The 54,763-nt window shown below is 31.0% G+C and carries 75 protein-coding genes and 1 tRNA gene (1 of these 76 cut by a window edge); 58 read left to right on the plus strand and 18 right to left on the minus strand.

From position 1 onward, the window contains the following. Positions 1 to 8 precede the first annotated feature (8 nt). From K354_RS0102980 to selD, 9 genes are all read left to right on the plus strand, one after another. A complete protein-coding gene (locus K354_RS0102980) occupies positions 9 to 881 on the plus strand; it encodes a formate dehydrogenase subunit gamma (protein WP_037940156.1) in 873 nt (290 codons plus the stop codon). A 117-nt stretch (positions 882 to 998) separates the two neighbouring features. Next, positions 999 to 1,793 carry a formate dehydrogenase accessory sulfurtransferase FdhD gene (gene fdhD, locus K354_RS0102985; RefSeq protein ID WP_024954027.1) on the plus strand — a complete coding sequence of 265 codons (795 nt, stop codon included), beginning with the start codon at positions 999 to 1,001 and terminating at the stop codon, positions 1,791 to 1,793. Beyond that, positions 1,790 to 2,527 carry a winged helix-turn-helix domain-containing protein gene (locus K354_RS0102990; RefSeq protein WP_024954028.1) on the plus strand — a complete coding sequence of 246 codons (738 nt, stop codon included), beginning with the start codon at positions 1,790 to 1,792 and terminating at the stop codon, positions 2,525 to 2,527. Before fdhD ends, K354_RS0102990 begins: the two co-directional genes overlap by 4 nt. Before the next feature lie 95 nt (positions 2,528 to 2,622). Next, on the plus strand, positions 2,623 to 3,573 hold the full coding sequence (gene wtpA, locus K354_RS0102995) for a tungstate ABC transporter substrate-binding protein WtpA (RefSeq protein ID WP_024954029.1): 951 nt from the start codon (positions 2,623 to 2,625) through the stop codon (positions 3,571 to 3,573). Next, positions 3,573 to 4,553 (plus strand): ATP-binding cassette domain-containing protein, encoded by a 981-nt coding sequence (locus K354_RS0103000; RefSeq protein WP_024954030.1) that lies wholly within the window; start codon positions 3,573 to 3,575, stop codon positions 4,551 to 4,553. Before wtpA ends, K354_RS0103000 begins: the two co-directional genes overlap by 1 nt. Beyond that, entirely contained in the window at positions 4,550 to 5,317 is a 768-nt protein-coding gene (locus K354_RS0103005) for an ABC transporter permease (protein ID WP_024954031.1), read from the plus strand. The genes K354_RS0103000 and K354_RS0103005 overlap by 4 nt, the downstream gene beginning before the upstream one ends. A 95-nt stretch (positions 5,318 to 5,412) precedes the next feature. Then, positions 5,413 to 5,595: a hypothetical protein gene (locus tag K354_RS0103010; protein ID WP_024954032.1), complete on the plus strand. Its 183-nt coding sequence runs from the start codon at positions 5,413 to 5,415 to the stop codon at positions 5,593 to 5,595. Positions 5,596 to 5,759: 164 nt separating this feature from the next. Next, entirely contained in the window at positions 5,760 to 6,350 is a 591-nt protein-coding gene (gene yedF / locus K354_RS0103015) for a sulfurtransferase-like selenium metabolism protein YedF (protein WP_024954033.1), read from the plus strand. Next, positions 6,350 to 7,381, plus strand: coding sequence for a selenide, water dikinase SelD (gene selD / locus K354_RS0103020; protein ID WP_084607308.1), 1,032 nt, complete (start codon positions 6,350 to 6,352; stop codon positions 7,379 to 7,381). Before yedF ends, selD begins: the two co-directional genes overlap by 1 nt. A 4-nt stretch (positions 7,382 to 7,385) precedes the next feature. Here selD and K354_RS0103025 read toward each other — a convergent pair whose 3' ends face one another. Beyond that, positions 7,386 to 8,534 carry an MFS transporter gene (locus K354_RS0103025; protein ID WP_024954035.1) on the minus strand — a complete coding sequence of 383 codons (1,149 nt, stop codon included), beginning with the start codon at positions 8,532 to 8,534 and terminating at the stop codon, positions 7,386 to 7,388. A 169-nt stretch (positions 8,535 to 8,703) separates the two neighbouring features. Between K354_RS0103025 and K354_RS0103030 the strand changes: the two genes are divergently transcribed. From K354_RS0103030 to K354_RS0103045, 4 genes are all read left to right on the plus strand, one after another. Further along, on the plus strand, positions 8,704 to 9,168 hold the full coding sequence (locus K354_RS0103030) for a DUF2798 domain-containing protein (protein WP_024954036.1): 465 nt from the start codon (positions 8,704 to 8,706) through the stop codon (positions 9,166 to 9,168). A 205-nt stretch (positions 9,169 to 9,373) separates the two neighbouring features. After that, on the plus strand, positions 9,374 to 10,015 hold the full coding sequence (locus K354_RS0103035) for a LysE family translocator (protein WP_024954037.1): 642 nt from the start codon (positions 9,374 to 9,376) through the stop codon (positions 10,013 to 10,015). A gap of 489 nt (positions 10,016 to 10,504) precedes the next feature. Continuing rightward, positions 10,505 to 11,032 (plus strand): hypothetical protein, encoded by a 528-nt coding sequence (locus K354_RS0103040; protein WP_024954038.1) that lies wholly within the window; start codon positions 10,505 to 10,507, stop codon positions 11,030 to 11,032. Then, on the plus strand, positions 11,032 to 11,541 hold the full coding sequence (locus tag K354_RS0103045; RefSeq protein ID WP_024954039.1) for a hypothetical protein: 510 nt from the start codon (positions 11,032 to 11,034) through the stop codon (positions 11,539 to 11,541). Before K354_RS0103040 ends, K354_RS0103045 begins: the two co-directional genes overlap by 1 nt. 30 nt (positions 11,542 to 11,571) lie before the next feature. On the opposite strand, the gene K354_RS15315 is transcribed toward K354_RS0103045, so the two are convergent. From K354_RS15315 to K354_RS14560, 13 genes are all read right to left on the minus strand, one after another. After that, on the minus strand, positions 11,572 to 11,706 hold the full coding sequence (locus K354_RS15315) for a hypothetical protein (RefSeq protein ID WP_281169386.1): 135 nt from the start codon (positions 11,704 to 11,706) through the stop codon (positions 11,572 to 11,574). A gap of 70 nt (positions 11,707 to 11,776) precedes the next feature. Next, the gene (locus K354_RS0103050; protein WP_169733411.1) at positions 11,777 to 12,121 is read right to left on the minus strand and encodes a hypothetical protein; all 345 of its coding nucleotides are present in this window, start codon (positions 12,119 to 12,121) and stop codon (positions 11,777 to 11,779) included. Between the two features lie 186 nt (positions 12,122 to 12,307). Beyond that, positions 12,308 to 12,405, minus strand: a tRNA-Sec gene (locus K354_RS14960). A gap of 82 nt (positions 12,406 to 12,487) precedes the next feature. Further along, the gene (locus K354_RS0103055; protein ID WP_024954041.1) at positions 12,488 to 13,537 is read right to left on the minus strand and encodes a protein-glutamate methylesterase/protein-glutamine glutaminase; all 1,050 of its coding nucleotides are present in this window, start codon (positions 13,535 to 13,537) and stop codon (positions 12,488 to 12,490) included. Further along, positions 13,537 to 13,995: a chemotaxis protein CheD gene (locus K354_RS0103060; protein ID WP_024954042.1), complete on the minus strand. Its 459-nt coding sequence runs from the start codon at positions 13,993 to 13,995 to the stop codon at positions 13,537 to 13,539. Before K354_RS0103060 ends, K354_RS0103055 begins: the two co-directional genes overlap by 1 nt. Beyond that, entirely contained in the window at positions 13,995 to 14,888 is an 894-nt protein-coding gene (locus tag K354_RS0103065) for a sensor histidine kinase (protein WP_024954043.1), read from the minus strand. The genes K354_RS0103060 and K354_RS0103065 overlap by 1 nt, the downstream gene beginning before the upstream one ends. A gap of 1 nt (position 14,889) precedes the next feature. Then, positions 14,890 to 15,681, minus strand: a complete 792-nt coding sequence (locus tag K354_RS0103070) for a CheR family methyltransferase (protein ID WP_024954044.1) — start codon at positions 15,679 to 15,681, stop codon at positions 14,890 to 14,892. A 4-nt stretch (positions 15,682 to 15,685) separates the two neighbouring features. After that, on the minus strand, positions 15,686 to 17,743 hold the full coding sequence (locus K354_RS0103075) for a chemotaxis protein CheA (protein ID WP_024954045.1): 2,058 nt from the start codon (positions 17,741 to 17,743) through the stop codon (positions 15,686 to 15,688). Further along, the gene (locus K354_RS0103080; protein WP_024954046.1) at positions 17,743 to 18,003 is read right to left on the minus strand and encodes a hypothetical protein; all 261 of its coding nucleotides are present in this window, start codon (positions 18,001 to 18,003) and stop codon (positions 17,743 to 17,745) included. The genes K354_RS0103075 and K354_RS0103080 overlap by 1 nt, the downstream gene beginning before the upstream one ends. Continuing rightward, entirely contained in the window at positions 17,993 to 18,493 is a 501-nt protein-coding gene (locus K354_RS0103085) for a chemotaxis protein CheW (RefSeq protein ID WP_024954047.1), read from the minus strand. Before K354_RS0103085 ends, K354_RS0103080 begins: the two co-directional genes overlap by 11 nt. 47 nt (positions 18,494 to 18,540) lie before the next feature. Then, positions 18,541 to 20,478: a methyl-accepting chemotaxis protein gene (locus K354_RS0103090; RefSeq protein ID WP_024954048.1), complete on the minus strand. Its 1,938-nt coding sequence runs from the start codon at positions 20,476 to 20,478 to the stop codon at positions 18,541 to 18,543. A gap of 55 nt (positions 20,479 to 20,533) precedes the next feature. After that, on the minus strand, positions 20,534 to 20,920 hold the full coding sequence (locus K354_RS0103095) for a response regulator (protein ID WP_024954049.1): 387 nt from the start codon (positions 20,918 to 20,920) through the stop codon (positions 20,534 to 20,536). A 25-nt stretch (positions 20,921 to 20,945) separates the two neighbouring features. Continuing rightward, positions 20,946 to 22,226 (minus strand): response regulator, encoded by a 1,281-nt coding sequence (locus K354_RS14560; RefSeq protein WP_024954050.1) that lies wholly within the window; start codon positions 22,224 to 22,226, stop codon positions 20,946 to 20,948. A gap of 302 nt (positions 22,227 to 22,528) precedes the next feature. Between K354_RS14560 and K354_RS13840 the strand changes: the two genes are divergently transcribed. Beyond that, positions 22,529 to 22,966 (plus strand): J domain-containing protein, encoded by a 438-nt coding sequence (locus tag K354_RS13840; protein ID WP_024954051.1) that lies wholly within the window; start codon positions 22,529 to 22,531, stop codon positions 22,964 to 22,966. A gap of 43 nt (positions 22,967 to 23,009) precedes the next feature. Here K354_RS13840 and K354_RS0103110 read toward each other — a convergent pair whose 3' ends face one another. Then, positions 23,010 to 23,990 (minus strand): argininosuccinate synthase domain-containing protein, encoded by a 981-nt coding sequence (locus K354_RS0103110; RefSeq protein ID WP_024954052.1) that lies wholly within the window; start codon positions 23,988 to 23,990, stop codon positions 23,010 to 23,012. Next, on the minus strand, positions 23,968 to 25,623 hold the full coding sequence (gene dnaG / locus K354_RS0103115; protein ID WP_024954053.1) for a DNA primase: 1,656 nt from the start codon (positions 25,621 to 25,623) through the stop codon (positions 23,968 to 23,970). Before dnaG ends, K354_RS0103110 begins: the two co-directional genes overlap by 23 nt. A 174-nt stretch (positions 25,624 to 25,797) precedes the next feature. Here dnaG and K354_RS0103120 point away from each other — a divergent pair, with 174 nt between their 5' ends. The 7 genes from K354_RS0103120 to K354_RS0103150 all read left to right on the plus strand — a co-directional run bounded on the left by K354_RS0103120 (position 25,798) and on the right by K354_RS0103150 (position 34,123). Next, positions 25,798 to 26,841 carry a tetratricopeptide repeat protein gene (locus K354_RS0103120; protein WP_024954054.1) on the plus strand — a complete coding sequence of 348 codons (1,044 nt, stop codon included), beginning with the start codon at positions 25,798 to 25,800 and terminating at the stop codon, positions 26,839 to 26,841. A 110-nt stretch (positions 26,842 to 26,951) separates the two neighbouring features. Beyond that, entirely contained in the window at positions 26,952 to 27,635 is a 684-nt protein-coding gene (rnc, locus tag K354_RS0103125; protein ID WP_024954055.1) for a ribonuclease III, read from the plus strand. Then, on the plus strand, positions 27,632 to 28,705 hold the full coding sequence (aroC, locus tag K354_RS0103130; RefSeq protein WP_024954056.1) for a chorismate synthase: 1,074 nt from the start codon (positions 27,632 to 27,634) through the stop codon (positions 28,703 to 28,705). The genes rnc and aroC overlap by 4 nt, the downstream gene beginning before the upstream one ends. Beyond that, positions 28,683 to 29,534: a glucosaminidase domain-containing protein gene (locus K354_RS13845; protein ID WP_024954057.1), complete on the plus strand. Its 852-nt coding sequence runs from the start codon at positions 28,683 to 28,685 to the stop codon at positions 29,532 to 29,534. Before aroC ends, K354_RS13845 begins: the two co-directional genes overlap by 23 nt. 28 nt (positions 29,535 to 29,562) lie before the next feature. Then, positions 29,563 to 31,239, plus strand: coding sequence for an ATP-binding protein (locus tag K354_RS14565; RefSeq protein WP_024954058.1), 1,677 nt, complete (start codon positions 29,563 to 29,565; stop codon positions 31,237 to 31,239). Between the two features lie 2 nt (positions 31,240 to 31,241). After that, positions 31,242 to 33,563 (plus strand): GAF domain-containing sensor histidine kinase, encoded by a 2,322-nt coding sequence (locus K354_RS14570; RefSeq protein ID WP_024954059.1) that lies wholly within the window; start codon positions 31,242 to 31,244, stop codon positions 33,561 to 33,563. 71 nt (positions 33,564 to 33,634) lie between these two features. Continuing rightward, positions 33,635 to 34,123 carry a ferritin-like domain-containing protein gene (locus tag K354_RS0103150; protein WP_024954060.1) on the plus strand — a complete coding sequence of 163 codons (489 nt, stop codon included), beginning with the start codon at positions 33,635 to 33,637 and terminating at the stop codon, positions 34,121 to 34,123. A 17-nt stretch (positions 34,124 to 34,140) separates the two neighbouring features. Here K354_RS0103150 and K354_RS0103155 read toward each other — a convergent pair whose 3' ends face one another. Together K354_RS0103155 and K354_RS0103160 are read right to left on the minus strand one after the other, a co-directional pair. Next, positions 34,141 to 34,701: a ribonuclease HII gene (locus K354_RS0103155; RefSeq protein ID WP_024954061.1), complete on the minus strand. Its 561-nt coding sequence runs from the start codon at positions 34,699 to 34,701 to the stop codon at positions 34,141 to 34,143. Between the two features lie 18 nt (positions 34,702 to 34,719). Further along, a complete protein-coding gene (locus tag K354_RS0103160) occupies positions 34,720 to 35,784 on the minus strand; it encodes an ATP-binding protein (RefSeq protein WP_024954062.1) in 1,065 nt (354 codons plus the stop codon). Positions 35,785 to 35,962: 178 nt separating this feature from the next. Here K354_RS0103160 and rpsJ point away from each other — a divergent pair, with 178 nt between their 5' ends. The 37 genes from rpsJ to K354_RS0103345 form a co-directional block, all read left to right on the plus strand. Further along, the gene (rpsJ, locus tag K354_RS0103165) at positions 35,963 to 36,274 is read left to right on the plus strand and encodes a 30S ribosomal protein S10 (protein ID WP_024954063.1); all 312 of its coding nucleotides are present in this window, start codon (positions 35,963 to 35,965) and stop codon (positions 36,272 to 36,274) included. Between the two features lie 10 nt (positions 36,275 to 36,284). Next, a complete protein-coding gene (rplC, locus tag K354_RS0103170) occupies positions 36,285 to 36,863 on the plus strand; it encodes a 50S ribosomal protein L3 (protein WP_024954064.1) in 579 nt (192 codons plus the stop codon). After that, on the plus strand, positions 36,860 to 37,474 hold the full coding sequence (rplD, locus tag K354_RS0103175) for a 50S ribosomal protein L4 (RefSeq protein ID WP_024954065.1): 615 nt from the start codon (positions 36,860 to 36,862) through the stop codon (positions 37,472 to 37,474). Before rplC ends, rplD begins: the two co-directional genes overlap by 4 nt. Positions 37,475 to 37,476: 2 nt before the next feature. Then, positions 37,477 to 37,758, plus strand: coding sequence for a 50S ribosomal protein L23 (locus tag K354_RS0103180; RefSeq protein WP_024954066.1), 282 nt, complete (start codon positions 37,477 to 37,479; stop codon positions 37,756 to 37,758). A 1-nt stretch (position 37,759) separates the two neighbouring features. Further along, entirely contained in the window at positions 37,760 to 38,590 is an 831-nt protein-coding gene (gene rplB / locus K354_RS0103185) for a 50S ribosomal protein L2 (RefSeq protein WP_024954067.1), read from the plus strand. Beyond that, on the plus strand, positions 38,591 to 38,872 hold the full coding sequence (gene rpsS, locus K354_RS0103190; protein ID WP_024954068.1) for a 30S ribosomal protein S19: 282 nt from the start codon (positions 38,591 to 38,593) through the stop codon (positions 38,870 to 38,872). 6 nt (positions 38,873 to 38,878) lie between these two features. Continuing rightward, positions 38,879 to 39,211 carry a 50S ribosomal protein L22 gene (gene rplV, locus K354_RS0103195; RefSeq protein WP_024954069.1) on the plus strand — a complete coding sequence of 111 codons (333 nt, stop codon included), beginning with the start codon at positions 38,879 to 38,881 and terminating at the stop codon, positions 39,209 to 39,211. A 1-nt stretch (position 39,212) separates the two neighbouring features. Next, on the plus strand, positions 39,213 to 39,905 hold the full coding sequence (gene rpsC / locus K354_RS0103200; protein ID WP_024954070.1) for a 30S ribosomal protein S3: 693 nt from the start codon (positions 39,213 to 39,215) through the stop codon (positions 39,903 to 39,905). Further along, complete coding sequence (gene rplP / locus K354_RS0103205) at positions 39,905 to 40,330, plus strand: 50S ribosomal protein L16 (protein WP_024954071.1); 426 nt, start codon at positions 39,905 to 39,907, stop codon at positions 40,328 to 40,330. Before rpsC ends, rplP begins: the two co-directional genes overlap by 1 nt. Then, positions 40,317 to 40,505 (plus strand): 50S ribosomal protein L29, encoded by a 189-nt coding sequence (gene rpmC, locus K354_RS0103210; RefSeq protein ID WP_024954072.1) that lies wholly within the window; start codon positions 40,317 to 40,319, stop codon positions 40,503 to 40,505. The genes rplP and rpmC overlap by 14 nt, the downstream gene beginning before the upstream one ends. Positions 40,506 to 40,518: 13 nt before the next feature. Then, positions 40,519 to 40,770, plus strand: a complete 252-nt coding sequence (gene rpsQ, locus K354_RS0103215; protein ID WP_024954073.1) for a 30S ribosomal protein S17 — start codon at positions 40,519 to 40,521, stop codon at positions 40,768 to 40,770. Next, positions 40,770 to 41,138, plus strand: coding sequence for a 50S ribosomal protein L14 (gene rplN, locus K354_RS0103220; RefSeq protein ID WP_024954074.1), 369 nt, complete (start codon positions 40,770 to 40,772; stop codon positions 41,136 to 41,138). The genes rpsQ and rplN overlap by 1 nt, the downstream gene beginning before the upstream one ends. Further along, on the plus strand, positions 41,138 to 41,374 hold the full coding sequence (gene rplX / locus K354_RS0103225) for a 50S ribosomal protein L24 (protein ID WP_024954075.1): 237 nt from the start codon (positions 41,138 to 41,140) through the stop codon (positions 41,372 to 41,374). The genes rplN and rplX overlap by 1 nt, the downstream gene beginning before the upstream one ends. Further along, entirely contained in the window at positions 41,374 to 41,919 is a 546-nt protein-coding gene (rplE, locus tag K354_RS0103230) for a 50S ribosomal protein L5 (protein ID WP_024954076.1), read from the plus strand. Before rplX ends, rplE begins: the two co-directional genes overlap by 1 nt. A 1-nt stretch (position 41,920) precedes the next feature. Next, positions 41,921 to 42,106 carry a type Z 30S ribosomal protein S14 gene (locus K354_RS0103235; protein WP_024954077.1) on the plus strand — a complete coding sequence of 62 codons (186 nt, stop codon included), beginning with the start codon at positions 41,921 to 41,923 and terminating at the stop codon, positions 42,104 to 42,106. Positions 42,107 to 42,117: 11 nt separating this feature from the next. Next, positions 42,118 to 42,513 (plus strand): 30S ribosomal protein S8, encoded by a 396-nt coding sequence (rpsH, locus tag K354_RS0103240; RefSeq protein ID WP_037940163.1) that lies wholly within the window; start codon positions 42,118 to 42,120, stop codon positions 42,511 to 42,513. 72 nt (positions 42,514 to 42,585) lie between these two features. Then, positions 42,586 to 43,122, plus strand: a complete 537-nt coding sequence (gene rplF, locus K354_RS0103245) for a 50S ribosomal protein L6 (RefSeq protein WP_024954079.1) — start codon at positions 42,586 to 42,588, stop codon at positions 43,120 to 43,122. Between the two features lie 9 nt (positions 43,123 to 43,131). Continuing rightward, positions 43,132 to 43,488: a 50S ribosomal protein L18 gene (rplR, locus tag K354_RS0103250; RefSeq protein WP_024954080.1), complete on the plus strand. Its 357-nt coding sequence runs from the start codon at positions 43,132 to 43,134 to the stop codon at positions 43,486 to 43,488. 19 nt (positions 43,489 to 43,507) lie between these two features. Next, positions 43,508 to 43,951 (plus strand): 30S ribosomal protein S5, encoded by a 444-nt coding sequence (gene rpsE / locus K354_RS0103255; protein WP_024954081.1) that lies wholly within the window; start codon positions 43,508 to 43,510, stop codon positions 43,949 to 43,951. A gap of 12 nt (positions 43,952 to 43,963) precedes the next feature. Beyond that, a complete protein-coding gene (gene rplO, locus K354_RS0103260; protein ID WP_024954082.1) occupies positions 43,964 to 44,362 on the plus strand; it encodes a 50S ribosomal protein L15 in 399 nt (132 codons plus the stop codon). A gap of 1 nt (position 44,363) precedes the next feature. Further along, entirely contained in the window at positions 44,364 to 45,626 is a 1,263-nt protein-coding gene (secY, locus tag K354_RS0103265) for a preprotein translocase subunit SecY (RefSeq protein ID WP_024954083.1), read from the plus strand. Further along, on the plus strand, positions 45,626 to 46,384 hold the full coding sequence (gene map, locus K354_RS0103270) for a type I methionyl aminopeptidase (protein ID WP_024954084.1): 759 nt from the start codon (positions 45,626 to 45,628) through the stop codon (positions 46,382 to 46,384). Before secY ends, map begins: the two co-directional genes overlap by 1 nt. Before the next feature lie 9 nt (positions 46,385 to 46,393). Continuing rightward, complete coding sequence (gene infA / locus K354_RS0103275) at positions 46,394 to 46,612, plus strand: translation initiation factor IF-1 (protein ID WP_024954085.1); 219 nt, start codon at positions 46,394 to 46,396, stop codon at positions 46,610 to 46,612. 160 nt (positions 46,613 to 46,772) lie between these two features. Next, entirely contained in the window at positions 46,773 to 46,886 is a 114-nt protein-coding gene (gene rpmJ / locus K354_RS0103280) for a 50S ribosomal protein L36 (protein ID WP_024954086.1), read from the plus strand. A gap of 2 nt (positions 46,887 to 46,888) precedes the next feature. Next, a complete protein-coding gene (gene rpsM, locus K354_RS0103285; protein ID WP_024954087.1) occupies positions 46,889 to 47,254 on the plus strand; it encodes a 30S ribosomal protein S13 in 366 nt (121 codons plus the stop codon). Positions 47,255 to 47,274: 20 nt separating this feature from the next. Further along, positions 47,275 to 47,667, plus strand: coding sequence for a 30S ribosomal protein S11 (gene rpsK / locus K354_RS0103290; protein ID WP_024954088.1), 393 nt, complete (start codon positions 47,275 to 47,277; stop codon positions 47,665 to 47,667). 78 nt (positions 47,668 to 47,745) lie between these two features. After that, positions 47,746 to 48,372 (plus strand): 30S ribosomal protein S4, encoded by a 627-nt coding sequence (rpsD, locus tag K354_RS0103295; protein WP_024954089.1) that lies wholly within the window; start codon positions 47,746 to 47,748, stop codon positions 48,370 to 48,372. Between the two features lie 17 nt (positions 48,373 to 48,389). After that, positions 48,390 to 49,403 carry a DNA-directed RNA polymerase subunit alpha gene (locus tag K354_RS0103300; RefSeq protein ID WP_024954090.1) on the plus strand — a complete coding sequence of 338 codons (1,014 nt, stop codon included), beginning with the start codon at positions 48,390 to 48,392 and terminating at the stop codon, positions 49,401 to 49,403. A gap of 2 nt (positions 49,404 to 49,405) precedes the next feature. After that, the gene (gene rplQ / locus K354_RS0103305) at positions 49,406 to 49,756 is read left to right on the plus strand and encodes a 50S ribosomal protein L17 (RefSeq protein ID WP_024954091.1); all 351 of its coding nucleotides are present in this window, start codon (positions 49,406 to 49,408) and stop codon (positions 49,754 to 49,756) included. 132 nt (positions 49,757 to 49,888) lie between these two features. Continuing rightward, positions 49,889 to 50,167, plus strand: coding sequence for a NifU family protein (locus tag K354_RS0103310; RefSeq protein ID WP_024954092.1), 279 nt, complete (start codon positions 49,889 to 49,891; stop codon positions 50,165 to 50,167). An 11-nt stretch (positions 50,168 to 50,178) separates the two neighbouring features. Next, entirely contained in the window at positions 50,179 to 50,745 is a 567-nt protein-coding gene (locus K354_RS0103315; protein WP_024954093.1) for a hypothetical protein, read from the plus strand. Next, positions 50,742 to 52,037, plus strand: coding sequence for a UDP-N-acetylmuramoyl-L-alanyl-D-glutamate--2,6-diaminopimelate ligase (locus K354_RS0103320; RefSeq protein WP_024954094.1), 1,296 nt, complete (start codon positions 50,742 to 50,744; stop codon positions 52,035 to 52,037). The genes K354_RS0103315 and K354_RS0103320 overlap by 4 nt, the downstream gene beginning before the upstream one ends. A 69-nt stretch (positions 52,038 to 52,106) precedes the next feature. Then, complete coding sequence (locus K354_RS0103325; RefSeq protein ID WP_024954095.1) at positions 52,107 to 52,484, plus strand: (2Fe-2S) ferredoxin domain-containing protein; 378 nt, start codon at positions 52,107 to 52,109, stop codon at positions 52,482 to 52,484. A 4-nt stretch (positions 52,485 to 52,488) separates the two neighbouring features. Beyond that, positions 52,489 to 52,854, plus strand: a complete 366-nt coding sequence (panD, locus tag K354_RS0103330; RefSeq protein ID WP_024954096.1) for an aspartate 1-decarboxylase — start codon at positions 52,489 to 52,491, stop codon at positions 52,852 to 52,854. Then, positions 52,854 to 53,171, plus strand: a complete 318-nt coding sequence (locus K354_RS0103335) for a YbaB/EbfC family nucleoid-associated protein (protein ID WP_024954097.1) — start codon at positions 52,854 to 52,856, stop codon at positions 53,169 to 53,171. The genes panD and K354_RS0103335 overlap by 1 nt, the downstream gene beginning before the upstream one ends. A gap of 2 nt (positions 53,172 to 53,173) precedes the next feature. Then, the gene (locus K354_RS0103340; protein WP_024954098.1) at positions 53,174 to 54,190 is read left to right on the plus strand and encodes a DUF7488 domain-containing protein; all 1,017 of its coding nucleotides are present in this window, start codon (positions 53,174 to 53,176) and stop codon (positions 54,188 to 54,190) included. A 1-nt stretch (position 54,191) separates the two neighbouring features. Further along, on the plus strand, positions 54,192 to 54,763 hold the 5' portion of the coding sequence (locus tag K354_RS0103345; protein WP_024954099.1) for a polyprenyl synthetase family protein. The gene runs 274 nt beyond the window's last position; the window shows 572 of its 846 coding nt (coding positions 1-572); the start codon lies at positions 54,192 to 54,194; its stop codon lies off the right edge, out of view.

Raw genomic sequence — 54,763 nt, forward strand, 5'->3', positions numbered from 1 at the left:
TTTTCTTTATTGCGACATTCATGTTGGCATCGGCTGCATATGCAGCTGATAGCCAAATATGGAGCGATATGAGAATACAAAATATCCTAGGATACGGACAAGAAGAGACGTTGAAATTAGGAGAGTTGTTTACACTGTTGCAAAGCACATATTTTTACAAAATATTTTTAGCGTTATTAATAGGGGTACCAGCAGTATTCTTTATACATTATCTAATAATAGGACCAAAAGTTTTTTCTCATGAAGGGAAAAAGATATTTGCATTTACTGTGTTTCAAAGAATAATACATTTGATAGCAGGGATAGCATTTACAATTTTGATTCCAACAGGATTAATGATAGTGTTTGGTAACTATTTAGGTGGCGGAACACTCATAGAATACGCAAGACATCTGCATGATATAGCAACAGTATTGTTCGCAATATCATTAGTACCAATGTTCTTGTTCTGGTTCATGGATATGTTACCAACAATGGATGACGTAAAATGGATGTTTATATTAGGTGGATACCTAAGTAAAGAGATTAAAGAGATACCAGCAGGAAAGTTTAATGCAGGTCAAAAGATGTGGTTCTGGATAGCGTCAGGTGGTGGACTAATAATGATTATCACAGGAGCAGCAATGTACTTCCAAGATTTCGATTTTGGAATAGCAAAAGCACTAGGATTATCTCAAATAGATTTACTTAGAGCCTCAGCAATAATACATAATGTATTTGCATTTGCAGTAATGGCACTGTTCTTTACCCATGTCTATATGGCAGCAGTTGCAATTAAAGGTGCAATCCATAGTATGATTACAGGATACAAAGAACATGATGAAGTTAAATATCTTCATAGCTCTTGGTACAAACAGTTAAAAAAAGACGGAAAGGTTTAATCTACTTTCTTTACATGTAAGTTGTAATTAATTTATAGCTTACATGTTTTTTTTATATATTAATATGCTAGAATAGCATAGTATTATATGAAATAAGTATAAATAATTGGAGACAATGTGGAGACTATTTTTGAAATAGAAGTGACGAAAATAAAAGGCAATAAAAAGGTCACTGTACAAGATACTGTGATTCGTGAAGTAAAACTTGAAATAATCGTCAATGATAAAAATGTAGGCTCTTTAATGGCAGTTTGTGTTGATTTAAAAGAGTTAGCAGTAGGTTATCTTATGAGTGAAGCTATCATAGAAAATGTAAAAGATATATCAAAAATAGAAATAGTAGATGTAGATACTAAAACATTTCAGGTTCGCATTGATGCTAAAGTTGTTGAAGCAAATATAGAAAGATTAGATTTAGAAGGTGTTATTGTAAGTGGCTGTGGAAGAGCTGTTAGCACGCAGATATCAAAAATTGCCATTGATGCAGCTGTCATGCAAGATGATTTTAGCATAGATACCACTTTACTTTTTGAAGAGATGGGAAAGTTTTATACACAATGCCCATTGTATGAGCAAACAGGATGTGTACATACTGCAAAACTCTATTATGATGAAAATACTTATTTTATAGGCGAAGATATTGCTCAACATAACACTATAGATAAAGCTGTTGGAAAAGCAAGGTTGGCTGGGGTTGATGTTACAAAGTCATTTTTGATGGTAAGTGGTCGTCTAAGTTCAGAAATGGTTGCAAAAGCTGTTATGCATCAAATACCAATACTTGCATCACGTACAGCTTCAACATGTCGGGGAGTGAATATAGCCGATAAATTTGGTTTGACTCTCATAGGTTTTGTAAGAGGAGATAAGATGAATATCTACCGTAATCCACAAAGGATAAATGTAAAATGATAGATTTAAAAACGTTTATACAAGAGTATCTTAATAATGAGGGTAAGCTTGATTGTAAGGATGCTTATAAAATATCAGCAAAAACGAAAACTTCTATTGGAGAAGTGGGACAATGTGCTAAAGATCTTGACATAAGAATTTCTGGGTGTGAGCTTGGGCAGTTTGGAAAGTTACGAGGAACTGGCGAGTATAACCAAGAAGCTGATGAGAAATTAAAACCGTTTGTTAATGATGAAAATAGAATTACATGTAAAGATGCACGTGCTCAAGCTGGTGGTATAGGACTAAAAAATATCAGAGGAACTCTGAAAGAAAACAATACTGATGTTACTTTTTGTGAACTGGGTTGTTTTAAAGAGAAAAAACGTTCACGTTTATATTTAAAAACAAAAACTTGGATTGAAAATGAAAGTGGGGAACTTTTGTTTGGAAAAGGTAAAACAGAAGTTTTAGAGCATATAGAGACTGAGGGTTCAATCGCTAAAGCGGCTGAAAAACTTGGGATGAATTATAAAAAAGCGTGGACTCACGTAAAAATCTTGCAAAAAAATCTTGATGATGTCTTAGTAGAATCACATAAAGGAGGAGGAGAGCAAGGCGGTAGCAGATTAACACCAAAAGCTGATGAGTTTATAAAAAATTATAAAAAATTACAGCATGAGATTGAAGAGTATGCTAATGAGCGTTTTAAAGAGTTGTTTTTAAAACCTCGTAATAAAAAAGAGTTTAAGTAAAACATGGTGCCTAAAGGCTAAAAAGTAAGTTTCGCTATATTTATGCTATATAAATATGCAAAAATTTCATATTATTAATTCAAAAAGGAAAGAAGATGAAGAAATTAGGTTTAGGTTTAAGTTTATGTTTGGTTGCAACAATGGGTTTTGCAAAAGAAAATATTGTAATTTACCATGCAGGTAGTTTAGCAGTTCCATTTGCTGAAGTAGAAAAAGTTTTTGAAGCAAAATATCCTCAATATGATGTTTTAAGAGAAGCAAGTGGAAGTAGAGCAGCTGCAAGAAAAATTACTGATATTGGTAAACCAGCAGACGTTATGGCAAGTGCAGATTATAAAGTTATTGACAATCTTATGATCCCAAAACATGCAAAGTTTAACGCACAATTTGCAACAAATGAAATGGCTTTAGCATATACTGCAAAATCAAAATATGCAAATGAAATCAATGCAAAAAACTGGACAGAAATCTTTTTAAGAGATGGAGTAAAAGTAGGACATTCAAATCCAAATATGGATCCATGCGGATACCGTTCAATGCTTGTAACACAACTTGCAGAAGATTATTATAAACAACCAGATTTTTTCAAAAAACTATTTGGTTATGGTGAGAGTTATACAAATGGTGAAGAAAATACTAATAAAGTTGTAGTAAGACCAAAAGAGACAGATTTACTTGGACTTATTGAAGCTGGTATGTATGATTATCTTTATATCTATAAATCAGTTGCAGAACAACATGGTTTAAAATATATTACTTTACCAGAAGCGGTATCTTTAAAAAGTGCTAAATTAGCTAAAGATTATAAAAAAGCTACATTTAAAATCAATGGTAAAAAACCAGGAACTTGGATTACTAAAAAAGGCGGACCTATGGTTTATGGTATCACTGTTGCACAAAATGCAAAATCACCAGTAAACAAAGAAGGCGCTGTTAAGTTTGTAAACTTTCTTCTTTCACCTGAAGGACAAGCTATTATGATTAAAAATGGTCAAGGCGTTATTAACCCTCCAGTAATTACAGGCGATGCAAGTATATTAAAATAATGGAGTTATTAGAAGTCAAAAATCTCTCTTATAAATTAGGAAACTTTAAATTAGATGATATAAACTTCAATGTAAACCAAGGGGAATATTTTGTTCTCCTTGGACAAAGTGGAAGTGGTAAAACACTTCTTCTTGAGTCTATTGCTGGGTTTAATAAGGTTGAGGGAGAGATAAATTTTAGAGGCAGTGATATATCACAGTTTACACCAGAAAACAGAGATGTGGGATTTGTCTATCAAGATTTTGCATTGTTTCCTAATCTCAATGTTAGAGATAACATTATGTTTTCTAAAAAATATAAACAAGTAGAAAATCCAGAAGAGACACTTTTAGATATATCTGAATTTTTGGGTTTAATGCCACTGTTAGATAGACGTATAGAAAATCTTTCAGGTGGAGAAAAACAGAGAGTTGCTATCGCACGGGCTCTTTTTTCAAAGCCAAAAATTCTTTTACTTGATGAGCCTTTAAGTGCAATTGATCCAACTTTTAGAAACTCTATTATGAAGTTTTTAAAAGATATCCATAGACGTTATAACTTAACGACTATACATGTAACGCATAACTTTAGAGAAGCAAGTTATCTAGCAGATAGAATTGCTATTGTTATGAAGGGACAGATTAAGCAAGTAGGAACAGCAAGTGATGTTCTTAACTCTCCTTCAAGTATAGAAGTGGCAAAGTTTTTAGGATTTAAAAATATTTTACCAGTGAGTATATTAAAAGAGGATAGTGAAAATCTTTTTTCAGTCGATCCAAATACTATTCAGATTTCAAAAGAACAACTTTATTGCGATTATGTTTTTAAAGGGAAACTAGAAGAGTGCATGGGTATAATTGACCATTATAAAATATTTATTAACGTAGAAGAAGAGCAGTTTTTTGCAAAAATTCTAAAACGTGATTATATGGGTTGTTATGCAGATCGTGGAGAGAGTATATATATAGGATTTGATAAAAAGGATATTTGTTACTTATGAGAAATTGGTTTGTATACTTACTTGCAAGTTTGGCATGTATAATTTTATTGTTTTTATTGATTCCCTTAGTAAAAATGATATTTGGTGGGGATTTTTCAGTAGTATGGGAAACTTTTCAACAAAAAGATGTTTTAGATTCTATTTATTTGACTATGAGAGTCTCTTTTATGGCAATGCTTTTTGTCTTATGTACAGGATTGCCTTTAGCATATCTTATTTCAAGATATGACTTTTTTGGAAAGTCACTTGTTGAAGCGCTTATTGATATTCCTACAATGATACCTCATACCGCTGCTGGTATTGCACTTTTACTAGTTTTTGGAAGAGGACCTATCGCTGAATTTTTTGTTACTTTTGGTATAAAATTTTCTGATGCAGAACCTGGGATTATGATTGCTATGATGTTTTTATCTGCAACATATTTGATAAATGGGGCAAAAGAAGGTTTTAATAAAGTTGATATAAAATTAGAAAAAGTTGCTCGAACACTTGGAGCAAATCCTCTACAAGTTTTTTTAAAAATCTCTATTCCAAATGCAAAAAAAGACATTATCAATGGAAGTTTGATGATGTGGGGAAGAGGATTGGGAGAGTTTGGTGCGGTGGTGATTTTAGTATATCACCCTATGGTAGCACCTGTTTTGATCTATGATAGATTTACAAGTTATGGACTTGCTCATTCTGCACCAGTAGCAGCTATTATGATTATGATATCAATTATGATATTTTTAAGTGTGAGGTTTTTGAACAACAAATTGAAGTAGATATATGCAAATATCGCATAATATCAATAAAAATTGTTAAGTGAAAAACTCACTTATTTATGTTAAAATAATAGAAAATAATAAAGGAGGAAATGATGTTTGTAAGATTAAATGATAGAGTTTATTTAAACACGGATAGAATTACGCGCATAAAGATTGATGAAGTTCAAGATGGAATTAGAATTCGTTTTTATGAAGGTGCATTTCAAGTAGCAAAATCTCATAAGTTTGCAACAGTTGAAGATGCTGCTAAGTGGATTAGTGATAATATGAAATAAAAAGTAGTTACTTAACTGCTTTACATGTAAAAAGGCCTAAGGTTTAGGCAGACATTTTCTACAAAACTAGTGATAACGGTTTTACGTTAGTAAAAAGTTTCTTTGAAAACTGATTTTCTTTTGAGAAAATTATCTGTCTAAATAAAATAATAATTGGAGATAATATGAATATAGATTGCCGTGATTTGGCATGTCCAGAGCCTGTTATAAATACTAAAAAATCACTTGAATCATTGGGTGATGAAGGTATCTTAGAAGTTTTAGTAAACTCAACTGCATCAAAAGAAAATGTAATAAGATTTGCAACAAATGAAGGTTGTAGTGTAAGTGATGAAAGTACTGAAGATGGTTCTGTAAAAATAACTATAGTTAAAGGGTTTGCTTGTGGAATTACCACCGAAGAAGAGGGTGACAAATTTCTCAATAAAGTACTTTTTCTAAAAGATGATAAAGTAGGAGACAATGAGCTTGGAAGTATGCTTGTTGTTGGGTTCTTAAAAAGTATCTTAGAGTTACCAAAACTTCCTAAAACAATTATTTGTGTCAATAGAGGAGTCTTTTTAACTTCGGCTGCTGCTGATTCTGATATTATTAATATTTTAAAAGTTTATGAAGAAAAAGGTGTAGAAATCTACTCTTGTGGTGTATGTTTAGACTTTTATAAACGAAGTGATGAGTTAAAAGTCGGTATGGTCGGAAATGCATATGGAACAGTTGATATGCTTTTAAATTCGGAGGGAACTATAACTTTATAATGAATAATAGTAGTAAATTAACCAAGTATGTCAAAGCTGCTGGTTGAGCTGCCAAACTGGCTCCGGGTGAGCTTACAAAAGTGATTGGTGCTCTTACATGTAAAGACGAAAACCTACTTGTAGGAATAGAGTCAAGCGATGACGCGAGTGTTTATAAAATAGACGATACAAAAGCTTTAGTGCAAACTGTAGACTATATTACTCCTGTTGTTGATGACCCTTACATGTATGGGCAAATTGCTGCTGCAAATTCACTAAGTGATATATTTGCTATGGGGGCTGATGTTACAACAGCACTCAATCTTGTAGGCTTTGATGGTTGCAATCATCCTAAAGAAGTTTTAGGTGAGATTTTACAAGGTGGTCTTAGTAAGGTCAAAGAGTGCGGTGGTCTTATTGTTGGTGGACACACTATAGAAGCTCCTGAGATGACTTATGGTCTTAGTGTAAGTGGTTTAATACATCCTGATAAGATTTATAGAAACAATACTCTGCGAGTTGGAGATGTTTTAATCCTCACAAAACCTATAGGTATGGGTGTTTTAACAACAGGCATAAAAGCAGATATGCTTAAAGAGAGTGCAGTTGAACATACAGCTTCTATCTTATCTCAACTCAATCATAAAGCATCATTGCTTATGCGTGAGTTTGATGTGAGTGCTTGTACTGATGTTACTGGTTTTGGATTGGCTGGTCATGCCTATGAGATGAGTAGCGGGGCTTTTACTCTTGAGTTTGAATTTGAAAAAATCAATATTTTAAAAGAAGCAATAGAACTTGCGAATATGGGAATAATCCCAGCCGGAACGTATAATAATAAAGCGTATTTAGATTTACATGTAGATGTAAAAAAAGCATACAAAGATGAGATATTTTTCTATGATGCACAGACTTCTGGTGGTCTTTTGATAGCCGTTAAAGAAGAAGATGCAACTAAGCTTTTAGTCAAACTCAAAAATGAGGGTTATGAATATAGCTCAGTTGTAGCAACTGTGAAAGAGTTTAATGGTAAGAGTCTAGTTTTAAAGTAGACTCTTATTTAATATATTTTGTAAGTAAGAATGCCATTGGAATACATCCAACTGCTAGTACATTACAGATGATATAGGTTGTTTCAAGACCTAGATGATCTCCTAAAAGACCTACTCCAAAGACTATAGCAGAGCTTACTCCAAAGTTGATAGACATATACATACTATTCATAAAAGTAGGCATGTGAGAGTTTGTGTCCTGTACTGTTGCCATCAAAACTGGACCTGTTGCAAAAAGGAACAAACCAATCAATGGAAGAACAAAAATACTATCAAAATAGATAAAAAGAGCCATACTTATAGCTGAACCAATACTTGCTATGGCAAGTGTGCTTTTACGACCAATCCTATCAGAAATGTTTCCAGCTACAAATGTCCCAAGAACTCCAAAAAACTGTAAAATAGACAATGAAATACCTGCATGCCAAAGAGATTCCCCTTGAGCTACTAAATAAACAGGTAGATAAAGGGTTAAGGTACTTTTCATACCTGATTGAAAGAGTAAAAAACTTCCCATAACAATAAAAAATGGATAGTATTGTTTTAAAAGTTTTTTAGTATCACCTTTTTCTTTTGGTTTTCTAAGAGGTCTATTTGTATCAAAGTCTTTGAGTTTTATATAAAGAATAATAGAAGCAATAAGTCCTAAAGGCATAAGTTTATAAATACCTTCTAATCCCCACCAAGAAACACCAGCAGTTGCAATCAAAGGACCAATAGTTCTTGCTAACTCTCCTCCAACCATAAAAAAGCTCATCCCTGTTCCAACTTTTTGGCCTGAACTCTCTTTAATCATAGTAGGAGAAGGGACATGAAACAAAGCTGCACTAATCCCTGCAACAAAAAGTAAAATAAAAAGTATGACGTAAGATGAAGCAAGTCCAACTAAACTCATGCTTATTGCTGTTATAGCAGGAGTAAGGATAACAAAGTATTTAGCGCCCGTTTTTTCCGCAATAAGACCAAAAAATGGATTAAACAGAGCTGGAATACGTCTAGCAATATCTAAGAAAGCTGCCATAAAAAGAGACATCTCAAGCTTTGCTATAAGCAAAGGTAAAAGCGGTGCTAAAAAAGATGAGTAAATATCATGAGATAAGTGGGCAAAAGAAATTGTAAAAACTTTTGCTTTTTGAAATGTTTTATTTTCCAAAGTGGACCTTTATTTTTAATACGAAATAATACAATAAATAATCTAAAATTATAGGATTTATAACTAAATATACCAAATGGTTAAGCTTGTATTTAAAAAATCAAAACTACTATTACTGTGTTTTAAAGAAAATTTTAGTATTATTAGAGCTTGTATTTTAGGAGAATTTATGGGAAATAATAAAAAAGAAAACTTTATTTTTGGATTAATCGCATGTAGTTTAATGGTTTTAGGCATGGTAACGTACAATGCAATCTTATCAAATGGTATACAATCACATTTAGTACAAGAAGTAGCTTTGATGTATGTACCAGTATTTTGTTTAGCACTATTTTATGAGTGGTTTATAGTTTCAAAAATCGCAAGAAGATTAGTATCGAAGATAGTAAGTCAAGATGACCCTCTTGTTAAAAAAATTCTTTTCATGTCTTTTTTTATGGTAACAGGCATGTGCTTTTTGATGACACTCTCAGTAGTACTTATCAGTAAACCATATACAGATAATTTCATGGATATATTTTTAATCACTTTTGTGAAAAACTTTATTGTTGCACTGCCATTGCAACTACTGGTTGCAGGACCTATTGCTAGATTGGTTTTTTTCAAAATTTATCCGCCAGTTGGGAATAAATAATAAATACAAAATATGAAGGTTTTATTGAGGTTTTGTGAGAAGATATAGGAATCTCTTTGAAGTATATGGGATCGTACACACCTTTCATTTTTTATGTAAATGAAATACTTATATACATGTACTATTGGATTTCACCAAAAACAAGTAAGCTGATTTAAACTTTTAATGTATTTTGATATAATTAATTTTTTAAATAAGGATTTTTATGATTGATTTTAATTTATATGTTGCATTTATTTTAACAGTTATTTTTGTTATTTCTACTCCAGGTCCAGCTGTTTTATTTGTTATCGCTAGAAGTGTTAATTTAGGAGTTAGAGGAGGTATTTACTCAATGCTTGGTTTAGCATGTGGTGCTTTAGTTTATGCTGTAGCCGTAGCATTTGGTTTAGCTCAGTTGCTTGAATCATCACCTCAAGCATTTTTATTTATAAAGAATCTAGGCTGTCTTTACTTAATCTATTTGGGTCTAAAAACCATTTTAAGTAAAGAGAACTATGAAAATACCGAAGAGGAAAAAATTGTTTCTGCTAAAAACCTTATAAAAGAAGGCTTTTTAGTAGAGTTATTTAATCCTAAAACTGCTTTATTTTTCCTTGCTTTTCTTCCTCAATTTACTAATTTTTCACTTGGCAATATGGAGGTGCAACTTATTATTCTTGGACTAACATTTGTTATAGTAGGACTCGTAACTGATAGTTTTTATGTACTGTCAGCTGGACATATAGGAAAATTTCTTAAGCAGTCTATAACCTTTAAAAAAATTGAAAAATACTTTTCAGGAAGTATATATTGCTCTTTAGGTATTGCTGGGTTATTCCATAAAATTCAAAAAAGTCAAGTCTAAATTGTTATAAGTAATTTTTAACTATTAGCTTGACATATAACTTTTAATAGTCTCACGTATTATAGAAATCAGTTTAAACTTTTATTATTTTTATAGTGTTTATAAAATTTATATGAAAAGCTTTACATGTAAGAAAGTGGCGAGAAGGTGTAGGAATCGAACCTACCTTCAGACGGTCAACCGCCCAAACATCGGGTTTGAAGTATGTGGGTGATACACGCTTTTTTTTCTTCCTTAAGCTTCTTTTACTTACATGTATGTACTATGCAAAAACACCTTGACCGATTAAAAATAAAAATTAATTTTTTACATGTAAATATTTATCACTAATATTGTTGATATCCTATCTTTTTAATACTAGGCTGTTCTCTTTAACCCACTTGAACTGTTAAAACTATTTGTTTTATTTCTATGCTTATTGGATGTCGCTTTAAGTAAACTTATTGATTACTTTTAGTAAAATCTTTGTTACTTTAAATAGGAGCGTATATGTCTATACCTAAATCTGTTCAGAGAATCTTAATCATTTTAGGAATCATTGGCTATATTCTCTATGAGGGTATAACACTAAAAGATGGTTTTGAGTTTATGCTATCTTTAGCTGTTGGTTTACTTATACTCTTTGTATTTGAGGCTATAAATAAATACATTCATTGTAATAACTTAGTACTTTATCTACTCGCAATCATTCCTATAGCATTTTTTTTAATAACTTTAATATCCAATAAATCTTCTTTTGGTGAGAACATAGCTCTATGGGTATCTGTACCTTTTGCTTATCTTTTATTTTACTTGATATACAAAAAAGAATCTATTATTTCATCTTTTAGTAGAGTTATAGGATTTCTACTGATATTACTACTATGGGTGAGTTCAATAGTTTTAACTATCCTTTGCGTAACATCATATGAATCAAATGGAATAAGTTTGATTACATTACTTTATGGGGTGGTTACTTTAAGTTATTTTTTTATAACTAATTCAATAATGGGTATTAGGTCAAGAGAGGTTTATTAATGATTGAAGGTATATTACTTTTCTCAGGTTGGGTTATAGGGTTCATATCAGTATTCTTATTCCTTCCAAAAAGAACTTGTCCTATTTGTGGCACTAAATCTATTAAAGTTGTATCCGTAATGAAGAATCTTTTTATAACTAATGAGGGAAGTAAGTGTAATGAATGTGGTTCTTTAATTCTTATTAATCAACTCTATAAACAGATTCTTAAGCATCCTATAGGATTACTAATGGGTATAATATTTTTTGTAAGTATGTATCTTTTAATACCCTTTAAAGAACTTATGAATGAAACTATATTAAAAGGCACACTTTCTTTAATTGCTCTTAATATGATAGTTATGGTCTTACCTCTTATTATTTCTTTATCTATTTATGCTTATCTAATGCCAATAGTTGAAGGTACAGAAAAGGAAATAAAAAGGAAAAATAAAATAGGAATAATAGGGTACTTCATTGAGTTTGGATTATTCTTCATTATGCTCTTAGCTCTCTTCTTGTGGATATAAAGTACTTAAAAACACATCTTTATTATTCATTTATTCTTTTATATCGACTTTAAACGTGTCACCATCATAGATTGAAGTAACTTCACTTACTATTGCATTTCCATAGTTTATATTTTTACTAAATAATGATGTTAAAAGTATAAAGCATATAAATATAATTTTCATTTGTACTTTTTTATTTTAATTGTTGAAAATTTTTCTTTTCATAAATAAAGTTTTATAAACTACCTAATAATTATAAAAAAGTATTAAGGCAATGTGTAAACATTGTGTTTACATTTTCTTCTTCCACATCAATTAGATGAATTTCAATATCTTTATACCTAATGAATGTCGATTTTGTATTCCTATAGATGAAATCTATTCTATGCAATTTTTCTTTTTTATAATTTTTTAAAATTACAATATCATTTTTTCTTTTTTCTAAAAAATCTTTTGTAGAATTATTTCCCTCAGAAATATAAATTGAACCAGTTGTAGTTAAATCATCAATAGAAGGAAAAAAACGATAAGTTTTTTGGTGAAACGCTCCTATTAAGTGATACTTAGAAGGAATTATAATTTCACACATATTTTTCATTCTAATAGTAAAAAAATTAATATCTTATTTGACATATATATTTCCTTTCAAATTTTAGTTATTGAAAAATGAAGTTTTTAATAGCTAATTTCACCCATCGGGCTCATTTTTGGGAAAAGAGCCATAAAAAGGCACTTTACTATAATTTTAGCATATTTTAATTGAAAAAGTATTATAGGAAAAAATTGGCGAGAAGGTGTAGGAATCGAACCTACCTTCAGACGGTCAACCGCCCAAACATCGGGTTTGAAGCCCGTGCTGCCCACCAGGGTCAGATACCCCCCACTTACGAGGAGTATAATTATACATTATTATTTGTAAAAAATAGCTTACCAACTTACTTGATTGTTTAATATGCAGGAGATTTTATATAGATAGCTTTTCTAATTCATTTAGGATTACTTTTGCCATATTTGAAAGGTGTACTTCTTTTGACACAGCACCTAGTAAAAATGCAGCTTTAGGCATACCATAAACTACGCAACTTTGTTGGTTTTGTCCTAGAGTTGTAGCTCCAGTTTCTTTTAACTTGAGCAAACCTCTTGCCCCATCTTCACCCATACCAGTGAGTATAACTCCTATAGCATTTTTTCCAGCAACTTTTGATACAGAGTTAAAAAGGACATTTATTGAAGGTTTATGGCCAGAGATTTTTTTCCCATCACCAGTTTGAAGATAATATTTTTTTCCAGAACGCCTGAGTACCATATGTTTATCTCCTGGGGCAATAAAAACTTGTCCCATTTTTAAAACATCACCATTTTTTGCTTCTTTTACTTCCACTTTACAGAGTTTATCTAGTCTATCTGCAAACTGTTTTATAAATGAAGCTGGCATATGTTGGACTATAATAACACTAGGAGAATTTTTAGGAAGCTTTGTCAGGATTTCTTTTAGTGCTTCTGTTCCACCTGTTGAAGATCCTATAGCGATGAGTTTTTGTGGGCTCAATTGTGAGTTATGATATGTTAGTGTACTATATGTTTTTGTAATTATAGGATTAATAGGCTTGGGTGGTTTTGTCTTTACAGCCATTTTTACTTTTTGTATTAGTTCATGCTTTGTTTCCCACGTATTATCAGAGATATTTGATTGAGATTTTGTTATAAAATCAACTGCTCCAGCATCTAGAGCATCAAGAGTGGTTTTTGCTCCTGTAGTTGTTAAGGAAGAAAGCATAATAACAGGGATAGGCATATACTTCATGATTTTTTTTAGAAAAGTAATACCGTCTATACTGGGTATATCAATATCTAAGCAGATAACATCAGGTTTGTTTTGTAGCATCTTGTTTCTTGCTACATAGGCATCAGGTGCAGTATCTACAATACTTATAAGAGGACAATTTTGTAAGATTTCACGCATAGAAGTACGTGTAGCAGAACTTTTATCTACTATAAGGACTCTTATGCCCATTATTCTTTTCCGGTATATTTTAGTAAAATCTTTCCTGTATCGGTTCGCATTAGGATTTTTCTTCCTCTAGTTCCTCCTACATCTTGTGCGGTTATTTTTATGCCATAGTCTTTAAGTATTTCTTTTGCAATTAAAATATTTTTTCTTCCTATCATCATCTCTTCATGGCTTACTTCAATGACATTGGCACCACCAAAGATTTTAGCTTCTAGATTGTATTTTTCACAGCCGATATTTAACATATTGTCTATGAGTTTGGGTATAGATATATTGCCATATTTTGGGCTTTGTAGTCCATTGTCATTCCAGAGTGGAACAAGATAATGGTTCATACCACCAACTTGTTCTACTTTATCAAATAAGCAAACAGAGATACAAGAACCTAAAACAGTACTTATCTCAGTAGGTTTTGCCCCTACAAATATTTCACCTACATGAATAAACTTTTTTATATACATTAAAATTCTACCATCTCATCTGAATCATTATCAAACATAAATTCATTTGAACCAAATGCAGTTGATAAGTTAAGTTCAGACTCATCTACGTAAGGAATATTGACAATAAAGATTGTAGAGTTGTTTTTTTGTTCATTATCAATAATACCACCTAGTGCTTCACACATTCCCTTTGCAACACTGAGACCAAGACCAAGTCCTGCAGTTTCTCTTGTGAGCCCTGTTTCAAAATGTATAAATCTGTTATATATTTCTTTGCAATGTTCTTCTTTTATACCTTCTCCTGAGTCTACTACTATGAGTTTAAAACTTTTTTCTCCACACTCTAGTGTAACAGTTACTTCTTGATCTTTATACGAGTATTCACAAGCATTTGAAATAAGATTTAAAAGAATGAGATAGATTTTTTGAGAATCGCTTATAAGCTCTTTTTCACAGTTGTTGTGTAAAGTCACTGTAAGGTTTTTTTCATGAATCAGATTATCAAAATAAGCAACTACTTCATTAAAAACCTCTTCAATTTCTATTTTACTATAGTCATTTGCTATCTCTCCAGCCTCTATTTCAGACGCTGCAAATATATTTTTTAAACTAAAATCTATAGTTAAAAGTTCTATCTTTAAAAGGTTTCCTAAAGTATTTATCTTTTTTATGTCGTTTGTTGTAGATAACATACTTGATATATTTAATAAAGATGATATAGGATTGTTAAATTCATTTTTTACTAAAGATAAAAATTGACTTTTTACTTCTTGTGCATTTTTACTTTTTTCATTTAAATCAAGAAGTTTTTTTGTTAAAAACTCCATCTCTTCTATAGATGAGGCTTTCTCCTCAAATCTTCTTCCGATTTCTTCTAAAAGTTCATTGTCTTGTATAGTTGCAATATCCATGTTATACCTTTTTCTGATATATAGATGAAGTTACAATCTGTAAAGATTGTACCGGTTCTGTTATAGATTCTGATTGGCCTAGTAACAAAAGAGACTTGTTACTTAGCAAATTTTTGAGTTTGTTTATGACTTGATATTGTGTTTTTTTATCAAAATAAATCATTACGTTTCTGCAAAAAATAAGATTAAATTTGTTTTTAAAAATAGAGTAATTTCCAGTTACCAAGTTAAAAGATTTAAAAATTATCATATCTTTTATCTCTTGTTTGATTTTGTAAGTTTCACCTGATTTAAGAAAATATTTTTGCAGATGAGTTTTGGTTAGACCCTCTACTTCTTTTTGAGAATATTCACCTTTCATAGCTTTTTTAAGTATATCTTTTGAAAGGTCAGTTGCTAAAATTTTAATATCCCAAGCATTAAAATCTTTGAGGTTTTCTTTTAAAAATATAGCTATAGTATAAGGCTCTTGACCACTAGAACATGCTCCAGACCAAATTCTAAGTTTTTTTTCTGTACATGTAGATAAATAAGTTTTCAGATATTGCCATTGGTTTGCTTCTCTAAAAAATGAAGTAACATTGGTAGTTATTGCATCAGCTAGTAAATAGAGTTCAGATGTGTCATTTAAAAAATATTCATAGAGATCTTGATAACTACGCAGATTGAGTTTTTGCACCCATTTTCTAAGCCTTGATTGTACTAAAGTAGTTTTTCTATCACTGAGTGATATTCCAAACTCTTTATATATAAGTTGTTGAAAATTTTGAAACTCTTGTTTTTTTATTTTCATAATATCAATTTTTGCCCTCTTTGGAGCCCCACAAAGATTCTACATTTAAAATCAGGGCTATTTCGCCATTACCCATTACTGCACTTCCAGAAAATTCTTTTATACCTGAGAGTGTGTAGCCAAGTGGTTTTATGACAACTTGTTGTCTTCCTATCAAATCATCAATTAAAATCGCAAATTTACCATTTTCACTTTCTATACATACTAAAGTAGATTCCCAAATATTTGGTCTATTTTCGCTTGATTCTAATAGCTCATTTAATCGTACTATTGGTATCATTTCTCCTCTAAGATCTACAAATTCACCTTTATCTTTTACAGTATGTACTATTTTTTTCTGTGGAATGAAAGATTCGATAACGCTAAGGGTAGGAATAATATAAGTGTCATTTTCACTTTTAACGAGCATTCCATCTATAATCGCAAGAGTAAGTGGTAATAGTATGGTAAAAGTGGAGCCTTTTCCTGTAGAAGAGCTTATTTCTACTTTACCTTTTAACTTTTCAATAGAGGTTCTAACAACATCTAAGCCAACACCACGACCTGAGATATCACTTATTTGATCTGCTGTTGAAAATCCTGGTTGCATGATTAGCCCAAAAATTTGAGAGTCACTGAGCTCTGCACCTTCTGCTACCAATCCCCTTTCTTTGGCTTTTTCTAAAACTTTATCTTTGTTTATACCACGACCATCGTCATTGATTTCAATAGCAATCTTACCACCCTTATGATATGCACGAAGCGTTACTTGTCCTATAGGGCTTTTTCTTGCTTTCTCTCTATCTTGAGTATTGTCTTCTATCCCATGGTCAATAGAATTTCTTATGATATGAATCAGAGGATCTGAAAGAGAATCTATCATGGTTTTATCTATTTCAGTTTCTGCACCTTCTACGACTAAACTGATTTCTTTATTTACTTTTTTTGAAGCATCTCTAACCACTCTTTTCATTTTTTCAAAAGTATCATTAATAGGAACCATTCGAAGAGACATTACTCTATTTTGGATAAGTCTTGTAGTTTTTGAAAGAATATTGATAGTTTTAGTTATATTCTCATTTTTCATGATTTGAATATCTTTGTTCTCAGCTAAAAAGTTTTGTGCTATAACTAATTCCCCGATAGAATCAAATAGTTCATCTAGCTTATTAGTATCTATCTTTACATAAGAGTGAATATCGCTTTTTCTTCGACCTTTTTTAGGAGTTACAGCAGTTGCTTCTTTATCTTCTTCTCTTCTTCCAAATTTTATATCTGCTTTATCTATTGTTATAGGAGCTTCTTTAGTCGAAGTATAAATTTTTTCAAAAATATATTCTGTATCGTCGAGATACTCAAAAATTTCTTTTATAGAAGCTTCATCTTCTTTAGAAACAAAATAAATCACAATACTTGTTATATAAGAGGTCTCTGGATTGAATTTTTTTATATCTGGTATGTTTGACATATCCCAATGAGATTCCAGTATATAGCCTTCTTTTGTAAGAAGCTTAAAAAGTTTTGAGTGGTCAAATCCTCTAAAATAAACATCATCATCTAAATTAAGAGTTATTCTAAAAAGACTTTCATCTTCGATTAACTCTTTTTTTAGATGCTCAATGTTCACTTCATCAGTATTATTTGTACCTTCATTATCTAAATCTGATTGTGTAGGTGAACTCTTTTCTTCTTGAGTATCTTTTTTTTGAAGCAAAGTTTTAATTTCTTCTAAGCATTGATTGTATTGATGAGGTAAGTCAGGATTACCTTCGATCTCTACTTCCATTACTTCTTTTATAATATCTACTGATTCAAGGAAGACATCAATAATATTTGAGGTTATCTGCTCATCACTACTTCTATAATAATCAAGGGCATCTTCAAAATGATGTACAAATTCTCCAAGCCTTGAAAATCCAAAAGAATTTGCACTCCCTTTGAGAGTATGAACACCACGAAAAAGTTCATTTAGTAACTCTTTATCTTCTGGATCTTCTTCAAAATTGATGATATCAACATCAAGTTTTTCAATAATTTCAGTTGCTTCTTCAACAAAAATTTCTTTTAGTTTATTTATGTCCATTATGTTTTCCAGTATACTTTGCCAAAGTTTTTAAAAGTAAAAAGTTCCTCATCGATAAGAGGAATCTTGATTGATGGTTTTGTTTTTTTTATAGAAAAAAGTAAAGAGAAAAGTGAAGATGTAGCAAACTCTTCATCTCCTCCTACAAAAATTATTTCTTCTATATACTTAAGTCTAGTTGCGACAAACTCTTTGAGTTCACACACATCATCTAATTCCATATCAAGTTCTATTTCTAAGACATCACCATCAATTGTCATTTTCACTCTTTTCTATATTTGAAATATCAACTAATTCGCTTTGCTCAAAAATCTTTTTAAGATTTAATACCATGACTACATTCTCATTTATTTGTGCAACACTTTCAATAAATGAAGTATCAACATTTGTTCCAAATTTTGGTGGTTCTGTTAATTCAGAATGTTTTATTGAAAGAACATCTTCTACTCTATCTACGATGAAACCAATAGAAACATTGTCTATTTCATTTATAATAATCGCAGTATTGATATCATATGCTCGCTCATCCATACCAAATTTTAATCTCACATCAACTATAGGAATAACCGCTCCCCTAAGGTTAATAACACCTTTTATATAATCGGGTGTTTTAGGAACATTTGTTATGTTCATGGAGGCGATAATCTCTTTGACATGTGAAATGTTGAGTCCATATTGTTCATCATCTATAAAAAATGTTAAAAATCTACTACTATCTTGATTAAGTTCTCTTTTTCCTTCTTCATTCATTTTAATGCCCCTTTAACCTAAGCAAAGCCCACGTAAAATTTTTCATGCTAAAACTCCTTTAAATCATCTTCATCCAGTGGAAAAACGTCATTTGGATCTTCTTCTTTTTTGGGAGTTTTATAAGGAATTTTCTTTTTTGTAGAAGATGTTGGTTTACTTTGTATGTGAGTGTCTAGATGGTCATGTTTTTCATTAAATCCAACCATTTGTGCGATAATTCTTACGGTTTCTTTCATTGACATTGCCTGAGCATTTAACTCTTCACTTGCAGCGGCTGTTTCTTCACTTGTTGCAGCATTTTGTTGTGTGATTTGATCTATTTCGCCCATAGCACTTGCAATCTGACCCATACCTTCGCTTTGCTCTTTAGCTGAAATCGATATTTCACCTATGAGATTAGAAGTTTTTTTAATTTTATCAAGGATATCATTAAAAGCTTCACTTGTTTGAGCAGAGATGTCAGAGCCATTTTTTGCTTGCTTAATCGATTCTTCAATGATACCAGCTGTTTCAGTTGCAGCGTCAGCAGAACGACCAGCAAGGGCTTTGACCTCATCTGCTACGACAGCAAATCCGAGTCCATGTTCACCTGCTCTAGCTGCTTCAACAGCCGCGTTAAGTGCAAGAAGTTTTGTTTGAGAAGCGATTTCATCGATTGTTTTTATAATTTTTGAAATTTTTTCACTTGAACTATTGATTTCTTCCATAGCACTCATAAGTTCATTGCCTTTACTGTAGCCATTTTCTGCTGCTTCTTTTGTTTGTTTGGCTAAGATATCCGCTTCTCTTGAATTTCCTGCATTTTGAGTGTTGATTGAAGTTGATTCTTCTATAGTCGCACTTACTTCTTCCACACTACTTGCTTGATTACTAGCTCCTTCAGCTAAAGATGTTGCTGAATCTGCTATCTCATTTGATGCATTTACTACTTGATTATTAGCTTCAATGATTGAGCGTACAGATGCGATAATAGTAGTTGTAATATTTCTAGTAATAAAAAATGCAAGAACAAAACCTATAAGAAGAGCAATGATAAGTCCTATTTCCATGGTCAACACAGCAGATTCCATTCTTTTATGTGATTCATTAGTAAGTTTTGTTGTTTCGTCTGCACTAATTGTATATATTTTTTCTACAATTTTTAATGATTCATTACCGACTGCAGCAAATTTAGCTAAAACTTGTTGTGTAAAATTTACACCTTCTATGTATTTTGCATATTCAATTTTTGTACTATCAATTGACTTTTGTAAATTATTGATAATTTTTAAATCGTTGGCTTGTGTTGTTATTTTCTTTAAATCTGAAAAAAGTTTATTTAACTCATCTGAGATATAAAGTTCACTTTGTAAGATTCCAAGGTCACTTTGAGTATTTGATTGTAAATATGCTGTTTTATATTGATAGCCAAGTACGATAATTTTTTCACCTAAATTTAATTTAGTGAGTCTTTGATTGATTACGTTTATACTAGCATTATTTTTAAGAGCTATATTTAGTTTTCTTTTTTGGTCGTTTAAATATTTGTTGATTTCATTCATAAAAGTAATATGATTTGCAATGATTATTTCATTTGAAGCAATTTGTTTTCTATAAACCTTTTCAAGAGATAAAATACCTTTTTGATAAGCAGTAATTTTTTGTGAGACTTCATCAATAAGTTTTTTAATAGGAGCTAATTCTACATAGGATGATGTTAATTCATCAGCTTTTTTGATTGCTTCATTTGTTAAAGCAAAATATTTTTTTACACCAACTACGTACTTAATGTCTGGACCGAATATAAGTTTTGAAGCATCAATTCTTGCTTTAGCAAAGTTTCTTTCAATATCTGCAGCATATTTTAATGCAGGGACATGCTTGTGATTTAATTCAGTAGCATTGTGCTCTGCTATATTCATATTGTAGATACCAATTATTCCTAGTATTATAGTGATGAGTAATACGCCACCTAAGCCACTTGCTATTTTTTTACCTAAAGTCATTTTTATTTCTCCTTCTTTTTGTCTTTATTACAGAGTATTGAATTTTAAAATATTTTTATAATCCCAATACCATGGATATAGCTTTAGTTAGTTTTTCATTACTAAATGGTTTTACTAACCATCCTGTTACTCCTATTGCTTTACCTTTTGCTTTCATGTCTGCGGAACTTTCTGTTGTCAAAATTAAAATAGGTTTGTTTTTAAAAGCTTCATTTGCTTTTAGTTTTGTAGCTAAATCAAGACCATTTAGTTGAGGCATATTAATATCACTAATAAGCATGTCATAATCTTCTATACCATTTTCTAATGCTTCTAGAAGTTCTGCGGGATTTATATAGGTAACCATATCAATAAGGCCATTACTAACTAAGTCTTCAACAGCCATTTGAGCTGTTGCTAAGATAGTTTTTGAGTCATCTACTAATATTACTTTTTTTGCCATTTTATATCCTTATTCATTTAAGATATTAAAAAAATTCTAGGTCATCACCTTCCTCAATATCTTTTTCATCAAAAAGAGCTTCTATTTGTATACATGAACTTAAAAGTGATGCATCTAAATAGTGAACGTCTAAAGCTTCTTGTTTTGTAAATATATTTTCTCTCCAACTTGATAAGTCATTAAGGAAAAGAAGAAGAAGAGATACTAAATTTTTGACTTTATCACTCTGTAGTTTTTCATCATCTAAAGAATCTAAAAATGATATTAGAGATTTAATTGCAAATGCTAAATGTTCAAATTCAACTAACAACTCTAAAACATCATGATATTCATCAAAAATGATACAAGCTTTATGTAGCATATCTTTTGTAGGATTTAATTCAAATGCTATAAAAGCAGTATCAAGCTCAAACTCTATATTCTCTAGTGAATCAATTTTTGGAAGAATAGAAATTGCTGTATTTTCAATAAATTCTTCTGCAGATATATTATTGATATGTGTTTTTGAAAGTATATTTTTTGCTTCATCGTTAACATAGAGTGTTTCATTTTCTACTGTTTGTATTTGAAGTAGTTTAAAAGTTAATGTTTTATCTTGTATTGTAAATAAAGCATTTGGAATATATTTATGAATAATATTATTGATAGTTCCTTTTTTCAAAGAACCAATATCATTTATCATTATGTAGACATTTGATTCATTAGACTCAACATCAATTGTAAATTGTACATTATCTTTTATAAGCCAGCGACTAAATCCATATACAATACGAATATAATCACTTAAATCCATACAGTTATAAATATTATGTTGGAGGAAAAAATCCCAAAATTGTACTATTGATTCTTCATTTTTCATGAAAAATGTAATTTTTCTATCATATACAGAAGTCGTAAAAGGATTTGATGCATCTTGATTATCAATTTGATTTTGTCTTAAGTTGATAATATTTATATAGTTTTTAGTACGTTGTATGAAGAGATCAGAATCTATAGGTTTTGTAAGATAATCTTGAGCTCCGGATATAAGCATTGTTTGTTTTGATTCTTTATCATCAAGAGCACTTAAGGCAATTATCATCGAAGAGGGTGAAATCTCATTTATTATTTTAGTAGCTTCGATACCATCCATAATTGGCATCATAATATCCATAAAAACTAAATCAATTTTTTTTGTTTTACATAATTCTACAGCTTCTTTTCCATCGGCAGCTTCACATGTTTCTATATTGTCTAAACTTTCAAGAAGTAAATCGATTGTTAAACGATTGTTATCATTATCATCTACTATTAATACTTGTACCATAAATCACCTCATTATAAATTTACATGCTTTTGTTCTTATATATACATTTTAAAAGTTAATAAAGACTCGTCTAGCTCCTAATTGTTCAATTTTACCTATATTAGTAATGATATGGTTGTTTTTAGTAATCAAAATACTATAACTAATATGATTACTATACATAAACTAAACTGATGCCAATATTAAAAATATTTAATAAGAATAACTTATTAATAAAAAACTATTCTTAAGTTACATCTATTTTTATTAATATATGGAATTTTTTTTGCTTATTAATGAGAATACTATGAGAAGGATTTACTATGAAAATAAAATTAAAAAGTAGTTATATAGAGATAGAAGTTCCTAAAAATTCTAAATATCTTGATTTTATTTATTCTAATCTACCATCTAAAAATACACCACAAAACAAAAAAGAAGAGTTTTTAAAAACTCTTTATTATATATGTGTAAAAAATGTACAGTATCAAAATCCAAATTTTTTAAAAAAGCTTTTAAAAGCTTCTTCAAAGCAGATTAAGGTTGATATCATAGAACCTTTAAAAAAGCATTATTTAATTTTAAATGTCAATGAGAATGACTCTTTACATGTAATAAGAAAAAGGTACCTTAAACTAGCTAAGATATATCATCCTGATAAGGTAACATGTACGAATAAAAATTTAGTAAAAGAGTATACAACTAAATTTCAAAAAATTCAAAAAGCGTATGAAGTTTTAAAGTATAAAATTGCTTCATAGTATGGTATGTGACTATTTAAGTCACATACACTTTAATATATAGTTATATAACAAAATATTTATGCGCATCTTCTCTAGTTGGTAGAGGTTGTGCTTTTACACATGTATCTCCTATAAAAACATCATAAGTATTTTCTGGCAAAGTTTTAGTAAAAGTCAAAATTATTCTAGCACTTAAATTTTTATCTTCTTGAGTTGCATTATTTGATAATAATGAGAATGGTCCAGGTATTTCATCGGCTTTAATTCTTAGATATTTATCATTAATTGCATTTTCAAGAAATTCATTCTCTGCTTGATTTCTTCCAATAACAAGTTTTGCACCATCAGGGAGTCTTAAGTGACGACCATTTTTAAGTACGTCTATATCTTCTACATGTAAAGAGTCATGTTTTAAAAATTCTCTCATTTTTTTTGTAAAGTTAGTATCAGTTAAAAGACAACCACCTCCAGGACTTTGAAAATCTTCCCAACCAAAATCTTCAGCCATTTGGAGTTGCGTCTCTCTTCCTCGACCACTTATGTCTAAAAGTTTTTCTCTATCTACCCAGCCTTCACGTTCTGGCTTGGTTGGCTCCATATTTTTAGCACACATTGGTCTTAGGATTAAATCTTCTTCATCTAGAGCTAGTTTTTTTACCAAATCCATAGCTTCTGCCCTTTGACTCATAGGACGTTGCCCTAAGATTTCGCCAGTAACCATAAAACTTGCATCAAACTCTTTTAAATACTCTTTAGCTATTCTAAACATAAAAGCATGACAATCTATACAAGGATTGAAATGTTTACCATATCCATATTTTGGGTTGAAAAGAACTTTTTTAATATAATCATCTCTCACATCAATGATTTTAAAATCTGCTCCTGCAAGTTCGGCTCTTTTTTTCATAGTTTCGCTAACATCAGTTCTGCTTCCAAAACCTATGTTCATATGTATTGCTGTTACTTTAATTCCTTGTAGTGTCATTAGCTTAATAGCAAGCATGCTATCAAGTCCTCCACTAAATAGTGCTAAGGCTCTCATACTGTACTAATTTTCCTTGTTTTAATTTAAATATATTTTCTTGAATTTTGCGAATTGCAAAACTTTTGTTTTTATAATCCATATTTGAACTTTTTACTTTTGTAAGTTCATTGTGGTAAAAACTTATTAAAAAGTTTATCATAGAAGCTATCAATTCATCTTCATCATAAACTTTTATATCATCTCTTAAGAGAATTCTTCTCAAACTTGGATCTTCTTTTTCATTTTGTAAAAGTTTTGAAAGTTCCATGTTATGAGTTTTAAACATATTGACATCAATTGTATCTAAAAGCGTGTCAATAAAATTGGGCTTGGTCAATAAAGTTTTTATAATAGTAAGTTCTAAAGTATCTTCAAAAGCTGTTTTTTGCTGTTTGAGTCTATTTGACTGGTGTGTTTGTACTTTTACTAAATTTGGATTGATATTGAGTGAGCCTGAAAGCATCCCAGCATAACTATTAGCAATAGAACTAGGTAATGTTTTGAGGTAGCTACTTCCTTCTTCTAATGCTTTTTGTTTTTCTAGTGGATCTTGTAGATTGTATTTTTTTACTATTTTGTCAATTGCAAATTCTATAAAAGGTTGTGGATTGTGAAAAAGTTTATTAAGTTTATCACTTTGTCCATGTTGCACCATATCAGCAGGATCCATACCTTCAGTAAAAAGTACAACACCTCCACTAATACCTACTGTACTTAACATTAAAGCAGCTTTAAGTGCAGCAGCTACTCCTGCATTATCCCCATCATAAGCTAAAATAACTTTTGGATTTCCTCTACTAATAAGAGGAATATGTTCTTTTGTTAATGCAGTTCCAAGTGTAGCAACAGCATTGGTAAAACCTGCTTGATGGAGCATAATAACATCAAGGTAGCCTTCTGTAATAATAATAGATTTTGTTTGGTATATACTCTCTTTTGCAAAGTTGTATCCATAGAGGAGGTAAGATTTATTAAAAAGTTTTGTTTGGGGTGAATTGACATATTTGGCTTGATGACCACTAATGGTTCTGCCTCCAAAACCAACTATTTTCCCACTTACTGATCGGATTGGAAAAGTAATTCGTTCTATAAATCTGGCATAGTTTCTTCCGTTTTCTCCAGTTCCAGCGACACCAGCTTCAATAGCTTCTGCAATATTGTAGCCATTGGAACTTAAAAAGTTAAGATTCTCAGGTGAGCTTGGGGCATATCCTAATTCAAATTTTTCAATACTTGCTTCGCCAATACCTCTGTCTTTTATATACTTTAGTGCATCTGTTTTTGCATCTAAATTTTTTCTAAAATACATATTGATATTTTCCAAAAGTTTTCTATCTTCTTTTATTTTTCCATCATCTGAAGTGTAATCAAGAGAAAAATTGTACATTGAAGCGAGTTTTTCTAAACTTTCTGGATACGAGAGTTTTTCATACTCCATAACAAAACGAATAGGATCACCTCCAGCTCCACAACTAAAACAATGGTATATTTGTTTAGAGGGGCTTACTACAAGGCTAGGGTTGCTATCGTCATGAAAAGGACAAACACATTTCCAATTTGCACCATTTTTTTTAAGTTCTATATAGTGTCCTACAACATCAACAATATCAAGTCTTGCTTTTAAATTTTCTATTGAGTTATTGTCGATCATTTTATTGTCTCCTTTTTACTGAGCTATCATCAGTAAAACATCCTATTACTGAATTACAAAGTAAACTTTTGTTGCATTTGTTTTTTGGGAGGACAGCCATAGCTATTATACATCTCATATTGCTATTATACTAAATTTGGTATAATAGACTCCTTTTGGAAAGGGAGGAATATTTTGGGTAGTTTTTTTATCGAGTATCGTGACCCTATGTTTGGTCTTATTATTCTTTTTGCCACGATTTTTGTAATCTCCTTTGTAAACTATTGGTGGGGTGCTTATAAGAGTAAAGAAGAAAAAGATGGTATTGAAGATTTTATAAAACGTTTTGAAATAGTAAGTGATGAAGGAGAGTTTAAATCTCTTTTAAAAGACAAAACTATTCCTTTAGAATCTTTAGCTCTTTTGGCTCATGGGTATAGCAAAAGTGGAGATTTTGAAAAAGCAATTGGATTGTACCTTTTAGCTTTAGAAAGAACAAAACATAGAGAACAAAAAAAATATATATTAACTGAACTTGGTAGAACCTACTTTAGTGCAGGATTTTTAAGAAGAAGTTGTGAAGTCTTTTTAGATTCTTTAAAATTGCATCCTAGGAATGAAGAGTCTTTAAAATATTTAAGCGTAAGTTATGAAAAACTAAAAGAGTACAACAGAGCTATTGAAGTACTTGATTCTTTAGAAGAACTTGGAGCACAAGTAACAAAACAACGAGACTATTTAAAATCACTTTCTATTATTTATGATTACAAACTTAGTAATTCCGAAAAAATAAAAAAATTGACTAGTATGCTTGAAACGGCACCATTCTTGCAAAGAAAAATATTTGAATTTTGGCAAGTAACCCAAACAGAAGTGGATTTAAAACTTTTTGAAACTTTTGATCATAAAAAACTTTTAGATTTACTTTGGTTAGCAGATCAAAAGTGGTTTGATATATCTACATGTAAAGCACCACTATTGCAAGAAATAAGTAGTGCAAGGGGTTTAATTGAGCCTATAAAAGAAGACAATCAATATTTTGAATTAGAAGTATTATCAAACTTAAATTCTGTTGGATATTCTAAAGCGTCATTGAATTTTGAGTATATTTGCGAAGAGTGTAAAAATAGTTTTCCTGTACATTTTAACAGATGTCCAAGTTGTCAAGCAATAGAAAGTGCAAATATAGAGCCAATTATTACAAAAGAGATTTATGAAGAAAATATCTCTTTTCAATAAAGCTTTATTAGATAGTTCAAAATTTAGTGAATAAGAAAATTTAATTGATATAAAAAGAAGTGTGATGGAAGTACGAGAGGCGAAGCCGAAAAATTAAAGGAGAAAATTATATGAGTCAATCATTAGAAAATTTACAAAAGCGTCTGGATTATCAGTTTGAAGATAAAAATCTGATAATCGAGGCACTTACTCATAAAAGTTATAAAAAACCTTATAACAATGAGCGATTAGAATTTTTAGGTGATGCAGTTTTAGATTTGATTGTTGGAGAGTATCTTTATATGAAATTTCCTCATGTTCCTGAGGGAGATTTATCTAAACTAAGAGCATCGTTAGTAAATGAAAAAGGTTTTGAAAAATTAGCTAAAGTTTTGAATTTAGGAGAGTGTATATATCTTTCGGTTGCAGAAGAAAATAACAATGGAAGAAAAAAACCTTCTCTTCTTTCAAATGCTTTTGAAGCAATTATTGGGGCTCTTTATTTAGAAGCGGGACTTATAAAGGTACATGATGTTGTAATTCCTCTTTTAGAATTGACTTATCCTAGGATTGATTTAGATACTATATTTAAAGATTATAAAACTACACTGCAAGAATTTACACAAGCCAATCAAGGAATAACTCCAGAATATACTTTAGAGAGTTCTTCCGGACCAGACCATAAAAAAGAGTTTGTAATCTCTGTGAATATTCATGGACGTCAAATTTCTTCTGCAAAAGGTAAAAGTAAAAAAGAAGCACAGCAAAATGCAGCACAAATCGCATTAGAAATACTTGCTAAAGGAGAGATATGAATTCATTTGGTAAAAAGTTTAGTTTTACTACTTTTGGTGAGTCACATGGGAAGGCTATAGGCTGTGTGATAGATGGAGTTCCTGCAGGACTTACGATAGATGAAGGTTTTATACAAGCCCAACTTGATAGAAGAAAACCTGGACAAAATAAGTTTGCAACTTCGAGAAATGAAGGGGATAAAGTAGAAATCCTTAGTGGAGTTTTTGAAGGACAAAGTACAGGAACCCCAATAGCACTTGTGATTTTTAATGAAAATCAAAAAAGTAAAGATTATACCAATATAAAAGATATTTTTAGGCCAGGTCATGCTGATTTTACGTATTTTCATAAATATGGACTTAGGGACTATAGAGGCGGAGGAAGAAGTAGTGCCAGAGAAACAGCTGCAAGAGTAGCTGCTGGAGCAATTGCAAAGATAATGTTGAATGAGCTTGGAATTGAAGTGCAAAGCGGTGTATGTGGTATTGGAGGAATCAATACTACTCAATACGATTTTGATGCAGTCAAAGAGAGTCAAATCTATGCACTAGATAAAAACAAAGAAGAAGAGTGGAAAGAAACAATACTTGCAGCAAAAAATAGTCATGATTCTGTAGGGGGAGTAGCTCTTGTAAGAGTAAAAAATGCTCCTATTGGTCTTGGTGAACCACTCTATTATAAATTAGATGCAATTTTTGCAGAAGCTATGATGGGAATAAATGGCGTCAAAGCTGTTGAGATTGGTGAAGGTATGAATGCTTCGAGTCTACAAGGTTCCACCAATAATGACTCTATTACAAAAGAGGGTTTTGTAAGTAATCATAGTGGAGGAATACTTGGTGGGATTAGTAATGGTGATGATATAGATATAAAAGTATATTTTAAACCAACACCATCAATATTTATTAATCAACAAACTGTTGATATAAATAATGAGGAGCATAATTGTGCTCTTAAAGGAAGACACGATCCTTGTATTGCAGTAAGAGGAAGTGTGGTTGCTGAATCAATGGCGGCATTAGTTATAGCAGATATGTTACTTTTAAATATGAGTGCAAAGATGGCAAATGTCAAAAAAGTTTTTTGTTAGTTTTATATTACTATTTTTTGTATCTATAGGAGTTTTCTTTACTGTCATGGATATGATGGAGGCTAAAAAAAAGGTAAAAATAGAATCAATAAAACCTAAAAAAGTAAAAAAATATTCTTATAGAAAGTATTTACATGTAAAGAATTTTTATGAGAGTATTGCGAAGCAGAGTGTAGAAATAGGTTTAAAATATAATGTTCCTCCAGCAGCTCTTTTAGCAATAGCAGGAGTAGAATCTGGTTATGGAAGAGGATATGTTGCAAAAATAACAGGCAATATTTTAAGTTTAGGTGCTGCTCGAGGAGAGCCAGAACTTCCAGCTTTGTATCTTCCAAATTTAAAAAAAGATAGTAGTAAAATACTGTATTCAAAAGAAAAAATAGATAATTTTGATAAAATGGAGGTAGAGTGGAAAAAAAGACCTGCGAGTCTAAAAAAAGATTATAGACCAGAAGGCATAGCGGGAAGTAGCAAAAAATTGGACTTTTTTGATAAGAATTTAGAAAAAAAAGTTCAGGCGAATGTGCAATGTATGGAAGATTTTGCAAAACAGTGGATAAGTAAAGATAAGAAGTTTAAACCTTTTGTAGAGGCTAGGGTCATGTTAGATAAACAAGTAAAATTGCATTCAAGTGATATTTTATTTGATGAAAAATTAAATGAAGATTTTATCAAAATGATAAGTGGAAAAAAGAATTCATTTAATTATAGAAAAACATGGGCACCTAAAGTTATATTGATTATGAAAAAAACAGGTTTAGTTGAGCTTGTCAAATCTTTACATGTAAGTGATAAAAATTTTAAGGAGATTTGGAAAACGAGTAGCTAAGTTGATGCAAAAACAATAAGGATCCATTGTGAATCAAACAAAGCAAGATATAACAATAAACGATGATGATACATTAACATTTATGGATGAAGGTTCTACGTTTGAAGAAAACAGTGAAGATAAATGGAAAATCTTAGTCGTTGATGATGAGCAAGCAATACATGCTGTTACAAATATTGTTTTAAAAACTTTCTCATTAGACAACAAAAAAACTACTATTTTAAATGCCTATAACATACCTCAAGCAAAAGAATTTTTGACAACACACAAAGATATAGCATTAATCCTTTTAGATGTAGTAATGGAAACAGATAGTGCTGGATTAGACTTAGTTAAGTATATAAGAAATGATTTAAAAAACAATGATATAAAAATAATTATAAGAACAGGTCAAGCAGGACTTGCCCCTGAACTTGAAGTTATTAAAAAGTATGATATTGATGATTATAAAGAAAAAACAGATTTAAGTAATGTAAAACTTTTTAGCACTATCTATGCTGCAATAAAATCTTACAGAGATATCCAAAAACTGAAAAAACTTCAAAAAGAGCTAGAAAAAAAAGAGTCTTTATTAAATAAAGCACAAAATTTATCTAGAATGGGTTGTTGGGAATGGGATATATATAAAGATGAAGTAGTATGTTCTGATGCAGCTTATAAAATTTTAGAATTGGACATAAAACCTAAACATAGCCGACAAGTTTTTTTAGATTTTGTTCATCCAGATGACTTAGAAAAACGCGCAAAAGTCATCAATAAAGTAATAGAAACGGCAGAGCCATATAGTTTGGAATATCGTGTAGTTTTAAAAAATGGCGATATTTTATATATGGATGAAAAAGGTGAAGCTATCACAGATGAGAATGGAAAAGCTATTAAATTATTTGGAGTATCAATAGATATTACAAAACAAAAAGAAGTCGAAAGAGTAAAAGAAGAAAATGAACTCATACAAAGACAACTGTATAAACAAAAACTAAAAGAGAATGAACAAAAGAAAATAGCAGATGCGAAAGACTCTTTTTTAATCCTTTTTACACATGAGTTAAAAACACCATTGAATGCTATTATAAATTTTAATAAATACTTATTAAAGCATGTTCATGCAGATACAATTGATAAAATACCTCTTTTAAAAAGAGAAAAATTACTAAAACAAATCGATATAAGTGCAACCCAAATGCTAGACGATGTAACAAAAATATTAGAGCTTAGTAAAATTAGATCAAATAAACTTGAATATAAAATATCTTCTTTTAACCTATGTGATGTTCTGACAGAGATTATTGAAAACCATGATGCTTTGTGTGAAGAAAAAGGTGTAGGTTTATCTGTGCAGTATGCTTCAAAACAACTTTATGTACAAAGTGATGCGTATCGATTAGGACAAATATTTGCAAATGTTATCTCTAATGCTATAAAATATTCTAAAGGCAAAGTACACATAAGTGTAAATAATGTTGATGATAAATATATTGTAATAATACAAGATAATGGTCCTGGTATGTTAGATACAGAAAAAGCTTTTGATCTTTTTGAGCAATTTGATTCAAGTATTACTAAAAGAAGTAAACAAGGAACAGGAATAGGACTGAATTTTGTAAAGTATCTTTGTCAAGATTTAAATATAGAGTATAAGCTAAATAAATCACAAGAACTTGGTGGATTAAGTTTTGAGCTTTTAATAAATAAAAGTAGTAAATAGTTATGAATATTGAAGTATCAATAAAAAAACTTAAAAAAAGAGTTTATATTTTATTAGCAACTACTGTATTCGTTTTTTTTATTGCATTATTAGTGCTATTTATATATTTAGAGAGTAGCCATGTAAGTGCACAAGAAAAAAGGTTTCATAATAATTTTATTACATCAAAAAAAGAAAGTTTAGACTATACCATTCATAAATATAGATCATATATAAAAACAATGAGTGATATTGATATCATGAAAAATTATATTAAAAATGAAGATAGAAAAAAATTGCAACTTTTTATGAAAGATAGATTGGCACTTCTTAAAAAAGAAAATCCATATATTAAAGTATTTCATTTTTATTTTGACAACACAAGTCCTTCTTTGAAATTGGATAATGCAAAAGCATTGATTGAAAAAGTTCATAAAAATCAAAAGACTATATATAGCCATGAAAGATTAGATGATAAAGTTATTCTTTCCATAGTTATGCCTATGTTTGATCAAAAAAATTATATAGGTGCATTTAAAATAGGGATAGATTTAGATTATTTTGTTCAAAAGATCAAGAAAGAATTGAAATGTCCTAGTTATGTATTTTTAAAAAGTAATAATTCATCATCAGAGAAAGAGTTTTTTCTCATAAGCAAAGTTGATAAAACACAGCAGAATATTTTAAATAGTATTGATAAAAAAAGTTTTTTTCAAAATAGTCACAAATTTAGTCTTGATCATAAAGAGTATATAGCTAATGTTGTAGATATAAAAAATGTCTCACAAGATGTTATAGCGAAACTTCTTTGTATTAACGATATAACTTATATTAAAGTTATTAATTTTAAAGTCATTAGTCATTTTATATTTTTCTCATTGTTGATATTTTTAATTCTTCTGTTTTTTTTAAAGAAAAAGATAAAAGTTTTAGAAAGAATATTAACAAAATTGCATAAAAAACATTCAAACAAATTAAATAATTTAAATAATGTATTACAAGTGATCTTAGATATCAATAAAAATATAATCAAAATAAAAGACAAAGATTTGTTATTAGAAAAAGTTTGTGAGATTTTAGTGCAAAGTAATCTTTTTAGTAGTGTTTGGATAGTTAAGTCTAGAAAAGATGGTTGTTTAAAAAAAGTGATTGAAAAAGGTTTAGAAGCAAGTTTTACAGCTTTTAATGAAGAAATATTAGCTGGTAAAATACCAGAATGTATAAAGAGTATGGCAGATAAAAAGTTAGTTTATATTCACAATAGAGAAGAATTTTGTCAAGAATGCACTTTAAAAGAGTTACAACATCAAGACTCATTGATTGTGTTAAAACTTGAATACCAAAGTAAAGTATATGGATACATGGGTGCTTCAGTATCAACAAAAAATCTGAATGAAAAAAGAATAAATAGACTACTTGTTGAGGTGGCTGAAAATATTGCATTTTCTTTATACAATATAGAGTTAGAAGAGAAACAAAAACAAGCAAAAATTCAACTTATGCAACATAAAGAACAACTTGAAGAGTTAGTACAGCAAAGAACAATGAAACTAAATGAGTCTTTAGAAAAATTACAAAATACACAAAATAGTCTTATTGAAGCAGAAAAAATGTCAGCCTTGGGAAGATTAGTTGCAGGTGTTGCTCATGAAATAAATACTCCTATTGGACTAGGAATCACAAGTATGAGTCATTTTATAGGTCAAACTAAAAGGTTAAATAATCTGCATAAAACGAACCAGATGAAAAAAAGTTCTTTTGAAGAGTATTTAAATGAATCGACAATTTTAGCAAATATTACTTTTGAAAATCTCAAACGAGCAGCAGAACTTATAAGAAGTTTTAAACAAATATCAGTAGATCAAATAAACTTAGAAAAAAGAGAGTTTTTCTTAAGAGCATATGTTGAAGAAACATTTTTAAGTTTTTTTAATAAGATAAAAAAGACAAAGATAAAAGTAGAATTAAATTGTGATGAGAATATTGAAATACAAACATACCCTGGAGCGTTATCTCAGATAATTACAAATCTTGTTATGAACTCATTGATTCATGGTTACAATGAAGATAGTGAAGGGACGATAAGGTTAGACTTTACTGTAGAGAATGCAACACTTCATTTAGTATATAAAGATGATGGAAAAGGAATAAGTGATGTAAATATTAAAAAGATATTTGATCCATTTTTTACTACTAAAAGAGGTAAAGGTGGAACTGGTCTAGGATTAAATGTTATTTATAACATAATAGTGCAACAGTTAAAAGGCACAATAGAATGTATAAGTAAAGAGGGAGAAGGGGTAGAGTTTATTATAGAGATACCTTTAGAAAAGTCTTTAGTATAGTTTTTATAATTTATATATTTTTCATATCATCTTGCTATAATTTATAGTATTAAGATTTTAAGGAGGTCAATATGAACGCTTATCAATATGCAATGCGTATGGAGAATGAAGCAGAAAAGTTTTATAGAGATTTAGCTAATAAATGTTCAGATACATCAATAAAAGGTGTTTTTGAAATGTTAGCAGACGAAGAGCTTAAACATTTTAAAGTTTTTGAGAAAATGGCACAAAATGAAGAATTACCTAGTATTGAAAATATAGACATAAAAGCTAGAGCAAAAGATATATTTTCAAAAATTAAATCATGTAATAGAAGATATTCTTTTACTAATGATCAAGTTTTATATTATGAAAAAGCTGCTCAAGTTGAAGAGGATGCGTATCAGTTTTATCTCAAAAAAGCAGAAGAAATGGAAGACTCTAAACAAAAAGAAGCATTTATCCTTATAGCGAAAGAAGAACAGAAACATCAAATTCTTATGGAAAATATAGCAAGTTTTGTTGCTTCTCCTGATACTTGGTTAGAGAGTGCAGAGTTTTATAATATTATCAAAGATTAGTTCATGTTGAGCCATTCTTAAAAAAGGGTAGGCTCTCTCAAACTTTTGATTTTAAAACTTTTTCTATGAATTTTTGAGTATCCAAATTTCTCAATTTCTTTTACATGTAAAGCTGTTCCATAACCTTTATGTTTAGTAAAACTGTAGTTTGAATATTCTTCGGCTATGGAGTACATGTAACGGTCACGACTCACTTTTGCAAGTATACTCGCAGCACTCACTTCTGCTACTTTAGCATCTGCTTTTATCATAGTCTCAATCCCCTGAACACCAAAAGAGCTATTGCCATCCATAAGAATTTTACATTTGTTATCAATTTTTAAAAAATAATCTTTGATTGTTTGTATGCTATATCCTAAGCAATAACTAAGTCCTTTTTTATCTACCATTTCATTATCACAAAAAACTATTTTGTATTGTGTATTTTCTTTGATATCTTCAAAAAGAGTTTCTCTCTTTTTTTCACTAAGTTGTTTTGAATCATTTAACCCATCTATCTTTTTATTTATAATAACACCAGCTACAACTAATGGACCAGCAATACAACCTCGTCCCGCTTCATCTATTCCACATAACATGTGACTCCTTTTTTTCTATTAATCTTGCAATGCCCAATCCCAATAAGGAAGGATTGTGCATTTTATATTTTTTAACCAAAATTCTCCTTCATTTCCTATCGTTACTATTTCTATTTTTTTTAATTCTAATTCTTTTACATGTAAAAGAATTTTTTGCAATTTTATTTTAATTAAATCTTCTGTTAAAAAAGGAATACAAAAAACTCCATAATCTTTTTGAGGTATATATAAATCTATAAAATCTGTATAGTATATTTTATAATCTTTTTTCATAAGTTCTAAAAAAACCATATTTTCAAATCGTTTTAAAAACTCCTTTTTAAAAGTAAGGGCATTTTTCAAAGCAAAGTCAATTAAAAAAAGTTTTTTATTCGCTTTTGGAGAGTTATATTTTTCTACTAAAAACAACATTTTTTCAGATTCAAGTTTTTTTACTTTTTTATAAAGATTATCTTTTGAAATTTTTATAGAGGTCTTAAGTTGATTATATATTTGAAAAAGTGATATTTTAGAACTTTGGAATTCACTAAACTTTTTAAATATTAAAAACTCTATAGGGTCCTTTATCATTACATGTAATAATTCTTGCATTGCTGAATATATATTGTTGGAGTTATTTAAAACTATTTGAGGGTATGAGCCAATATTTGTGTATATATTAAAAAGATGTTCAATATTAAAATGTCTTTTATCAAAAGATATAAATTCCTCAAAATCTAAAGGGTATAAAGTTAATATTTCATAGTTTTCTATTTTTTTATCACATGTGAGGATAATTTCTTCCACATTAGGGAGTTCAAATGAAAAGTCATAATTTTCAATAACCAAGATTTTAATAGGATTTAGTTTTATAAATTTATGTATATTTTGTGCAATTTTTTTGTTCTCAACTCTTTCATCTTTTAAATCTATATATAAAACATTTTCATCATCAAAATTTTGTAAATAATCTATAATTAAAAAAGTTTTGCCTGCTTTTTTTACACCATTGATGATTGTTTTTTTACTATTTATAGATATTTTTCTTGCAAAATATTGCATATTTTTATGTTTTGTTTCATATAAAATTTCTAAAGAATTCATTTAATCACTTTTTATTTTTAATTCTAAGTATTCTAATCTTTTCCTTATTAAAAGGAAATAAAATTAGTTAAAAAATGAAAAACATCCCTATATACTTGACTTTTAAAGAAAATTTCAGTAAAATCACGGTCCTTATATAGTCATTCTTAGAAGTGACAAGTTCTTTTTAGGGGTAAACATGGAAAAAATTAGACTTAAACTCAAGGCGTATGACCATAGAGTTTTAGACAGATCTGTTGCAGCTATTATAGAAGCTGTTAAGCGAACTGGAGCTGAAATTAGAGGCCCAATTCCTATGCCAACGAAAATAAAGCGCTATACAGTGCTTAAATCACCACACGTTAACAAGAAATCAAGAGAACAATTTGAAATGAGAGTACATGGCCGTATGATAGATATCGTATCTGCTACGACTGACACAATCGATTCATTAATGAAACTTGACTTGGCACCTGAGGTGAATGTTGAAGTTAGAGCAATGGGTAAATAGGGAGTAAATGATGGAATATATAGTAGAAAAAATCGGAATGAGCAGAACTATTGCAGTACCGAGTGTTCCTGTAACTTTACTTAAAGTAGTGGAAGCAAAAGTTTGTGAAGTAGATGAATCTAAGCGTGCAATTGTAGCATATGCAAGTGGCAAAAAAATGAATAAAGCAATCGCTGGTCAACAAAAAAAATATGACCTAAGTGCTGAATTTAATCGTTTTGTTACTATGGATGTTGTAAATGCAGAAGCTGGAGCTTTAGATACAGCACCATTAAGTGAAGCAAAAAATTTAAAAGTTAGTTTTAACTCTAAAGGTAGAGGTTTCGCTGGTGTTATTAAACGTCATGGATTTGCGGGTGGACCTGCAAGTCACGGTAGCCGTTTTCATAGACACGGTGGTTCAATCGGTAATGCTGAATGGCCTGGACGTGTTCAAAAAGGTAGAAAAATGCCTGGACATTATGGAAATGCAAAAGTTACAGTTAAAAATGATGTAGTATCTTTTGATGCAGAAAATGGCATTTTAGCGGTTAAGGGAGCAGTTCCTGGCGCAAATGGTGCAATGGGTAGAGTAAGGATAGTTAAATGAGTAGTGCAATCGTACTAAATGATAAATTTGAAAACTCAGGCAAGTTAGACCTTCCTGCGAAATATGAAGAGATCAATTCTCATAACTTACACATATATGTTAAATCATATTTAGCGGCATTACGTGCTAACACTGCTTCGACTAAAAGTAGAAGTGCTGTAAGTGGTGGTGGTAAAAAACCTTTTGCACAAAAAGGTGGCGGTAGAGCACGTGCTGGTAGTAGAACTAACCCTGTATGGGTAGGTGGTGGTATTGCTTTTGGACCAAGAGCAAATAGAAACTATGACCAAAAAGTTAATAAAAAGCAAAAAAGATTAGCGTTAGAATTCGCATTAAATGAAAAAGCACAAAATGGTGCACTTTTTGTTGTAGATTCTATAGCGGTTGAGTCTGGTAAAACAAAAGATGCTGCTGCGATTATAAAATCAATAGGCGCAAGAGATACACTGATTGTAAAAGATCTAGTAGATGAGAAAACGTTTTTAGCATTTAGAAATGTTCCAAACGCTTATTTAGTAGAATCAAATGAACTAAACGCATATTTAGCTACAGCATTTTATGCCGTAGTGATTGAAAAATCAGTGCTTGAAACAATAGCAAAAGAGGGCTAATTATGGCAGATATTACTGATATTAAAGCAATACTTTATACTGAAAAGAGCTTAAGCCTTCAAGAGAATGGTACAGTTGTTATTCAAACATCAACTAGAATGACTAAAAACCGTCTTAAAGAAGTGCTTAAAGAGTACTTTGGCTTCACTCCTATTAAAGTAAACTCAATGAGATGCTTAGGAAAAGTAAAAAGATTTAAAGGTATCCAAGGTAAACGTAATGATTTTAAAAAATTCTACGTTCAACTACCTGAGGGTGCTCAACTAGAAAATGTAGAGGTGTAATATGGCAATTAAATCATATAAACCATATACTCCGAGTCGTAGATATGTTACTGGCTTGGATTCAAGCGATATTACTGCTAAAGCGAGTGTTCCTTCATTATTGAAAAAGCTTCCTGTAACTGCAGGTAGAAATAACAATGGTAGAATCACATCTCGTCATAAGCAAGGTGGAGCAAAAAAACTTTATAGAATCATTGATTTTAAAAGAAGAAAATTTGACGTTCCAGGAACAGTTGAAGCAATTGAATATGATCCAAATAGAACTTGTCGTATAGCACTTATTAGTTATGCTGATGGTGACAAAAGATATATTCTTCAACCAAGTGGTTTAAAAGTTGGGGATATTGTTGAAGCAAGAGAATCTGGACTAGATATTAAACCTGGTAATGCAATGAAAATGAAAAATATCCCAGTTGGTACAATCATTCATAACATCGAAATGAAACCTGGTAAAGGTGGACAGATGGCAAGAAGTGCTGGTGGATATGCTCAACTTATGGGTAAAGAAGAAAAATACGTTGTTCTTAGATTACCATCTGGTGAAATGAGACAAGTACTTTCAGAATGTATGGCAACAATCGGTACAGTTGGATGTGAAGACTGGGCAAATGTTGTTATTGGTAAAGCTGGACGTAGTCGTCATCGTGGTATTAGACCACAAACTCGTGGTTCTGCGATGAATCCAATCGATCACCCTCATGGTGGTGGTGAAGGTAAAACGAACTCAGGTCGTCATCCGGTTACTCCTTGGGGTAAACCAACTAAGGGTGCTAAGACTCGTCGTAAAAAAGCGAGTGACAAACTGATTATTTCTAGAAAAAAAGGAAGATAGATGGCTAGATCGCTAAAAAAAGGTCCTTTTGTTGATGATCATTTACTTAAAAAAGTAGTGAAAGCAAAAGAAGAGAAATCAAACAAGCCGATCAAGACATGGTCTCGTAGAAGTACTATTACTCCTGATATGATTGGTTTAACACTGAACGTACATAATGGAAGAAATTTTGTACCTGTATATGTAACTGAAAATCATATTGGTTATAAATTAGGTGAGTTTGCTCCAACGCGTACATTTAAGGGCCATAAGGGCTCTGTTCAAAAGAAAATTGGTAAGTAGGTAGATATGAGTAAAGCAATATTAAAATTTATCAGATTATCTCCTATTAAAGCTAGATTAGTAGCACGTGAAGTACAAGGTATGAATGCAGAATTAGCATTAGCAAGTTTAGACTTTATGCCTAATAAGGGTGCGAAAATTATATCTAAAGTGATTGCAAGTGCAGTGGCTAATGGTGGATTTGAACCAGAAGAGGTTGTTATTTCATCTTGTAGAGTAGATAGAGGTCCTGTTCTTAAAAGATTTAGACCTAGAGCAAGAGGAAGTGCGAGTGGTATCAGAAAACCAACTTCACATGTATTTGTTGAAGTAACTAAAGCTGCAAAGAAGGAAGACTAAGATGGGTCAAAAAGTAAATCCAATTGGTTTAAGACTTGGAATCAATAGAAACTGGGATTCAAGATGGTTTCCTGGAGAAAATTTAGCGGCAAATATTGGTGAAGACTACAAAATTAGAAAGTTTTTGAAAAAAGAACTTTACTATGCTGGTGTTAGCCAAATTCTTATCGAAAGAACTGCTAAAAAATTAAGAGTTACAGTTGTTGCTGCAAGACCTGGTATCATTATTGGTAAAAAAGGTGCAGATATCGAGAAGTTAAGAGTTAAACTTAATAAGCTTATCGGTAAAGACGTTAATGTAAATATTAAAGAAGAGAGAAAGCCACAAGCTTCTGCACAATTAGCAGCTGAAAATGTTGCTATGCAATTAGAGCGTCGTGTTGCTTTTAGAAGAGCTATGAAAAAAGTTATTCAAGGTGCTCAAAAGTCTGGTGCAAAAGGTATTAAAATATCTGTTTCTGGTAGACTTGGTGGTGCTGAGATGGCTAGAACTGAGTGGTATTTAGAAGGTAGAGTTCCTTTACATACACTTAGAGCTAAAATAGATTACGGTTTTGCAGAAGCTCATACAACATACGGAATTATCGGTATTAAAGTATGGATCTTTAAAGGCGAAGTACTTACTACAGGTATTCAAGCTGAGCCAAAAGAAGAGGCTAATAAACCAAGAAAACCAAGAAGAGGTAAGAACTAATGTTAATGCCTAAAAGAACAAAATACAAAAAGCAAATGAAAGGCCGTAATCGTGGTAAATCATTTAGAGGTAATACTATCTCTTTTGGTGATATCGCGTTAAAAGCTACAGAAGCTGGTCGTATAGATTCACGTCAAATAGAAGCAGCTCGTATTGCATATACAAGACACGTTAAGCGTCAAGCAAAAACATGGATTCGTGTATTCCCGGATAAACCACTTACAGCTAAACCACTTGAAACAAGAATGGGTAAAGGTAAGGGTGCTGTTGATAGATGGGTTATGAATATTAAGCCTGGTAGAATCATTTTTGAAATGGCAGGCGTTAGTGAAGAGTTAGCTCGTGAAGCTCTTACTCTAGCTATGCATAAGTTACCTTTCAAAACAAAGATAGTTACGAAAGAGATCGAAAATGAAATATACTGATTTAAATGAAAAATCTGCAATTGAATTAGCAGAATTATTAAAAGAAAAAAAGGTTCTTTTGTTTACAGTAAAACAAAAGTTAAAGACAATGCAACTAACTAACTCAAATGAGATTAGAGAAGTTAGAAGAGATATTGCACGTATTAGTACGGCTATTTCGGCTCAAAATAAGTGATTAGGGGTAAGTAATGGCATTAAAAAGAGAAATACAAGGCGTAGTTGTACAAAAAACTGGTGATAAAACAGCAACAGTTTTGGTAGAAAGACGTGTTATGCACCCTAAATATCGTAAAATTGTTAAACGTTTTAAGAAATTTCTTGTACATGACGAGAGCAACCAAGCAAAAGCTGGTGATGTTGTAAAAGCTGTTGAATGTAGACCAATCTCAAAAAGAAAATCTTTTAGATTAACTACTATAGTTACAGTGGGAGTTGAATAATGATACAAGGTTTTACTAGATTAGCTGTTGCAGATAACACTGGTGCTAAAGAAATTATGTGTATTAAAGTTCTTGGTGGTTCTAAGCGTCGTTATGCGACTGTAGGTGACGTTATTGTTGCTTCTGTTAAAAAAGTTTTACCAACAGGTAAAGTGAAAAAAGGACAGGTAGTAAAAGCGGTAATCGTTAGAACTAAAAAAGAAATACAAAGAGAAAATGGCTCACTTATCAGATTTGATGAGAATGCAGCTGTTATTCTTAATGATAAAAAAGAACCAATTGGAACAAGAATTTTTGGACCTGTTGGTAGAGAAGTGAGATATTCTGGTTTTATGAAGATTGTATCACTAGCTCCGGAGGTGCTTTAATGGCAACTAAATTTAAAATTAAAAAAGGCGATAGTGTAAAAATTATTGCTGGTGATGATAAGGGCAAAGTAGCTAAAGTACTTCAAGTACTTACAAAATCTTCAAAAGTTATTGTTGAGGGTTGTAAAGTAGCTAAAAAAGCAATTAAGCCTGATGACAAAAATCCTAATGGTGGATTTGTAAATAAAGAAATGCCAATTAACATTTCTAATGTTGCAAAAGTAGAGGGTGAATAATGAACAGATTAAAAGCTAGATATCAAGCTGAGATAAAAGATGCTCTTGTAAAAGAATTTGACATCAAAAACCCTATGCTAATTCCTGCTTTAGAAAAAGTTGTTATTAGTGTTGGTGCTGGTGATGATGGTAAAGATAGTAAAATTTTACAAAATATTGTAGATACAATATCTTTAATTTCTGGACAAAAAGCACAAGTAAAAAATGCTAAGAAATCTGTAGCGGGTTTCAAAGTAAGAGAAGGTTATCCTGTAGGCGTTAAAGTTACTATCCGTAATGAACAAATGTATGCATTCTTGGACAAACTGATTTCAGTTGCACTTCCAAGAGTTAAGGATTTCCGTGGATTACCAAGAACTGGTTTTGACGGACGTGCAAACTATAATTTTGGTTTAACTGAGCAATTGATGTTCCCAGAAGTTCTTTTTGATAATGTTTTAAAGACTCATGGAATGAACATAACAATTGTTACAACTGCTGCTAATGATAAGCAAGCTTTTAAGCTTCTTGAATTAGTTGGTATTCCGTTCGCGAAGGGCAAGTAACATGGCAAAAAAATCTATGATTGCAAAGGCTGCTAGAAAGCCTAAGTTTAGTGTTAGAGGATATTCAAGATGTCAAATTTGTGGGCGTCCTCACTCAGTTTACAGAGATTTTGGTGTATGTAGAGTTTGTCTTAGAAAAATGGCAAATGAAGGTCTGATTCCCGGACTTAAAAAAGCAAGCTGGTAAGGAAAAATATAATGATTAATGATCTCTTAGCAGATGCACTAACAAGAATTAGAAATGCATCATTAAGAAAACTTGATGTAACACAGTTAATGCACTCAAAGCTTGTAGAAGCTGTAATGGGTGTATTTCAAGCAAAAGGTTACATTGAAAGTTTTAATGTTATTGAAGATGGCAATAAGAAATTTATTAAAGTTGCTCTTAAATATGACAAAAACGGAAGCAGTGTTATAACTGAAGTTAAAAAAATATCTAAGCCAGGACGCCGTGTTTATAAAGCTTCTGATGATATTAAAAAATTTAAAAATGGGTATGGTACTTTTGTAGTAAGTACTTCTCATGGTGTACTAAGCAACGACGATGCTCATAAAGCAAAAGTTGGTGGTGAAGTACTTTGTAGTATTTGGTAAAATACTAACTTTTATGGTATTCGATAACCATTCTAAAAAGTAGTCTTATCGTAGACAAGTAAAAGGAAATAAATGTCACGTATTGGAAAGCAACCAGTAACTGTCCCAGCTGATCTTAATGTATCAGTTGATGGAGCTGTAGTTGTATTTAAAAAAGGTAGTGCTTCAAAAGAATTGGACACTAAAGGCAATGTTGATGTAAAAGTAGACGGTGGTCAAATTATATTCTCTGCAAAGAGTGATGATAGACAAGACCGTGCATACTGGGGTACATATCGTGCTTTAGCTCAAAACATTATAGTAGGACTAACAACAGGTTTTCAAAAACAATTGGAAATCAATGGTGTTGGTTATAGAGCTGCAGTTAAAGGAAATGTTCTTGAATTGCAACTTGGTTTTTCACACCCAATTAACTATGAATTCCCTAAAGGTCTTCAAGTTACAGTTGAAAAAAACTTAATTACTATTAAAGGTGATGACAAGCAAGTTGTTGGTCAAGTTGCTGCTGAAGTTAGAAGTTTTAGACCACCTGAGCCTTACAAAGGTAAAGGTGTTAAATATGTTGAAGAACATATTATCCGCAAAGCCGGAAAAACTGCTAAGAAATAGGGGTAGCATATGAGAGCAAATTTATTAAAAAGAAAACTTGCGCTTAGAATTAAGCGTAAGAAAAGAGTTAGAGCAGATATCTTCGGTACAGTTGAACGTCCTAGAATTTCTATTTTTAAATCAAATAGATATGTTTATGTACAAGCAATTGATGATGTTAATAATGTTACATTGGTAAGTGCAGATGGTGCTAAATTAGGTTTAAAAGCAAGTAAGGCTGGAGCAATTGAACTTGCAAAAGTTTTTGCTGAGTCTCTGAAAGAAAAGAAGTTAACAACAGTTGTATATGATAGAAATGGATATCTTTATCATGGTGTTATTGCTGCTTTTGCAGAAGGCTTAAGAGAAAACGGCATTACGCTGTAATATAAGGAAAGACGATTCAATGGAAAAGTATAATAGAGAAGAATTTGAAGAAGTCATCGTTAACATCGGCCGTGTAACAAAAGTTGTTAAGGGTGGTAGACGTTTTAGATTTACAGCACTAGTAGTTGTTGGAAATAAAGATGGTTTAGTAGGCTTCGGTTTTGGTAAAGCTAAAGAAGTTCCTGATGCGATTAAAAAAGCAGTAGATGACGCTTTTAAAAGTATTATAAAAGTTAATACTAAAGGTTCAACAATTGCTCATGATATCGAAGTAAAATACAACGCAAGTAGAGTTTTACTTAGACCAGCAAGTGAAGGTACTGGTGTTATTGCTGGTGGAGCAACACGTCCTGTTGTTGAGCTTGCAGGTATTAAAGATATTTTGACAAAGTCACTAGGATCAAACAACGCGGCTAACGTGGTAAGAGCAACAATGAAAGCTCTTAGCATGCTTAAAGCTTAAGAAGGATTTATAATGGCATTAAATAATCTAACTCCTGCTGATGGTTCAACTCACTCAAGAAAGAGAGTTGGCCGTGGTCAAGGAAGTGGTATGGGTAAAACAGCGAGTCGTGGTTGTAATGGTCAAAAGTCTCGTTCAGGTTACAAAATAAAAAGAGGATTTGAAGGTGGACAACAACCACTACAAAGAAGACTTCCAAAAGTTGGATTTGTTTCTCGTGTAACTAAACCATATACTATAAATGTAGAAAGAGTAAAAGCAGTTGCTGAACTTGCTGAAATCACTATGGATTCAATCAGAAGTGTTCACAAGATAGCTGGAAGTGTTAGTAAAGTAAAACTTATCGGTGCAGGTGCAAAAGAACTTGCTGCTAAAATTAAAGACGATAATATAACTTTTACTGGTAAATAAAATGAGTAATGATCTTACTAAAAAGATTTTAATTACTTTAGGGTTTATTTTTGCGTACAGGATACTGGCTTATGTGCCAGTGCCTGGCGTAAATCTTGCTGTAATTAAAGAATTTTTCGATTCAAATAGCTCAAATGCATTAGGTATGTTTAATATGTTCAGTGGTAACGCTGCACAAAGATTAAGTATAATTTCATTAGGAATTATGCCATATATTACTGCATCAATCGTTATGGAACTTCTCGCTGCTACATTCCCTGCTTTTGGTAAAATGAAAAAAGAGCGTGATGGGATGGTTAAATATATGCAAATCATTCGTTATGCAACTATCGGTATTACTATTATTCAAGCAATTGGTGTTTCAGTTGGTTTGCAAAGTATGACTGGACGTGCAGGTGAGAGTGCTATCATGATTGATATGACTACATTTACTGCAATTGCAGCTGCTTCAATGCTAACAGGGACTATGCTTCTTATGTGGATTGGTGAGCAGATTACGCAACGTGGTATTGGTAATGGTATCAGTTTAATTATTTTTGCAGGTATTGTTTCAGGTATCCCTTCAGCAATAGGAGGTACAATTAATCTAGTAAATACTGGAGAATTGAATTTCTTAGTTGTTATAGGAATTTTACTTGTTATATTAGCTACAGTTGGTTCAATTATTTATGTGGAAATGGGTGAACGTCGTGTTCCTATCTCATATTCTAGAAAAGTAATTATGCAAAACCAACATAAAAGAATTATGAATTATGTACCTATTAAAGTAAATCTTAGTGGGGTAATTCCTCCAATTTTTGCAAGTGCAATTTTGATGTTTCCATCAACTATTATGCAAGCAAGTACTAATCCAATTATTCAAAAAATCAATGATTTTTTAAGTCCTAATAGTTATGCATTTAATGTATTAACTTTTATATTTGTTATATTTTTCGCATATTTTTACGCATCAATTGTGTTTAATGCAAAAGATATTTCAGAAAACTTAAAAAAGCAAGGTGGCTTTATTCCTGGTGTTCGTCCAGGCGAGAGTACGGCTCTTTTTCTTAATGAAGTTGCAAGTAGATTGACTTTTTGGGGTTCTATATATCTTGGTCTTATTTCAACACTTCCATGGGTTTTAGTAAAAACTATGGGTGTTCCATTCTTTTTTGGAGGAACAGCAGTGTTAATTGTTGTACAAGTTGCTCTTGATACAATGAGAAAAATTGAGGCTCAAATGTACATGAATAAATATGAAACATTGAGTGCAGTAGGTCTTTAATGGCAATAGCTATTAGAAAACCACAAGATATTGAGTGCTTAAGAATATCTAATAAAATGGTGGCTCAAACTTTAGAGCTACTTTCTCAAAATGCTCGCCCAGGTATGACTCTTTTAGAGTTAAATGAAATGGGTGAGGAATTTATAAGAGCAAATGGTGGAAGACCAGCCTTTAAGGGGTTATATGGTTTTCCAGCAGGTGTTTGTACCTCTGTAAACGAAGTAATCATTCATGGAATACCTAATAATTATACATTAAAAGATGGGGACATTGTAGGTTTTGATATTGGTGTTGAAAAGAACGGATGGTATGGAGATGCAGCTGTTAGTGTAGGAATTGGTGAAATTTCAAAAGAAAATCAAGATTTAATTGATTGTTCACGAGATACACTTTATCACGCAATAGAAAATATAAAAGTAGGTATGAGATTTAAAGAACTTAGCCTAGTTTTAGAAGAATTTATTCACTCGCGTGGATTTGTTCCTTTAAGAAGTTTTTGTGGACATGGAATAGGCAGAAAACCTCATGAAGAACCTGAAATACCAAATTACTTAGAAGGTCCTAATGCAAAACAGGGTCCAAAAATAAAAAATGGTATGGTTTTTTGTTTAGAACCTATGATTTGTCAAAAAAGTGGAACAGCTAAAATTTTAGAAGATAAATGGTCAGTAGTCTCAGAAGATGGTTTGTTTGGTAGTCATTATGAGCATACTGTAGCAATTGTAAATAATAGAGCCGAAATTTTGTCGGCAGTATAGGGAGGAAAAATGGCAAAAGATGATGTTATTGAAGTAGATGGTAAAGTATTAGAAGCATTACCAAATGCAACATTTAAAGTAGAAGTTCAAAATGGGCATGTAGTTTTATGTCATATTGCAGGTAAAATGAGAATGCATTATATAAAAATAATGCCAGGTGATACTGTAAAGGTGGAATTAACACCTTATAGTTTAGATAAAGGACGTATAACTTATAGATATAAGTAAACTATTAGTTTATTTTCTGTATAATATGCCCCTTTTGTAAAGCTGTGTGAAGAATACTTGGAAAAATCACCACTGTTTTTCCAAATATTGGTATAACCTTAGTTCGTTATACCTGTGACAGTTTACGAATTTTAGTGGAAAAAACGACTCAGGAGAGATCATGAAAGTACGACCTTCTGTAAAGAAGATGTGCGATAAGTGCAAAGTGGTTAAACGTAAAGGTATCGTTAGAATCATTTGTTCAAATCCAAAACACAAACAGAGACAAGGATAAGCATGGCAAGAATTGCAGGTGTAGACCTTCCTAAGAAGAAGAGAATAGAGTATGGTTTAACTTATATCTATGGTATTGGTTTAACTACTTCTAGAGCAATCTTAAATGCTGTGGGAATTTCTTTTGATAAAAGAGTTCACGAGCTAACTGAATCAGATGTTGCATCGATTCGTAATGAGATTCAAGAGAAATATTCTGTTGAAGGTGATTTAAGAAAGAAAGTTACATTAGATATTAAAGCTCTAATGGACATGGGTAGCTACAGAGGGTTAAGACACAGACGTGGTCTTCCTGTACGTGGTCAAAAAACAAAAACTAATGCGCGCACGAGAAAAGGTAAGAAAAAAACCGTCGGCGCAAAAGCATAATTACTCAGAGGGACAATTAAATGGCAAAAAGAAGAGTAGTACGTAAAAAAGTTGCAAAAAAGAATATCGCTAAAGGTATAGTATATATTTCTGCAACATTTAACAATACTGTCGTAACTGTTACTGATGAAATGGGTAATGTTATAGCATGGAGTAGTGCAGGTAGTTTAAGTTTTAAAGGTAGCAAAAAATCAACTCCTTATGCAGCGCAGCAAGCAGTTGAAGATGCACTTAATAAAGCAAAAGAACATGGTATCAAAGAAGTTGGTATTAAAGTTCAAGGACCTGGCTCAGGACGTGAAACAGCTGTAAAATGTGTTGGTGCAATGGAAGGGATTAAAGTGACTTTTTTAAAGGACATTAGCCCACTGCCACATAATGGTTGTAGACCACCAAAGCGTAGAAGAGTTTAATTTTTTAACTTATAAAAGTTATTAATTACAATAAAACGAAATTATTTTTTTGGTTTATGCAATAGATTAGGAGAAAAGATGGCGAGATATAGAGGACCTGTCGAGAAACTTGAAAGAAGACTTGGCGTAAGTTTGGCCCTAAAGGGTGAGCGTCGCCTTGCTGGTAAAAGCGCATTGGATAAACGTCCATATGCACCAGGTCAACACGGTCAAAGAAGAACAAAAATTAGTGAATATGGACTTCAATTAAGAGAGAAGCAAAAAGCTAAGTTTATGTATGGAGTTTCTGAAAAACAATTTAGAAGATTGTTTAAAGAAGCAGCAAGAAGAGAAGGAAATACAGGTTCAAACCTTATCCTTCTTATAGAAAGACGTTTAGATAACGTTGTTTATAGAATGGGTTTTGCAACTACTAGAAGAAACGCAAGACAATTAACAACTCACGGACACGTTCTTGTAAATGGAAAGAAATTAGATATTCCTTCTTATCAAGTACGTCAAGGTGATAAAATTGAGATTTGTGAAAAAACTAAAAATAATCCTCAAGTTCAACGTTCAATTGAGTTAACAGCTCAAACTGGTATTGTTCCATGGGTTGATGTTGAAAAAGAGAAAGCAATGGGTGTGTTTACACGTATCCCTGAGCGTGAAGAAGTAGTTATCCCGGTTGAAGAGAGATTGATCGTCGAGCTATACTCTAAATAATAAGTGAGGTAGTATAAGTGAAAAAAATCAGTACAGCGGCACATATGCCAACAGAAATTGAAGTAGAAAATATTTCAAACAATAAAGCTCAGATAATAGCATATCCATTTGAAGCTGGTTTTGCTGTAACTCTAGCTCACCCATTAAGAAGATTATTACTTAGCAGCACAGTTGGATTTGCTCCAACTGCTGTTAAGATAGATGGTGTAACACATGAATTTGATAGTATGCGTGGTATGCTTGAAGATGTTGCTTTATTTATAATCAATCTTAAAAATATACGTTTTAAAATCAAAGGTGATGAAGAACGTGTAGAAGTGAATTATTCATTTGGTGGACCAAAAGAGATTTATGGTAGTGACCTTTCTAATGAATTAATAGAAGTTGTTACACCTGAGGGTTATTTAGCGACTATTAATGAGGATGCAGAATTAAACTTTTCTTTAATTGTAGAGAAAGGTATAGGTTATGTTCCTAGTGAAACTATTAGAGATTTAGTTGATAGTGACTATATTGCTTTGGATGCTTTTTTTACACCAGTAAAAAAAGCTTTATACGATATTGAAAATATTCTTGTAGAAGATAATCCAAACTTTGAAAAAGTTATTTTTACTATAGAAACAGATGGATTAATTTCTCCAATTGAAGCTTTTAAAGATTCTTTGGAAGCAATGTATACTCAAATGTCAGTATTTAACGGTGTTTTAGATATAGATATCGCTCCAAAAGAAGAGAGCGCTAGTGATAATGTTGAATTAAACAAATTATTACAAAGTGTTGAGGAATTAAATTTAAGTGCAAGAAGTTTCAATTGCCTAGACAGAGCAGAAGTGAGATTTGTGGGTGAATTAGCATTAATGAGTGAATTAGAGCTTAAAAATCTTAAAAATCTTGGCAAAAAATCTCTTGAAGAGATTAATGCTGTCATGGAAGAGATTGGATTCCCAGTTGGATCTGATTTTTCAGATGATACTATTGACGTACTTAAGAAAAAAATTGCAGATTTAAAATCTGAAGAGAATGAGGGTTAATAATGAGACATAAGCATGGATATAGAAAGCTTGGCCGTACTTCATCACATAGAAGTGCTCTTTTAAAGAATATGGCTATAGCGATTATTAAAAGTGAAAAAATAGAGACTACTCTTCCAAAAGCTAAAGAGCTTAGAGGATATGTAGAAAAATTAATTACTAAAGCAAGTACAGGTGATTTTAATGCTCATAGAGTAGTTTTTGCAGCACTTCAAGATAAAGAGTGTACTAAAAAATTAGTTGATGAAATTGCACCTAAATATGCTGATAGAAATGGTGGTTATACAAGAATCATCAAAACTCGTATCAGAAGAGGCGATGCTGCTCCTATGGCTTTCATAGAGTTAGTATAATTCTTCTTTTTTGGAGACCTTTTGGTCTCCAACTTCTTTTTAAAATATAAACTTTCTTTCATAATTCAGTCGCATATAAGCGAATATATTGTTAAATAGCTATCAGATAAAAATGATGATAATGGAGATATAATGATACCCTTTTCAGATGAGGAATTACTTCCTGCTGTTGAAAAATCTTTAGAAAAAGTAAAGCCTATGTTAGCACTTGATGGTGGTGGGATGACTTTATTAGCTATTAAAGGTGGAAAAGTATTTATACAACTTCAAGGAGCTTGTGTTGGTTGTGCTTCAAGTGGTCAGACATTAAAGTACGGAGTAGAAAGACAATTAAGAATTGATATTCATCCTGAATTAGAAGTTATAAATATTGCTCCAGGTATGGAAGATACAATAGAAAAGTATGAGTAAAGGTTTATAATTTGGCAAATAAATTTATAAAAAGAGCAATTGAAAGTTTTTATCAGAAAAATTTTAAAAGTTCTCTTTTAAATTTTTCTTTAGCATTAGAAGAATTACCAAATTCTTCAGAGGCTAGAATTGGTGCAATTCTCTCTGATTTGGCTATGGAAAAAGAGGATGAGGCAGTAGCTCTTTTTGAGTACTATTTGTTAAGTAAAGATAGCGGCATAAAAAATATCGAAGCAACTGTAGAAGAAATTATTGATTCTGTTGATTTATCTTTAGAGAGTTTAGAGGCTCTTTTTTTAGAAGATGAAATTGAAGATAAAATTAATGAAGAAAATGGAATAGCTTATGAAGATTTTAAAATTTTTATTGAAAACAAAAGTAGTTTTAAAGAAGCTTTTGAAGATATAATGTTTTCTACAAAAGTTATCATTCATAAAAAAGATGATTTTATTGATTTTTTAGAACAACTTATAGATAATGGTTTTAAAGATATTTCACTTAATTATTTCGAGAGTGCAGTTCAAATGTATCCTAATGATGAAAGACTTCTTTCTTTAGTAAAAAAAGTAGAAAATTGATAATTGAAGTAGAAAATTTTGCTCCTTATAATGCAATTACAGATGATTCAACACAGTGTAATGAAAATATAGCATTTGTATTAACTCATCAAAATCAAAAATATTTAGATGATGTTAAAAATAAACCTACATGTAAAATAATAACTCCAAAAGATTGTCTAGACATATTGGGAATAAAATCAAATATAAAAATTATAGGTATAACTGGAACAAATGGTAAAACTACAACAGCGGCGGCTATTTATTCTATACTTTTGGATTTAAATAAAAAAGTAGCTATGCAAGGAACTCGTGGGTGTTTTATTAATGATAAAAAATGTGATGAGAAAAGTTTAACTACACCTCCTATTTTACAGACAATGAAGAATATAAAAAATGCAATTGATGAAGGTTGTGAATATTTTGTCATGGAAGTTAGTTCTCATGCAATTGAGCAAAAACGCATTGAAGGTTTAGAATTTGCATTAAAAGTATTTACAAATGTTACTCAAGATCATTTGGATTATCATGGTAGTTTGGATGCTTATATAGCTGTTAAAAGTAGTTTTTTTGAAGATGAAACTCCAAAACTTATAAATAAAGATGATGGTAAAATAAGATTTAATAGAAAAAATTGTATGACTTATGGGGCTGATAATCCTGCAACATATAAAGTAGCAGCTTATTCACTTAAAAATGGAGTGAGTGCTGTTTTACAGAAATTTGATAAAATGCAAGATTTTCACTCATCTATCCATGGGTTTTTTAATTTGTATAATTTAGTTGCAGCAATTGGTGCTATTGATATGCTAGAAGTTGCCTCATTAGATAAAATTTGTGCAGTTATAGATAACTTTGGTGGCGTAGAAGGGCGTATGGAAGTAGTAAGTGAAAATCCTCTTGTTATTGTTGATTTTGCACACACTCCAGATGGCATGGATAAAGTTCTTGATTCACTTAAAGAAAAAGAGATGATTGTTGTTTTTGGAGCAGGTGGGGATAGAGATAAAAGTAAAAGACCTAAAATGGGAAATATAGCAGCAAGATATGGTAAAAAAGTTATTGTCACAAGTGATAATCCAAGAAGTGAAGATCCTAAATTAATTATAGAAGATATTCTAACAGGAATAAAATCATGTAAATCTTTACATGTAGAAGTCGATAGAAAAAAAGCTATAGAGTACGCTTTGAGTGTAAGAGAAAATGATGAAATAATAGTTATCTTAGGTAAAGGTGATGAGACTTATCAAGAGATAAAAGGAGAAAAATTTCCTTTTGATGATAGAAAAATAGTGAAAAAAATAGTATCTTAACTTATTTTTTTCAGCTAAATTCTATATCTTTTTGATACAATCAGGCAAAAATTGTATTAAAGGTAAATTATGGGTATTCCTCAACCAGCATTTTATATATTTAAGTGTGAACAAAGTTCACCTCCAGGTATGCCAAAACCAAGTTGTGTCAATGAAATAACACGTGAATTGTATCAATATATGTCAAATAAACTCATGGTTTTAGGTATAACAACAACAGTGCATCCAATAAGAACAGCTTGCTTAAATCGCTGTCAAATGGGACCAGTTATGCTAGTAGAGCCAGGACATCACATGTACATTGGACTTACTAAGGAAAAAATTGATAAAATAATAGATGAACATATCATCAAGGGTATTCCAGTGCAAGAGTATATTATTCCAGAGGAGTTTTGGGATAAAGCAATTAGCCCAGCTAAGATGATGGAAATGGAACAAAGGGTATAAAAAAATGACATTTGATATGTTGTATAGTAAAATACATAGAGCATCTGTTACAGATGCAAATCTTAACTATGTAGGATCAATTACAATTGATGAAGAGTTAATGGAAGCATCAAATCTGATTGTTGGTCAAAAAGTAGAAATTGTAAATATAAATAATGGGGAAAGATTTAGTACCTATGTTATAAAAGGTGAACGTGGTAAACGTGATATTTGTTTAAATGGTGCAGCTGCGAGAAAAGCAGAGATAGGTGATAGAATAATTATTATAGCCTATGCTTCAATGAATGAAGAAGAACGAGCAAAGTTTAAACCGTATGTGGTTTTAGTAGATGAGAATAATAATATAAATGAAATAAGAGACTTTATTTAATGTTTGATAATATGGATTTTTCAAAAATGGGAGAGATGTTAAAAGTAGCACAAGAAAATGCCCAAAAAATGCAAGAAGAAGCAAAAAACAAAGAGTACACTTCCAAAAGTGGTGGTGGACTTATCAGTGTTAGTATTAGTGGAGAGGGCGAAATAAACGATATAAGTATAGATGACTCTCTTTTAAGTGACAAAGAATCACTACAAATCCTTCTTATAAGCGCTACAAATGATGCAATTAAAATGGTAGAAGATAGCAAAAAACAAGCAGCAGCACAAATGCTTTCAGGCATGGGAGGCTTCGGCGCTAAAGGATAATGATGATGATACGGTTGGTTATTTCTTTTTTTATATTTTTTCAGGTTGCAAATTCTGCAAGTTTTACTTACCCTGATTTTAGTCAGTGTTACAAAATAAATACAAAGTCTTTTGTTTATTTTGGAGATACAAGAGCAATAGCAGTTACAAAACATTTAGCTGTTGCATATTCACAAAAAAAACCTACAGTAAACTTTGTGAAGTTTGATCCTTTTTTAAATCTTTATCTTTTTTCTTCTAAAAAAACTTTAAAACCAGTAAGATTAAAAAGTACTCATTTGCTTAAATTAGGCGAATGGATAGCAGGTATGGACGACACTTCTTTGTATGCTGGTAACTTTGCAAAAAGTGGAGACTTATTGGATAGTTTTTATTTACAAAATGCTCAGTTAGAAGAGAACAGCATTATCTCTTGCTTATGTTGTGAAGTGTATGGTTTAGGTATAGGGGCTGGGTCGTTTATAGGAAGTGAATATATAAAAAGATTTATAAATTCTAAAGAGATTTATTATGGTGATATTGGTGTCAGATTTGAGAAACAAGCAAAAAGTTTTGTTGTAAAAAATATTGATCCATTTTTTAAAAATCAGATGTTTCAAAGTGGTGATAAAATTTTAAAAATTAATGGTAAAAAAGTTTCTTCTTTGAAACAGTTAAATCAAACTGTACTTTTTGCAAAACCAAAAAGTACTATAAAAATAGAATTTTTAAGACAAAATAAAATATATAAAAATAGCATAACAGTTGCATCAAGAATGGGTGGTGGATATTTGAGTGACTCATTTTTAGAAAGAAAAGGCGTATTTTTTGATAAAGATATGAAAATAAATAAAATTAATGAAAAAAGTTTTGGTATGATAAATGGGTTAAAAATAGGTGATAAGCTTATACAAATAGACCATCACAAAATAAAAAGTTCAAATGATTTAAAAATGTATTTGTCAAAAACAAAACAAAAGACAGTACAACTTCTTTTTGATAGAAAAGATTTTCAATTTTTTGTAAAACTAGGGCTTTAATTTGTTAAAAGATTTTGAAATTTTTTTAAAAGAAAATTTACCGAGTGTGGAAAGTTTTCACCCTGATTTTAATAATGCCTTAGGTGAAATGTTAGATGCTGGAGGAAAAAGGTTTCGCCCACTTTTACTTTTAAGTGTAGTAAATAGTTCAAGCCCTCTTTTAGTCAAAAATGCGATGCATATTGCTTTAGCATTAGAAATGCTTCATACATATTCTTTGATACACGATGATTTACCAGCTATGGATAATGCTGAGCTTCGCCGTGGACATCCAACTTTACATGTAAGTTATGATGAAGTGACGGCTATCTTAGTTGGGGATGCTTTAAATACTCATGCATTTTATATGATAGCAAATGCTCCATTGAGTGATGAAGTAAAGGTAAGATTGATATCTGTTTTAGCAAGAGATGGTGGCATAAGTGGCATGATAATAGGTCAGGCAATTGATTGTAAATTTGAAGATAAAAAGATTACTTTAGATGAGTTAAAGTTCTTACATGTAAACAAAACAGCTAAACTCATAGCAGCATCACTTTTAATGGGTGCTATTATTGCTGGATTGAGTAGAGA

Origin of the sequence: Sulfurospirillum arcachonense DSM 9755 (genome assembly GCF_000597725.1) — a bacterium.
Taxonomy (GTDB): Bacteria; Campylobacterota; Campylobacteria; order Campylobacterales; family Sulfurospirillaceae; genus Sulfurospirillum_A; species Sulfurospirillum_A arcachonense.

Excerpts from the sequence above, each read along its gene's own strand:
- K354_RS0103035 (WP_024954037.1), top strand. The coding sequence starts at position 9,374 with ATGATTGATTTTAATTTATATGTTGCATTTATTTTAACAGTTATTTTT.
- K354_RS0103235 (WP_024954077.1), top strand. The coding sequence starts at position 41,921 with ATGGCAAAAAAATCTATGATTGCAAAGGCTGCTAGAAAGCCTAAGTTT.
- rplR (WP_024954080.1), top strand. The coding sequence starts at position 43,132 with ATGAGAGCAAATTTATTAAAAAGAAAACTTGCGCTTAGAATTAAGCGT.
- K354_RS0103090 (WP_024954048.1), bottom strand. The coding sequence starts at position 20,478 with ATGACTTTAGGTAAAAAAATAGCAAGTGGCTTAGGTGGCGTATTACTC.
- K354_RS0103045 (WP_024954039.1), top strand. The coding sequence starts at position 11,032 with ATGATTGAAGGTATATTACTTTTCTCAGGTTGGGTTATAGGGTTCATA.
- secY (WP_024954083.1), top strand. The coding sequence starts at position 44,364 with ATGAGTAATGATCTTACTAAAAAGATTTTAATTACTTTAGGGTTTATT.
- K354_RS0103055 (WP_024954041.1), bottom strand. The coding sequence starts at position 13,537 with ATGGGCATAAGAGTCCTTATAGTAGATAAAAGTTCTGCTACACGTACT.
- rpsK (WP_024954088.1), top strand. The coding sequence starts at position 47,275 with ATGGCAAAAAGAAGAGTAGTACGTAAAAAAGTTGCAAAAAAGAATATC.
- K354_RS0103065 (WP_024954043.1), bottom strand. The coding sequence starts at position 14,888 with ATGGATATTGCAACTATACAAGACAATGAACTTTTAGAAGAAATCGGA.
- K354_RS0103110 (WP_024954052.1), bottom strand. The coding sequence starts at position 23,990 with ATGAGAGCCTTAGCACTATTTAGTGGAGGACTTGATAGCATGCTTGCT.
- rpsH (WP_037940163.1), top strand. The coding sequence starts at position 42,118 with ATGATTAATGATCTCTTAGCAGATGCACTAACAAGAATTAGAAATGCA.
- K354_RS0103085 (WP_024954047.1), bottom strand. The coding sequence starts at position 18,493 with ATGAATGAAGAAGGAAAAAGAGAACTTAATCAAGATAGTAGTAGATTT.
- K354_RS14560 (WP_024954050.1), bottom strand. The coding sequence starts at position 22,226 with ATGGTACAAGTATTAATAGTAGATGATAATGATAACAATCGTTTAACA.
- aroC (WP_024954056.1), top strand. The coding sequence starts at position 27,632 with ATGAATTCATTTGGTAAAAAGTTTAGTTTTACTACTTTTGGTGAGTCA.
- K354_RS0103310 (WP_024954092.1), top strand. The coding sequence starts at position 49,889 with ATGATACCCTTTTCAGATGAGGAATTACTTCCTGCTGTTGAAAAATCT.
- K354_RS0103095 (WP_024954049.1), bottom strand. The coding sequence starts at position 20,920 with ATGGCAAAAAAAGTAATATTAGTAGATGACTCAAAAACTATCTTAGCA.
- rpsQ (WP_024954073.1), top strand. The coding sequence starts at position 40,519 with ATGGCATTAAAAAGAGAAATACAAGGCGTAGTTGTACAAAAAACTGGT.
- K354_RS0103030 (WP_024954036.1), top strand. The coding sequence starts at position 8,704 with ATGGGAAATAATAAAAAAGAAAACTTTATTTTTGGATTAATCGCATGT.
- K354_RS0103005 (WP_024954031.1), top strand. The coding sequence starts at position 4,550 with ATGAGAAATTGGTTTGTATACTTACTTGCAAGTTTGGCATGTATAATT.
- rplB (WP_024954067.1), top strand. The coding sequence starts at position 37,760 with ATGGCAATTAAATCATATAAACCATATACTCCGAGTCGTAGATATGTT.
- K354_RS0102990 (WP_024954028.1), top strand. The coding sequence starts at position 1,790 with ATGATAGATTTAAAAACGTTTATACAAGAGTATCTTAATAATGAGGGT.
- infA (WP_024954085.1), top strand. The coding sequence starts at position 46,394 with ATGGCAAAAGATGATGTTATTGAAGTAGATGGTAAAGTATTAGAAGCA.
- rplQ (WP_024954091.1), top strand. The coding sequence starts at position 49,406 with ATGAGACATAAGCATGGATATAGAAAGCTTGGCCGTACTTCATCACAT.
- rplP (WP_024954071.1), top strand. The coding sequence starts at position 39,905 with ATGTTAATGCCTAAAAGAACAAAATACAAAAAGCAAATGAAAGGCCGT.
- K354_RS0103180 (WP_024954066.1), top strand. The coding sequence starts at position 37,477 with ATGGCAGATATTACTGATATTAAAGCAATACTTTATACTGAAAAGAGC.
- K354_RS0103155 (WP_024954061.1), bottom strand. The coding sequence starts at position 34,701 with ATGTTATGTGGAATAGATGAAGCGGGACGAGGTTGTATTGCTGGTCCA.
- K354_RS0103040 (WP_024954038.1), top strand. The coding sequence starts at position 10,505 with ATGTCTATACCTAAATCTGTTCAGAGAATCTTAATCATTTTAGGAATC.
- K354_RS0103325 (WP_024954095.1), top strand. The coding sequence starts at position 52,107 with ATGGGTATTCCTCAACCAGCATTTTATATATTTAAGTGTGAACAAAGT.
- K354_RS0103050 (WP_169733411.1), bottom strand. The coding sequence starts at position 12,121 with ATGAAAAATATGTGTGAAATTATAATTCCTTCTAAGTATCACTTAATA.
- rplD (WP_024954065.1), top strand. The coding sequence starts at position 36,860 with ATGAGTAGTGCAATCGTACTAAATGATAAATTTGAAAACTCAGGCAAG.
- K354_RS0103070 (WP_024954044.1), bottom strand. The coding sequence starts at position 15,681 with ATGAAAATAAAAAAACAAGAGTTTCAAAATTTTCAACAACTTATATAT.
- map (WP_024954084.1), top strand. The coding sequence starts at position 45,626 with ATGGCAATAGCTATTAGAAAACCACAAGATATTGAGTGCTTAAGAATA.
- K354_RS0103060 (WP_024954042.1), bottom strand. The coding sequence starts at position 13,995 with ATGTATATAAAAAAGTTTATTCATGTAGGTGAAATATTTGTAGGGGCA.
- dnaG (WP_024954053.1), bottom strand. The coding sequence starts at position 25,623 with ATGATCGACAATAACTCAATAGAAAATTTAAAAGCAAGACTTGATATT.
- rplV (WP_024954069.1), top strand. The coding sequence starts at position 38,879 with ATGAGTAAAGCAATATTAAAATTTATCAGATTATCTCCTATTAAAGCT.
- rpsC (WP_024954070.1), top strand. The coding sequence starts at position 39,213 with ATGGGTCAAAAAGTAAATCCAATTGGTTTAAGACTTGGAATCAATAGA.
- wtpA (WP_024954029.1), top strand. The coding sequence starts at position 2,623 with ATGAAGAAATTAGGTTTAGGTTTAAGTTTATGTTTGGTTGCAACAATG.
- K354_RS13845 (WP_024954057.1), top strand. The coding sequence starts at position 28,683 with ATGTCAAAAAAGTTTTTTGTTAGTTTTATATTACTATTTTTTGTATCT.
- K354_RS15315 (WP_281169386.1), bottom strand. The coding sequence starts at position 11,706 with ATGAAAATTATATTTATATGCTTTATACTTTTAACATCATTATTTAGT.
- K354_RS0103080 (WP_024954046.1), bottom strand. The coding sequence starts at position 18,003 with ATGACAATTGATGGTGATGTCTTAGAAATAGAACTTGATATGGAATTA.
- rplN (WP_024954074.1), top strand. The coding sequence starts at position 40,770 with ATGATACAAGGTTTTACTAGATTAGCTGTTGCAGATAACACTGGTGCT.
- panD (WP_024954096.1), top strand. The coding sequence starts at position 52,489 with ATGACATTTGATATGTTGTATAGTAAAATACATAGAGCATCTGTTACA.
- rnc (WP_024954055.1), top strand. The coding sequence starts at position 26,952 with ATGAGTCAATCATTAGAAAATTTACAAAAGCGTCTGGATTATCAGTTT.
- rplO (WP_024954082.1), top strand. The coding sequence starts at position 43,964 with ATGGCATTAAATAATCTAACTCCTGCTGATGGTTCAACTCACTCAAGA.
- yedF (WP_024954033.1), top strand. The coding sequence starts at position 5,760 with ATGAATATAGATTGCCGTGATTTGGCATGTCCAGAGCCTGTTATAAAT.
- rplX (WP_024954075.1), top strand. The coding sequence starts at position 41,138 with ATGGCAACTAAATTTAAAATTAAAAAAGGCGATAGTGTAAAAATTATT.
- K354_RS0103150 (WP_024954060.1), top strand. The coding sequence starts at position 33,635 with ATGAACGCTTATCAATATGCAATGCGTATGGAGAATGAAGCAGAAAAG.
- K354_RS0103340 (WP_024954098.1), top strand. The coding sequence starts at position 53,174 with ATGATGATACGGTTGGTTATTTCTTTTTTTATATTTTTTCAGGTTGCA.
- K354_RS0103010 (WP_024954032.1), top strand. The coding sequence starts at position 5,413 with ATGTTTGTAAGATTAAATGATAGAGTTTATTTAAACACGGATAGAATT.
- rpmC (WP_024954072.1), top strand. The coding sequence starts at position 40,317 with ATGAAATATACTGATTTAAATGAAAAATCTGCAATTGAATTAGCAGAA.
- K354_RS0103075 (WP_024954045.1), bottom strand. The coding sequence starts at position 17,743 with ATGGACATAAATAAACTAAAAGAAATTTTTGTTGAAGAAGCAACTGAA.
- rpsD (WP_024954089.1), top strand. The coding sequence starts at position 47,746 with ATGGCGAGATATAGAGGACCTGTCGAGAAACTTGAAAGAAGACTTGGC.
- rpsJ (WP_024954063.1), top strand. The coding sequence starts at position 35,963 with ATGGAAAAAATTAGACTTAAACTCAAGGCGTATGACCATAGAGTTTTA.
- K354_RS14570 (WP_024954059.1), top strand. The coding sequence starts at position 31,242 with ATGAATATTGAAGTATCAATAAAAAAACTTAAAAAAAGAGTTTATATT.
- K354_RS13840 (WP_024954051.1), top strand. The coding sequence starts at position 22,529 with ATGAAAATAAAATTAAAAAGTAGTTATATAGAGATAGAAGTTCCTAAA.
- K354_RS0103335 (WP_024954097.1), top strand. The coding sequence starts at position 52,854 with ATGTTTGATAATATGGATTTTTCAAAAATGGGAGAGATGTTAAAAGTA.
- rpsM (WP_024954087.1), top strand. The coding sequence starts at position 46,889 with ATGGCAAGAATTGCAGGTGTAGACCTTCCTAAGAAGAAGAGAATAGAG.
- rplF (WP_024954079.1), top strand. The coding sequence starts at position 42,586 with ATGTCACGTATTGGAAAGCAACCAGTAACTGTCCCAGCTGATCTTAAT.
- K354_RS0103160 (WP_024954062.1), bottom strand. The coding sequence starts at position 35,784 with ATGAATTCTTTAGAAATTTTATATGAAACAAAACATAAAAATATGCAA.
- rpmJ (WP_024954086.1), top strand. The coding sequence starts at position 46,773 with ATGAAAGTACGACCTTCTGTAAAGAAGATGTGCGATAAGTGCAAAGTG.
- rpsE (WP_024954081.1), top strand. The coding sequence starts at position 43,508 with ATGGAAAAGTATAATAGAGAAGAATTTGAAGAAGTCATCGTTAACATC.
- rpsS (WP_024954068.1), top strand. The coding sequence starts at position 38,591 with ATGGCTAGATCGCTAAAAAAAGGTCCTTTTGTTGATGATCATTTACTT.
- K354_RS0103000 (WP_024954030.1), top strand. The coding sequence starts at position 3,573 with ATGGAGTTATTAGAAGTCAAAAATCTCTCTTATAAATTAGGAAACTTT.
- rplE (WP_024954076.1), top strand. The coding sequence starts at position 41,374 with ATGAACAGATTAAAAGCTAGATATCAAGCTGAGATAAAAGATGCTCTT.
- rplC (WP_024954064.1), top strand. The coding sequence starts at position 36,285 with ATGGAATATATAGTAGAAAAAATCGGAATGAGCAGAACTATTGCAGTA.